The sequence below is a fragment of the Halobellus salinus genome (assembly GCF_014646875.1).
Taxonomy (GTDB): Archaea; Halobacteriota; Halobacteria; order Halobacteriales; family Haloferacaceae; genus Haloquadratum; species Haloquadratum salinum.
The window spans coordinates 1-54,504 of sequence record NZ_BMOC01000008.1 but is presented as its reverse complement, the minus strand read 5'-3'; the positions used below and the strand labels follow the sequence as shown (position 1 = coordinate 54,504).

The 54,504-nt window shown below is 67.0% G+C and carries 61 protein-coding genes, 1 tRNA gene and 2 pseudogenes (1 of these 64 only partly in view); 30 read left to right on the top strand and 34 right to left on the bottom strand.

Going from position 1 to position 54,504, the window contains the following annotated elements; all coding sequences use genetic code 11:
* Positions 1–666, bottom strand: the start of a protein-coding gene (locus IEX72_RS07885) for a PrkA family serine protein kinase (RefSeq protein ID WP_188786835.1). 1,404 nt of this gene lie to the left of the window's left edge; 666 of the gene's 2,070 nt are visible here — the first part of the coding sequence; the start codon lies at positions 664–666; its stop codon lies beyond the left edge, outside the window.
* Between the two features lie 332 nt (positions 667–998).
* On the opposite strand from IEX72_RS07885, the gene IEX72_RS07880 reads away from it, so the two are divergent.
* Complete coding sequence (locus tag IEX72_RS07880) at positions 999–1,193, top strand: DUF7333 family protein (RefSeq protein WP_188786834.1); 195 nt, start codon at positions 999–1,001, stop codon at positions 1,191–1,193.
* Between the two features lie 59 nt (positions 1,194–1,252).
* Here IEX72_RS07880 and IEX72_RS07875 read toward each other — a convergent pair whose 3' ends face one another.
* The 3 genes from IEX72_RS07875 to IEX72_RS07865 all read right to left on the bottom strand — a co-directional run bounded on the left by IEX72_RS07875 (position 1,253) and on the right by IEX72_RS07865 (position 3,910).
* Positions 1,253–1,687, bottom strand: coding sequence for a DUF1810 domain-containing protein (locus IEX72_RS07875; protein ID WP_188786833.1), 435 nt, complete (start codon positions 1,685–1,687; stop codon positions 1,253–1,255).
* A gap of 86 nt (positions 1,688–1,773) precedes the next feature.
* Positions 1,774–2,886 carry a DUF373 family protein gene (locus tag IEX72_RS07870; RefSeq protein WP_188786832.1) on the bottom strand — a complete coding sequence of 371 codons (1,113 nt, stop codon included), beginning with the start codon at positions 2,884–2,886 and terminating at the stop codon, positions 1,774–1,776.
* Between the two features lie 100 nt (positions 2,887–2,986).
* The gene (locus IEX72_RS07865) at positions 2,987–3,910 is read right to left on the bottom strand and encodes a coiled-coil protein (RefSeq protein WP_188786831.1); all 924 of its coding nucleotides are present in this window, start codon (positions 3,908–3,910) and stop codon (positions 2,987–2,989) included.
* Positions 3,911–4,534: 624 nt separating this feature from the next.
* Here IEX72_RS07865 and IEX72_RS15210 point away from each other — a divergent pair.
* Complete coding sequence (locus tag IEX72_RS15210; protein ID WP_229663784.1) at positions 4,535–4,984, top strand: DUF371 domain-containing protein; 450 nt, start codon at positions 4,535–4,537, stop codon at positions 4,982–4,984.
* Between the two features lie 37 nt (positions 4,985–5,021).
* On the opposite strand, the gene IEX72_RS07855 is transcribed toward IEX72_RS15210, so the two are convergent.
* Entirely contained in the window at positions 5,022–5,363 is a 342-nt protein-coding gene (locus tag IEX72_RS07855; RefSeq protein WP_188786890.1) for a winged helix-turn-helix transcriptional regulator, read from the bottom strand.
* 187 nt (positions 5,364–5,550) lie between these two features.
* Between IEX72_RS07855 and IEX72_RS07850 the strand changes: the two genes are divergently transcribed.
* From IEX72_RS07850 to IEX72_RS07840, 3 genes are all read left to right on the top strand, one after another.
* Positions 5,551–6,117: a sugar O-acetyltransferase gene (locus IEX72_RS07850; RefSeq protein ID WP_188786829.1), complete on the top strand. Its 567-nt coding sequence runs from the start codon at positions 5,551–5,553 to the stop codon at positions 6,115–6,117.
* A 72-nt stretch (positions 6,118–6,189) separates the two neighbouring features.
* The gene (gene bcp, locus IEX72_RS07845; protein WP_188786828.1) at positions 6,190–6,666 is read left to right on the top strand and encodes a thioredoxin-dependent thiol peroxidase; all 477 of its coding nucleotides are present in this window, start codon (positions 6,190–6,192) and stop codon (positions 6,664–6,666) included.
* Positions 6,667–6,820: 154 nt separating this feature from the next.
* A complete protein-coding gene (locus IEX72_RS07840) occupies positions 6,821–7,888 on the top strand; it encodes a PAS domain-containing sensor histidine kinase (protein ID WP_188786827.1) in 1,068 nt (355 codons plus the stop codon).
* A 54-nt stretch (positions 7,889–7,942) separates the two neighbouring features.
* Here IEX72_RS07840 and IEX72_RS07835 read toward each other — a convergent pair whose 3' ends face one another.
* A complete protein-coding gene (locus IEX72_RS07835; RefSeq protein WP_188786826.1) occupies positions 7,943–10,204 on the bottom strand; it encodes a CDC48 family AAA ATPase in 2,262 nt (753 codons plus the stop codon).
* Positions 10,201–10,455 carry a DUF7127 family protein gene (locus IEX72_RS07830; RefSeq protein ID WP_188786825.1) on the bottom strand — a complete coding sequence of 85 codons (255 nt, stop codon included), beginning with the start codon at positions 10,453–10,455 and terminating at the stop codon, positions 10,201–10,203. The genes IEX72_RS07835 and IEX72_RS07830 overlap by 4 nt, the downstream gene beginning before the upstream one ends.
* A 677-nt stretch (positions 10,456–11,132) precedes the next feature.
* On the opposite strand from IEX72_RS07830, the gene IEX72_RS07825 reads away from it, so the two are divergent.
* The 3 genes from IEX72_RS07825 to IEX72_RS07815 all read left to right on the top strand — a co-directional run bounded on the left by IEX72_RS07825 (position 11,133) and on the right by IEX72_RS07815 (position 13,277).
* Positions 11,133–11,903, top strand: coding sequence for an alpha/beta fold hydrolase (locus tag IEX72_RS07825; protein WP_188786824.1), 771 nt, complete (start codon positions 11,133–11,135; stop codon positions 11,901–11,903).
* Positions 11,904–11,950: 47 nt separating this feature from the next.
* Positions 11,951–12,253, top strand: coding sequence for a DUF5822 domain-containing protein (locus IEX72_RS07820; protein WP_188786823.1), 303 nt, complete (start codon positions 11,951–11,953; stop codon positions 12,251–12,253).
* A 175-nt stretch (positions 12,254–12,428) separates the two neighbouring features.
* Positions 12,429–13,277: a translation initiation factor eIF-2B gene (locus tag IEX72_RS07815; RefSeq protein ID WP_188786822.1), complete on the top strand. Its 849-nt coding sequence runs from the start codon at positions 12,429–12,431 to the stop codon at positions 13,275–13,277.
* A 103-nt stretch (positions 13,278–13,380) separates the two neighbouring features.
* Here the strand turns inward: IEX72_RS07815 and IEX72_RS07810 are convergent, their stop codons facing one another.
* Positions 13,381–13,872 carry a GNAT family N-acetyltransferase gene (locus IEX72_RS07810; protein WP_188786821.1) on the bottom strand — a complete coding sequence of 164 codons (492 nt, stop codon included), beginning with the start codon at positions 13,870–13,872 and terminating at the stop codon, positions 13,381–13,383.
* 138 nt (positions 13,873–14,010) lie between these two features.
* On the opposite strand from IEX72_RS07810, the gene IEX72_RS07805 reads away from it, so the two are divergent.
* Both IEX72_RS07805 and IEX72_RS07800 read left to right on the top strand, forming a co-directional pair.
* Positions 14,011–14,469 carry a universal stress protein gene (locus IEX72_RS07805; RefSeq protein WP_188786820.1) on the top strand — a complete coding sequence of 153 codons (459 nt, stop codon included), beginning with the start codon at positions 14,011–14,013 and terminating at the stop codon, positions 14,467–14,469.
* A 282-nt stretch (positions 14,470–14,751) separates the two neighbouring features.
* Entirely contained in the window at positions 14,752–16,449 is a 1,698-nt protein-coding gene (locus tag IEX72_RS07800) for a glycoside hydrolase family 13 protein (RefSeq protein ID WP_188786819.1), read from the top strand.
* A 35-nt stretch (positions 16,450–16,484) separates the two neighbouring features.
* On the opposite strand, the gene IEX72_RS07795 is transcribed toward IEX72_RS07800, so the two are convergent.
* The gene (locus IEX72_RS07795; RefSeq protein ID WP_188786818.1) at positions 16,485–16,964 is read right to left on the bottom strand and encodes a DUF456 domain-containing protein; all 480 of its coding nucleotides are present in this window, start codon (positions 16,962–16,964) and stop codon (positions 16,485–16,487) included.
* A 207-nt stretch (positions 16,965–17,171) separates the two neighbouring features.
* Positions 17,172–19,472, bottom strand: a complete 2,301-nt coding sequence (gene tmcA, locus IEX72_RS07790) for a tRNA(Met) cytidine acetyltransferase TmcA (protein ID WP_188786817.1) — start codon at positions 19,470–19,472, stop codon at positions 17,172–17,174.
* A gap of 285 nt (positions 19,473–19,757) precedes the next feature.
* Here tmcA and rpl7ae point away from each other — a divergent pair, with 285 nt between their 5' ends.
* From rpl7ae to ndk, 4 genes and pseudogenes are all read left to right on the top strand, one after another.
* A complete protein-coding gene (rpl7ae, locus tag IEX72_RS07785) occupies positions 19,758–20,120 on the top strand; it encodes a 50S ribosomal protein L7Ae (protein WP_188786816.1) in 363 nt (120 codons plus the stop codon).
* Between the two features lie 6 nt (positions 20,121–20,126).
* Complete coding sequence (locus tag IEX72_RS07780) at positions 20,127–20,351, top strand: 30S ribosomal protein S28e (protein ID WP_188786815.1); 225 nt, start codon at positions 20,127–20,129, stop codon at positions 20,349–20,351.
* A gap of 1 nt (position 20,352) precedes the next feature.
* A pseudogene (locus tag IEX72_RS07775) lies at positions 20,353–20,526 on the top strand (50S ribosomal protein L24e); the annotation flags it as partial.
* 14 nt (positions 20,527–20,540) lie between these two features.
* A complete protein-coding gene (gene ndk, locus IEX72_RS07770) occupies positions 20,541–21,014 on the top strand; it encodes a nucleoside-diphosphate kinase (RefSeq protein ID WP_188786813.1) in 474 nt (157 codons plus the stop codon).
* A gap of 50 nt (positions 21,015–21,064) precedes the next feature.
* Here ndk and IEX72_RS07765 read toward each other — a convergent pair whose 3' ends face one another.
* The 9 genes from IEX72_RS07765 to IEX72_RS07725 form a co-directional block, all read right to left on the bottom strand.
* On the bottom strand, positions 21,065–22,255 hold the full coding sequence (locus IEX72_RS07765; RefSeq protein ID WP_188786812.1) for a hypothetical protein: 1,191 nt from the start codon (positions 22,253–22,255) through the stop codon (positions 21,065–21,067).
* Positions 22,256–22,264: 9 nt separating this feature from the next.
* Entirely contained in the window at positions 22,265–23,332 is a 1,068-nt protein-coding gene (locus tag IEX72_RS07760) for a methionine synthase (protein WP_188786811.1), read from the bottom strand.
* Positions 23,332–24,345, bottom strand: coding sequence for a 5-methyltetrahydropteroyltriglutamate--homocysteine methyltransferase (locus IEX72_RS07755; protein ID WP_188786810.1), 1,014 nt, complete (start codon positions 24,343–24,345; stop codon positions 23,332–23,334). The genes IEX72_RS07760 and IEX72_RS07755 overlap by 1 nt, the downstream gene beginning before the upstream one ends.
* 55 nt (positions 24,346–24,400) lie before the next feature.
* The gene (locus IEX72_RS07750) at positions 24,401–25,048 is read right to left on the bottom strand and encodes a HemK2/MTQ2 family protein methyltransferase (protein WP_188786809.1); all 648 of its coding nucleotides are present in this window, start codon (positions 25,046–25,048) and stop codon (positions 24,401–24,403) included.
* Positions 25,045–26,193: a mechanosensitive ion channel family protein gene (locus IEX72_RS07745; protein WP_229663783.1), complete on the bottom strand. Its 1,149-nt coding sequence runs from the start codon at positions 26,191–26,193 to the stop codon at positions 25,045–25,047. The genes IEX72_RS07750 and IEX72_RS07745 overlap by 4 nt, the downstream gene beginning before the upstream one ends.
* 10 nt (positions 26,194–26,203) lie before the next feature.
* Complete coding sequence (locus IEX72_RS07740; protein WP_188786808.1) at positions 26,204–27,067, bottom strand: 16S ribosomal RNA methyltransferase A; 864 nt, start codon at positions 27,065–27,067, stop codon at positions 26,204–26,206.
* Between the two features lie 64 nt (positions 27,068–27,131).
* Positions 27,132–27,743, bottom strand: a complete 612-nt coding sequence (locus IEX72_RS07735) for a DUF655 domain-containing protein (protein WP_188786807.1) — start codon at positions 27,741–27,743, stop codon at positions 27,132–27,134.
* A 333-nt stretch (positions 27,744–28,076) separates the two neighbouring features.
* Complete coding sequence (locus tag IEX72_RS07730; RefSeq protein ID WP_188786806.1) at positions 28,077–28,433, bottom strand: RNA polymerase Rpb4 family protein; 357 nt, start codon at positions 28,431–28,433, stop codon at positions 28,077–28,079.
* Between the two features lie 12 nt (positions 28,434–28,445).
* Positions 28,446–28,736: a 50S ribosomal protein L21e gene (locus IEX72_RS07725; protein WP_188786805.1), complete on the bottom strand. Its 291-nt coding sequence runs from the start codon at positions 28,734–28,736 to the stop codon at positions 28,446–28,448.
* Positions 28,737–28,850: 114 nt separating this feature from the next.
* On the opposite strand from IEX72_RS07725, the gene IEX72_RS07720 reads away from it, so the two are divergent.
* Positions 28,851–29,117, top strand: coding sequence for a hypothetical protein (locus tag IEX72_RS07720; protein ID WP_188786804.1), 267 nt, complete (start codon positions 28,851–28,853; stop codon positions 29,115–29,117).
* 126 nt (positions 29,118–29,243) lie between these two features.
* Here IEX72_RS07720 and IEX72_RS07715 read toward each other — a convergent pair whose 3' ends face one another.
* From IEX72_RS07715 to IEX72_RS07685, 7 genes are all read right to left on the bottom strand, one after another.
* Positions 29,244–29,510, bottom strand: a complete 267-nt coding sequence (locus IEX72_RS07715; protein WP_188786803.1) for an elongation factor 1-beta — start codon at positions 29,508–29,510, stop codon at positions 29,244–29,246.
* A gap of 2 nt (positions 29,511–29,512) precedes the next feature.
* Positions 29,513–29,692 (bottom strand): HVO_2753 family zinc finger protein, encoded by a 180-nt coding sequence (locus IEX72_RS07710; RefSeq protein ID WP_188786802.1) that lies wholly within the window; start codon positions 29,690–29,692, stop codon positions 29,513–29,515.
* 58 nt (positions 29,693–29,750) lie between these two features.
* A complete protein-coding gene (locus IEX72_RS07705; RefSeq protein WP_188786801.1) occupies positions 29,751–31,001 on the bottom strand; it encodes a tripartite tricarboxylate transporter permease in 1,251 nt (416 codons plus the stop codon).
* A 159-nt stretch (positions 31,002–31,160) separates the two neighbouring features.
* Positions 31,161–31,505, bottom strand: a complete 345-nt coding sequence (gene rpl12p / locus IEX72_RS07700; RefSeq protein ID WP_188786800.1) for a 50S ribosomal protein P1 — start codon at positions 31,503–31,505, stop codon at positions 31,161–31,163.
* Positions 31,506–31,522: 17 nt separating this feature from the next.
* Positions 31,523–32,575, bottom strand: a complete 1,053-nt coding sequence (locus IEX72_RS07695) for a 50S ribosomal protein L10 (protein WP_188786799.1) — start codon at positions 32,573–32,575, stop codon at positions 31,523–31,525.
* On the bottom strand, positions 32,572–33,210 hold the full coding sequence (locus tag IEX72_RS07690) for a 50S ribosomal protein L1 (RefSeq protein ID WP_188786798.1): 639 nt from the start codon (positions 33,208–33,210) through the stop codon (positions 32,572–32,574). The genes IEX72_RS07695 and IEX72_RS07690 overlap by 4 nt, the downstream gene beginning before the upstream one ends.
* Before the next feature lie 450 nt (positions 33,211–33,660).
* The gene (locus tag IEX72_RS07685; protein ID WP_188786797.1) at positions 33,661–34,140 is read right to left on the bottom strand and encodes a 50S ribosomal protein L11; all 480 of its coding nucleotides are present in this window, start codon (positions 34,138–34,140) and stop codon (positions 33,661–33,663) included.
* Positions 34,141–34,303: 163 nt separating this feature from the next.
* Here IEX72_RS07685 and IEX72_RS07680 point away from each other — a divergent pair, with 163 nt between their 5' ends.
* On the top strand, positions 34,304–34,777 hold the full coding sequence (locus IEX72_RS07680) for a ribbon-helix-helix domain-containing protein (RefSeq protein ID WP_229663782.1): 474 nt from the start codon (positions 34,304–34,306) through the stop codon (positions 34,775–34,777).
* A 262-nt stretch (positions 34,778–35,039) separates the two neighbouring features.
* On the opposite strand, the gene IEX72_RS07675 is transcribed toward IEX72_RS07680, so the two are convergent.
* Positions 35,040–36,098, bottom strand: a complete 1,059-nt coding sequence (locus IEX72_RS07675) for a M20/M25/M40 family metallo-hydrolase (RefSeq protein ID WP_188786796.1) — start codon at positions 36,096–36,098, stop codon at positions 35,040–35,042.
* A gap of 113 nt (positions 36,099–36,211) precedes the next feature.
* Here IEX72_RS07675 and mvk point away from each other — a divergent pair, with 113 nt between their 5' ends.
* Both mvk and IEX72_RS07665 read left to right on the top strand, forming a co-directional pair.
* Positions 36,212–37,231 (top strand): mevalonate kinase, encoded by a 1,020-nt coding sequence (gene mvk, locus IEX72_RS07670; RefSeq protein ID WP_188786795.1) that lies wholly within the window; start codon positions 36,212–36,214, stop codon positions 37,229–37,231.
* Positions 37,228–37,965, top strand: coding sequence for an isopentenyl phosphate kinase (locus IEX72_RS07665; RefSeq protein WP_188786794.1), 738 nt, complete (start codon positions 37,228–37,230; stop codon positions 37,963–37,965). Before mvk ends, IEX72_RS07665 begins: the two co-directional genes overlap by 4 nt.
* Positions 37,966–37,983: 18 nt before the next feature.
* On the opposite strand, the gene IEX72_RS07660 is transcribed toward IEX72_RS07665, so the two are convergent.
* Positions 37,984–39,531 carry a hypothetical protein gene (locus IEX72_RS07660; RefSeq protein ID WP_188786793.1) on the bottom strand — a complete coding sequence of 516 codons (1,548 nt, stop codon included), beginning with the start codon at positions 39,529–39,531 and terminating at the stop codon, positions 37,984–37,986.
* 84 nt (positions 39,532–39,615) lie between these two features.
* Positions 39,616–40,458, bottom strand: a complete 843-nt coding sequence (locus tag IEX72_RS07655) for a PspA/IM30 family protein (protein ID WP_188786792.1) — start codon at positions 40,456–40,458, stop codon at positions 39,616–39,618.
* 55 nt (positions 40,459–40,513) lie between these two features.
* On the opposite strand from IEX72_RS07655, the gene IEX72_RS07650 reads away from it, so the two are divergent.
* Positions 40,514–41,200, top strand: coding sequence for an alpha/beta hydrolase (locus tag IEX72_RS07650; RefSeq protein ID WP_188786791.1), 687 nt, complete (start codon positions 40,514–40,516; stop codon positions 41,198–41,200).
* Between the two features lie 58 nt (positions 41,201–41,258).
* Here the strand turns inward: IEX72_RS07650 and IEX72_RS07645 are convergent, their stop codons facing one another.
* The 4 genes from IEX72_RS07645 to IEX72_RS07630 all read right to left on the bottom strand — a co-directional run bounded on the left by IEX72_RS07645 (position 41,259) and on the right by IEX72_RS07630 (position 44,812).
* The gene (locus IEX72_RS07645; RefSeq protein ID WP_188786790.1) at positions 41,259–41,588 is read right to left on the bottom strand and encodes a transcription factor S; all 330 of its coding nucleotides are present in this window, start codon (positions 41,586–41,588) and stop codon (positions 41,259–41,261) included.
* 78 nt (positions 41,589–41,666) lie between these two features.
* Positions 41,667–42,290: a hypothetical protein gene (locus tag IEX72_RS07640; protein ID WP_188786789.1), complete on the bottom strand. Its 624-nt coding sequence runs from the start codon at positions 42,288–42,290 to the stop codon at positions 41,667–41,669.
* Positions 42,287–43,399 carry a hypothetical protein gene (locus tag IEX72_RS07635; protein WP_188786788.1) on the bottom strand — a complete coding sequence of 371 codons (1,113 nt, stop codon included), beginning with the start codon at positions 43,397–43,399 and terminating at the stop codon, positions 42,287–42,289. The genes IEX72_RS07640 and IEX72_RS07635 overlap by 4 nt, the downstream gene beginning before the upstream one ends.
* Before the next feature lie 60 nt (positions 43,400–43,459).
* The gene (locus tag IEX72_RS07630; RefSeq protein ID WP_188786787.1) at positions 43,460–44,812 is read right to left on the bottom strand and encodes a putative ATP-dependent zinc protease; all 1,353 of its coding nucleotides are present in this window, start codon (positions 44,810–44,812) and stop codon (positions 43,460–43,462) included.
* Between the two features lie 231 nt (positions 44,813–45,043).
* On the opposite strand from IEX72_RS07630, the gene IEX72_RS07625 reads away from it, so the two are divergent.
* The 4 genes from IEX72_RS07625 (at position 45,044) to IEX72_RS07610 (ending at position 47,829) form a co-directional block, all read left to right on the top strand.
* Positions 45,044–46,063 carry a succinylglutamate desuccinylase/aspartoacylase family protein gene (locus IEX72_RS07625; protein WP_188786786.1) on the top strand — a complete coding sequence of 340 codons (1,020 nt, stop codon included), beginning with the start codon at positions 45,044–45,046 and terminating at the stop codon, positions 46,061–46,063.
* Positions 46,064–46,158: 95 nt separating this feature from the next.
* A complete protein-coding gene (gene sdhC / locus IEX72_RS07620) occupies positions 46,159–46,554 on the top strand; it encodes a succinate dehydrogenase, cytochrome b556 subunit (protein WP_188786785.1) in 396 nt (131 codons plus the stop codon).
* Positions 46,555–46,926 carry a succinate dehydrogenase hydrophobic membrane anchor subunit gene (locus IEX72_RS07615; protein WP_188786784.1) on the top strand — a complete coding sequence of 124 codons (372 nt, stop codon included), beginning with the start codon at positions 46,555–46,557 and terminating at the stop codon, positions 46,924–46,926.
* Positions 46,927–46,941: 15 nt separating this feature from the next.
* The gene (locus IEX72_RS07610) at positions 46,942–47,829 is read left to right on the top strand and encodes a succinate dehydrogenase/fumarate reductase iron-sulfur subunit (protein WP_188786783.1); all 888 of its coding nucleotides are present in this window, start codon (positions 46,942–46,944) and stop codon (positions 47,827–47,829) included.
* A gap of 252 nt (positions 47,830–48,081) precedes the next feature.
* On the opposite strand, the gene IEX72_RS07605 is transcribed toward IEX72_RS07610, so the two are convergent.
* Positions 48,082–48,456 carry a hypothetical protein gene (locus tag IEX72_RS07605; RefSeq protein WP_188786782.1) on the bottom strand — a complete coding sequence of 125 codons (375 nt, stop codon included), beginning with the start codon at positions 48,454–48,456 and terminating at the stop codon, positions 48,082–48,084.
* 184 nt (positions 48,457–48,640) lie between these two features.
* Between IEX72_RS07605 and IEX72_RS15550 the strand changes: the two are divergent.
* The 7 genes and pseudogenes from IEX72_RS15550 to IEX72_RS07570 form a co-directional block, all read left to right on the top strand.
* A pseudogene (locus tag IEX72_RS15550) lies at positions 48,641–48,814 on the top strand (HNH endonuclease); the annotation flags it as partial.
* Between the two features lie 51 nt (positions 48,815–48,865).
* The gene (locus IEX72_RS15205; protein ID WP_229663781.1) at positions 48,866–49,042 is read left to right on the top strand and encodes a hypothetical protein; all 177 of its coding nucleotides are present in this window, start codon (positions 48,866–48,868) and stop codon (positions 49,040–49,042) included.
* 530 nt (positions 49,043–49,572) lie between these two features.
* A complete protein-coding gene (locus tag IEX72_RS07590; protein WP_188786779.1) occupies positions 49,573–51,408 on the top strand; it encodes an FAD-binding protein in 1,836 nt (611 codons plus the stop codon).
* 47 nt (positions 51,409–51,455) lie between these two features.
* Positions 51,456–51,549: transfer RNA gene (locus IEX72_RS07585), tRNA-Thr, on the top strand.
* A gap of 230 nt (positions 51,550–51,779) precedes the next feature.
* Entirely contained in the window at positions 51,780–52,019 is a 240-nt protein-coding gene (locus tag IEX72_RS07580; RefSeq protein ID WP_188786778.1) for a TrmB family transcriptional regulator, read from the top strand.
* Between the two features lie 538 nt (positions 52,020–52,557).
* Complete coding sequence (locus IEX72_RS07575) at positions 52,558–53,859, top strand: L-lactate MFS transporter (protein ID WP_188786777.1); 1,302 nt, start codon at positions 52,558–52,560, stop codon at positions 53,857–53,859.
* Positions 53,860–54,036: 177 nt separating this feature from the next.
* Positions 54,037–54,321: a DUF7545 family protein gene (locus tag IEX72_RS07570; protein WP_188786776.1), complete on the top strand. Its 285-nt coding sequence runs from the start codon at positions 54,037–54,039 to the stop codon at positions 54,319–54,321.
* The last annotated feature ends 183 nt before the right edge of the window (positions 54,322–54,504 follow it).

The window sequence follows — 54,504 nt, the reverse complement described above, 5'->3', positions numbered from 1 at the left end:
CGCCAGAAGCGAATCGAGGTAGAACTCCGAGGCGGGGTCGAGCGTCTGGTCGTTCCGGATCGTGTAGGGGGCGTCCAAATCCTCGTTGAGCCGCTCGAGCACGCCGTCGCGTTGCTCTTGCGGCAGGAGTACCAACGGATCCTGGTTCATCGGGGAGACCACGGTGTCGTCCTCGGGGTCTTGGTCCCGGATGACGTCTCCGAGGTCGGTCCACCGGAACGTGTACATCCGCCCGGCGTCGGTCGCGGTGTAGTCCTCGAAGTACCGCCGCACCATCCAATCGAAATGCGACTTCCCCGACCCGACCGGACCCAAGAGGAGTTTGATCCGCTTTTGCGGGCCCAATCCCCGGGCGCCGGATTTCACCTTGTTGACGAACTCGTGGATCGACTCGTGGATCTCCCGTCCGTAGAAGGTGTTTTCGCCGTCGTGGAGCGGGTCCTCCGAGGCCATTCGGTACTCCACCACGCCGGCGTCCTCGTCGTAGTCGGTCCCGTAGTGGTCGAACATATCCGCGACGCGCTGGTGTGCGTTCCGGGTGGTCCGAGGGTCCTCGTAGACTGCGTCGAGATACCACTCGAAGGACTTCGCCTCCCGGAGGTCTTCGGGCACCGACTCCTTGTACTGCCGACTGAGTGATTCGAGGGTTGCTCTGTCACCGTTCATTGTTGTGGGTCTCGGGGAGCGACTCCCACTCCGTGGTGCGGTTTCCGCCTTGCCCCCACGCGAGTGGAGACCGAACGGGTCGACCGCGGCGCACAGTGCGACGGCGACGTGACGGCGTGGACCAACAGAACATCGAACCCCGGCGGACAGTGCGCGCGGACAGTCGCTCGATCCGATTGACCGAGACTGAAAGTGTGTGAGGGACACGCACACATAAGCCTTCTTGCGGTGACCGGCAACGCCCACCTCCGGACAGGTCGGGTCTGCCGGACCAGCGTCCCCCGCCCCGCGGCAACAACAGATTTGACACCTGGGCCCCAAAATGGACCCGTATGGCGTTCAGCCTTCCCACGACTGCCGGCGCCCTGATCGCGTTGGTTGCCGCCGGGACCGCCGCTCTGGTCGCATTGCGTGTGATGCCCGTGAACATCGTGCTCACAATGGTGGCCCCGTCGATGCTCGTCTTCGGCGCGGTCTGTGCCGCCATCGGGGTCAAACACGGCGAGTACCGCGCGGGGGTGTCGTAGCCCACGCTGCCGCCGGCGTAGCTATCCAGGTCTCGCTGCTCACGCTATTCGCCGTCCCGTTACTCCCCGAGGAACTGGAGCGTCTTCTCGTCGCGGTCGCCGCCGTAGTACCGCTCCAGCGCCGTCTCGAACGGGGCCGGGTCGTCTGCGACCGCCTCGAACAGCGTCATCGACGACCGGAACTTCCTGTCGTCGGGCGACCCGAACACCTCGGTCGCAGAGCGCGCGTCGATCCCGTTCGCCAGCTCCGTGCACTCCCGGAGCCGGGGGCCCAACACCGGGTGTCTCAGGTACGCGTCGGCCTCGCCGCGCGAGGCGACCGCGTACCGCCGGGCCATCCGGCTGCTGCCGAGTCCCTCGACCTGCGGGAAAATGAACCACATCCAGTGGCTGCGCTTCCGTTCCGCTCGCAGTTCGTCTTTCACTTGCGACATGACCGGCTCTTGGGCGTCGACAAACCGCCTGAGGTCGTACGGGTCGGTCGGATCATCCATCGCTCGCGTGTACTCCGACGCACCAGACGCTTCAGTGGTGCGATCCGCGGGACCACAGCGCGCCGGGTCCCACCCCGGATCCGGCGTCACTGCTTCTGTACCGCGTCCTCTAAGGTTTCGCTGCTCACGCTCGCGGCAACCTTCACGCCGATGAGGCTGACAACGATCCCCGCAACGATGAACGCCGCGAGCCGCTGTTGGGGCGTCACGGCGTAGCCGGCGATCTGTGGGTCGGCGAGCAGCGACTCCCGTTGGAGGAACCACCCGGTGAAGCCGCGGCCCACGAGTCCGAGCGCGATCACGCCGAACGGGAGGTTCAGATATGGGGTGCTCACGCCGTCGCTCCCGATGAGTTCGTCGAGCAGCCGGCCGGTGCTCGCGGTCAGCGCCGCCAACGCCAGCCACGGCACCGCGCTGTAAGCGAACTGCATCACGCTCACGATCGCCGACTCCGGCCCGACTTGTGGCGTGACTGCGAGCGCGCCCAAGAACGCGCCGACCAGCGCCAGCCCGAAGCTGACGGCGTAGGTCACTACCGACACCCGTCCGGAGTACAGCGCCGACCGCACGCGTTCGGGGACCTCGGAGAGAAGGTCGTCGACCGCCAGTCCCTTGTACAACAGCGCGGCACCCAAGAGCCCGGCGAGCCCGGCGAGTGCGACCGCGGTCGAAAACTGTGTCAGGAGCACGGGGAGCAAAAGCAGCGTCGCGCCGAGCGGCACCAATACCGTGCTCCGCAGCTCTTCGTCCGCGAGGAACTGCTTCAGGAGGTAGTAGGTCGACTCGATGTCGTGGGCCTGGCGCACGACCACCCGGTCGACGGAGTCGACGCGGACCCGGCTTTCGATCACCGGGATCACCCGCTCGTCGTTTGCGGAGTCGATAACGACAATCGCGGACTCGGGGTCGTGCTCCGCAACGAGGTCGTCAACCTGCGTCGACAGCGACCGGTCGGCGCCAACGAGGGAGTCGCCGCCGCCGGAGACCACCGCGAGCACCGGCTCCTCGCGGTCGTCCCGGAGGTCGCGGGCCACCCGGAGCGTCTCCAGCAGGCAGTTGACACGTGAGTCCTCGGGGTCGTCGAGGCCGACGTCCGTGACCAGCGACTGGACGGCCTCCCATCCCACGATGGGGCTCTTGAGCCCCGTGGTCCGGCCGATGTCGTCGGACCGGTCGACACAGAGGACCAGCGTCGTCACAGTCGACGTCACGGGACACGTCACTAAAGAATTCCCGGTCAACGGGATGTCACAACACGATCACAAAAAACCGACTCGTCTCGGTGTCGCTCAGTTCGAACTACAGAAGCCCCGTTTTCTGGAGCTTCATGAGATCCTCGGTGTCGAGGGTCTCGCCTTCCTTGAACTTCTGGTAGATCTCTTCGGCCTCTTCTTTTGCGGCCTCGCGCTCCTCCTCGCGCTCGTCCTTCCGTTCTTCCTCTTCCTGCTTGTCGAGTTCGCGGAGCCGCTTTTGGACGCGGACGAAGTCTTCGTGGTGGCGGTCGGCGGCCTCCTGGGCTTCCACGAACAGTTCGTGCATCTCGTCGGCCTCGTCGCGGATGTCGTCGGCCTCGCGGTAGGCCTCGATCATCTGGTTGTGGTGCTCCTGAGCCTCGTCGGCGAGCTCGGTGACCTTCTGGTGGTGTTTCGAGGCCTCCGAACGGACCTCCTCGGCCTCCTCGATGAGCGCTTCGAGTTCGCCGCTATCTTCGACTTTCTCCTTCTTTTCGCGGAGCTCGTCGCGTTTATCCTCGATCTTCTCGATGAGTTCGCGCTCGTCCTCGGTGGAGAGGACCTCGGTCTGTTGGCGGAACTCGAGCTGCTCGATCTCGTCTTCGAGCTCCTCGATGTTCTTGCCGTCGTCGAGCTCTAGGTCCTCTTTCATCTGCTCGACCTCGTCGAAGAGCTCGTTGGCCTCCGCGTTGAGCTCGTTTCGACTCTCCTTGTGTTCTTGGACCTGCTCGTTGAGCTCGTCGCGGTTCTCGCGGTGGTCTTGGGCCTCGTCGACCTTCTCGCGCGTCTTGGCGTTGAGGTCGTCTCGGGCCGACGCCCGCTCGGAGGCCATCTGGTTCAGGTCGTTTCGTCGATCTCGGAGCTGACCGGCGACCTTGATGAGCTGACCCTTAGAGCCGTTTTCGAGCTTGTCGTCGGTGAGATCGATGTTGTTCGATTCGCTTAATGCTTCTACGTCGTGGTTCTGAAGAACGTCCTGTTGCGTTACCATGCGTGATCAATCCTCGATACCATCACCGCTCCGGACCGTGGCGGCCGCTTGCCCAGTACTACCAACCGTGGATAAGAGTTCCCGATCATTCTGCGTGCTGTGCCGCCGGAACGCCGGAGGCGTTCTGGTACTCGTATTTTCGCGGCTACAGTATATAAATTTTCCGGATACCAGATCGGGTGGAAACGCCTCACACACCCTGAACGAGGGCGTGTGAGTGGCTGTCAGGGGATGCCGTACCCGCATATAAACCACCGGCGAGGCTGCGCGGTCGCGTGCAGTTACGCGACGACCGACCGGAGACTCGCCGGTGGGCGGCAGTCTTGCGGGGCGGGTGGGACCGGAGGTTCCGCCGGAAGCCGGCGCGGAGCGCCGGCGATGGAACGAGCGGGACATGGATGGACGCTTCGCCCTCTCGTGGTCACGAACGACGCGCGCGTCGTTCGCACGACACCGAGCGCATCGAGTCGAGACCGCGGGGGCTTCAGAAGTCCTCACCGTCGCGTTCACACCGACCTCGTACCCGAGCAAACAGTACCGACCGCGCCGCGCACACTCGGCGCCGGACCCCGACCGGCGGACGGAACCGTGTCGGATTTATGCGGGTGGCATCCACGGTCGTGTGTGCACGAAGTCGTCCACGCACGCGGCCACGAGCACGTTTCTGCCGCACACACGAGTACGTTCGAGGTGACGAGCGACGACTGGCTCACCCCCGCGGGCGACTGTATCCTCGCCGTCGACGCCGATCGGGTGCCCGCAGACTTCGACGACGCGTTCGTCGACGCGTGTCAGGATCCGGCGGCGACGGTCACCGCGACGCTCACCGCGACCACCGACGACGGGACCACCGTCACCGACACGATCACGGGGCGCGGCCACCCGGAACTCTCCTTCGAGAACGAGCGGAGCCACGTCGGGCGAACCAGCGAGTACGTGGACAACCGGACGGTGTGTGTCGGCGCTGACGCGGCGGCGGCAGACATAGACCGGGCGCTGGTTGACGCCTTGGCGGGCGGTGCCGACCTCCGGCTCGAGTTGACTGTCGGTTCCGAGGGCAAACACACCACATAGTTGACCGCATCCGGTTCCGACGCCCGGTGGTGCCGGCCTACGGCTCGGACGCGCGTGTGTCGGCGGTCGCCGCGTTGTCGCGGTCGCCCGACCCTCCCCCGATCGCCAACGCACCGACCCGCTCTCGGAGGCCATCGATCCGATCGTTCGCCCCGTTGAGGTACGTTCGGAGGTCATCGGTCGTCGTCGCACCCCGGTCGGTCGGCTCGATCAGTCCCTCCTCTTCCAGGACCCGCAGCGAGTACCGGACCTTGTGATCCGGGATCGAGAGCTCGTCGGCGAGCTGGACGATCCCGATCGGCTCGTTCCGGATCACCAGCCGAAGCACCCGCAGGTGTCGCTCCAGCATCTCGACCTCGTTTTCGATTCGTTCGATCACGTGTGTCCGGTTTCCGAGGAGGATATTCATACTGTCGGCTATAGTCGCGTGACGTATTTCGACACCCCGGGGTGTCGAAAATCTTCACGTAGTTATAGCCGACAGTATCAGGCTGTCGAACGGGCGGCGGACACGCCTCCGGGCGGTGTTCCGGAAGGGTGTTGGGCGTGGCCGGCCTCCCGACGGTATGGACGGAGCCAAAGAACGGATGCTGAACGGGGCGGTGTACGACCCCGACGACCCCGAACTCGTGGCCGACCGGGAGCGTGCGCGCGAACTCACCGACCAGTACACCCGGACGACGCCCGACGACTCCGACCGGCGACACCGCCTCCTGGAGGCTCTCCTCGGCGGTCTCGGCGACGGGTGTCACGTTGAGCCGCCGTTCCGGTGTGACTACGGGTACAACATCCACATCGGTGAGAACGCCTACATCAACTTCGACTGCGTCGTGTTGGACGCCTGCCGGGTGGAGATCGGCCGGGACTGCGACGTCGGACCGGGGGTCCACGTCTACACCGCTACCCACCCGCTCGACCCGGATGACCGGGCCGCGGGCGTGGAGTCCGGCGCCCCCGTCACCGTCGGCGACAACGTCTGGCTCGGCGGGCGGTCGGTGCTCAACCCCGGCGTGACGGTCGGCGACAACGCGGTCGTCGCGTCCGGGGCGGTCGTCACGTCGGACGTCCCCGACGACGTCGTCGTTGGCGGGACCCCCGCGACCGTGATCAAGGAACTCGATTCGGCCGAGTGACACCGGACCGGGGGTTTCTCCACGTCTTCTCCCTCCGACAGTCTCAAACCGCCGCCCTCGAAAAGGAAAGCGATGCTCGCTCCCGGCGATACCGCGCCAGAATTCGAGCTGTCCGACCACCGCGGCGACCCCGTGTCGCTGTCGTCGCACCGCGGCGACCACGTTGTCGTCTACTTCTACCCGCGGGCGGACACGCCCGGGTGCACAACCGAGGCGTGCGGCTTCCGCGACAGGTACGCAGCGTTCGAGGAGCACGACGTCGCGGTGCTCGGAATCAGCGACGACCCGGTCGACGACATCGCGTCGTTCGCGGCGGAGTACGACCTCCCGTTCCGGCTGCTGTCCGACGAGGACGGCACGGTTGCGGCGGCGTACGACTCCTACGGCGAAAAGAACATGTTCGGCAACACGTTCGACGGCGTGTTCCGTAACACCTACGTGATCGATCCGGACGGCGAGGTCGCGCTCGCCTACGAGGGCGTCTCGCCCGAGGGCCACGCCGAAACAATTCTCGAGGACCTCGACGGTCTCGGAGCCGACCCGGCGTAGGTGATCGGCCAGAGAGTCGCCGCGGCCAGTCCGCCCGTAGCAACTGTCGCGTCCCGTCACGGTCCGGCGGCTGTCGACTGGACTCCCCCGGTCGGGAGCGGTATATACCCTTCATAGCGAGTACTAACTCACGCCGGTGGAGACAGCTACGCGTATGGATTCGCGATGCAGCCCCGAACTGTCCCCGGCGTACGACACGCTGTGTGTCGGAATCGCGCTGTACGATCCGACGGACGGCTCGATCGTGGATACCAACGACCGCGCGGCGTCGATACTCGGCTACGACCACCCGACGCTCCGGTCGCTCGACGTCGACCGCTACACCGCCAACACCTACTCGTTCTCGGCGTCGGACTTCCGCGAACGGCTCCACGCGGCGTGGGAGGGTGACCCCCGAGAGTTCACCTGGCGGGTGAAACGCGGCGACGGGGAACTGGTGTGGGTCCGGATCCGGGTGTCGCCCCGGGCCGACGACACCCGGTGGGTCCGCGCGGAGATCCGGGACGTGACTGACCACCACGACGCGAAGCATCGTGCGGAGCTGTTCTGGCGTATCCTTCGGCACGACATCAGGAACAAGTCCGCGATACTCTCGGGGTACGCCGAGGAGATCGTGGGCGGCGACGATCCCGGGGAGATGCGTGCCGCCGCCGCCACCATCGCCGACGCCGCGACGGAACTCGGCAACGCCGCCGCCTCGGTCAGGCAGATCCAACAGGCAGTCACCGCCGACCCGGCCAACCGCAGGGTTCGTGACGCCGCGACGGCGGTCTCGGAGATCGCCGCCGACTGTCGGGGTGACTACCCGGACGCGGTGATCACGGTCACCGAACGCGACACCGTCGGGATCGCCGTCGACCGTGCGTTCCCGTACGCGCTACGGCACGCGATCGAGAACGCGATCGTCCACAACGACGCGTCGGTGCCGGCGGTCGAGGTCCGGATCGGTCGGTCGCCCAACACCGGGCGCGTGGAGATCAGTGTGCTCGACCGGAACCCGCCGATCGACGACGCCGAACTCGACGTGCTGTTCCGGCCGGAAGCCCGCACCAGCACCCTCCACGGGTCCGGCGTCGGCCTGTTCGTGATGCGGTGGTGCACCGAATCCCTGGGCGGGGAGATCGGGGTCGACCGCCGGACACCGCGGGGCAACGCGGTTCGGTTCTACCTTCCGCCGAAGCCGGCCCCAGACGACGGTGTTGATCCGGCGACCGAATCCTGACGGCGCAGAACAGCTCCCTAAAACAGGTCGGAAACGAGTGACGGCGGGTCGGACTTATTGGAACGTCCGGCCCATACCGGCCTCGGGCCCGCGGTCGGGTTCGCTGGCGTCGAACCGTTCTTCGATCCGCTCGTACTGGTCTCTGGTTTCGTCGGTCACGCTGGGGTTGACCTCCTCGAGCGCCTGCTCGAAGTGGTCCATCGTCACGCGGACGTTACCGACCGATTCGGCGACTTCTTCCTTCTGGACGCTGTCGATGAACTCCCGGCTGGCCGCCATCGACGCCTCGCGGCAGACCGCCTCGATGTCGGCGCCGACGTACCCCTCGGCTCTCGCTGCGAGGTCGTCGAGGTCGACGCCGTCTGCCAGCGGCTTGAACTCGGTGTGGACCCCGAAGATCGCCCGGCGGCTCTCTTCGTCGGGGACCGGGACGTGGACGTGGCGGTCCAGCCGCCCCGGCCGAAGCAGTGCGGAGTCGATCAGGTCCGGGCGGTTGGTGGTCGCGATCACGACCACGTCCTCTAACGTTTCGAGCCCGTCAAGTTCGGTCAGGAGCTGGGACACCACGCGCTCGGAGACGCCTGAGTCACCCGTGTTGCTCCCGCGCTCGGTGGCGATGGAGTCGATCTCGTCGAAGAACACCACCGTCGGGGCGTTCTCGCGGGCCTTCTTGAAGATCTCGCGGACCCCCTTCTCGGACTCCCCGACGTACTTATCGAGGAGTTCCGGCCCCTTCACCGAGATGAAGTTGGACTCGGCCTCGTTGGCGACGGCCTTCGCGAGCAGCGTCTTGCCGGTCCCCGGTGGACCGTACATGAGGACGCCCTTCGCGGACTGCATGTCCAGGGTCTCGAAGACCTCCGGATACTCCAACGGCCACTGGATGGTCTCCCGGAGCCGCTCTTTGGTGCCTTCGAGCCCGCCGACGTTCTCCCAGGTCACGTCGGGGACTTCCACGAAGACCTCACGCAGCGCCGAAGGCTCGATCCCCTTGATGGCCCCTTTGAAGTCCGGCTCGTTGACCGACAGCGACTCCAAGACCTCGGCGTCGATCTCGTCGGCCTCGAGGTCGAGTTCCGGGCGGATGCGCCGGAGCGCGTTCATAGCGGCCTCCTTTGCGAGGCTCGCGATGTCGGCGCCCACGAACCCGTGGGTGTTGTCGGCGTAGGCGTCGAGGTCGACGTCGTCGGTCAGCGGCATATTCCGCGTGTGGACCTGGAGGATCTCCTTGCGGCCTTCTCTATCCGGGACGCCGATTTCGATCTCGCGGTCGAACCGGCCGCCGCGGCGGAGCGCGGGGTCGATGGCGTCAACGCGGTTGGTTGCGCCGATCACGACCACCTCACCGCGCTCGTCGAGCCCGTCCATGAGCGAGAGGAGTTGGGCGACCACGCGGCGTTCGACGTCGCCGCCGGCTTCGCCGCGCTTGGGCGCGATAGAGTCGAGCTCGTCGACAAACACGATCGCCGGGGCGGCGTCCTCGGCCTCCTCGAAGATCTCACGGAGCTGCTCCTCCGATTCGCCGTAATACTTCGACATGATCTCCGGGCCGGAGATGGTGTGGAAGGAGGCGTCGATCTCGTTTGCGACCGCCTTCGCGATCAGCGTCTTGCCGGTCCCCGGCGGGCCGTGAAGCAGCACGCCTTTCGGCGGCTCGATACCGAGCCGCTGGAACAGCTCGGGGTGGCGCATAGGCAGCTCGATCATCTCCCGAACCTGTTCGAGTTCCCGATCCAGGCCGCCGATGTCCTCGTAGGTGACAGAGGGGGTGCCGTCGTCGGCGTCGCTGCCCGACTGGATCTCCTCGGCGGGCGTCTGGCTGATCGACACCTCGGTGGAGTCGGTGACGACAACGGTGCCGTCGGGGTCCGTCGAGGCGATCTTCAGCGGGATCGGCTGGTTCGACGAGCTCATGAACCCGAACCCGAAGGGAACCCGGACGTTCTGGCCCGCGGTCACGGGCTGGCCGGCGAGCTTGTCGCGGAGGTGGCCGCCGATGTTCCCGCTGATCCGGAGGTTCTGCGGGAGCGCGACCGACACCGACTTCGCGGGTTTGATATCTGCGGCCTCAACGTCGACCGTGTCGTCGATCCCGGCGTTGGCCTGTTGCCGAAGCCGGCCGTCGATCCGGACGACCCCGGTGCCGGTGTCCTCGGGGTAGCCGGGCCACACCCGCGCGATGGCGGTGCCGTTGCTGCCGTCGATCCGGATGTAGTCGCCGCCTTCCAGATCGAGTCCCTCGATCGCCTCGCGGTCGAGCGCGGCGAGCCCGCGGCCGGCGTCCTTCTGCTTGAGCGGCTTGACGGTGAGTCTCATCGGTCCACCTCGATCGTCACCACGCCGTTTCTGACCTCGGCGGTCGCGTCGCCGTCCGGGAGCTCGAACTCCGCCTCGGTGACCCCGCTGCCGGTGTCGGCCACGACGATTGCGGTCGTCCCGACGATGTCGATGTCGACGTCGACGTCGTTGGCCGACGCTCCGATGTCCGCTGCGAGAACCCAGCTGTCGTCGTAGTCGTACCGGCGGAGCATCCGCCCGTCGCTGCCGGCTTCTTGTCCAGTGTTCATTGGCATTCCTAACTCCACGTTAGTTCTATTACTATATAAACCCATCGCAAGCTAATCGCAAGACGGCGTCCGGTACCACCTTCGAGCGGTCGAATTGCGATTCGGTCGCCACCTCACTGGCTGCGAACACGCCCTGGGGAGCAGTGTCTAACGAGAGGAGAGTTCGGTGAGAACCGGAGGGAGACGGGCGTGGAAGCCCCCGCGGTCTCGATTCGGTGGGTTCGCTGTCGTTCGAACGACGCGCCTCGTCGCTCACAGGGTCGCTCCCGCGGTCGCTGCTCACGGGCGCTTCGCGCCCGTTTGCACGGCTTCGGCGGCGAAGCCACCGGGAGCGCGGAGCACTCCCGCGTCCACGGCGGCGCACCGCCGTGAACGCCTCACTGCTTGCGTCGCGCGTCTGCACCCGAACGCGTCGCGTTCCGGGTGGCTGACGAGAACTCTCCCGTCACCGTCGTCGAGAGCGCGGCCCCGTCCGGCCCCGACGGACGCTCGCGTCCATCGATGTCCCGCTCGTTCCATCGCCGACGCTCCGCGCCGGCTTCCAGCGGGACCTCGGGTCCCGCCCGACTCGCGGGACTCCCGCCCGAGGGCGGGTTTCCGGCCGGCAATCGCGTACCGACACACGACCTCCCGGGGAGGGTATCGGGGTTTATGCGGCCACTCCCCGAAGAACCGGTATGCAAACTGTCACACACCACGGCCGGACCACGGCCTACCGGACGTTCGACCGCGGGGGCGACGGACACAGGTTGCTTGCGGTCCACGGCAGCGGCGGCTCCCACCGCATCTGGACCGCCCAGTCGGCGGTGGCGACCGACCACCCGGTCGTTGCGCTCGATCTGAGCGGGCACGGCGAGAGCGATGACGTCTCGGCCGAGCCGGGGTACGAGACGCTGTCGGCGTACGTTGACGACGTCGTGGCGGTCGCTGAGGCCGCCGGCGGGGACGTCCTGCTCGGGAACTCCCTGGGCGGTGCGGTCGCCCTCACGGCGCTTGTTGAGCGCGACCTCGACGTCTCGGGCGCGGTGTTGGCCGGCGTGGGTCCCCGACTCCCCGTCCCGGAAGACCTCCTGGAGTGGGTCTCTGCGGACTTCCCGCGGGCCGTTGAGTTCCTCCACAGACCCGACCACCTCTTCCACGACGCCGACAAGGAGACCCTCAACGTTTCGCGCGCGGCGCTCCGGCAGACGGGGTCAGCCGTCCTCGATCGCGACCTCCAGACCGCCCACGGGGTCGACCTCAGGGGGCAACTCTCCGGTGTTGACGTCCCGGTGCTTGCGCTTGTCGGCGCATACGACCGGCTCACGCCGCCATACTACCACGAGGAGTTATGTGAAGAGCTCTCCGAGTGCGAGGTGACCGCGGTCGACGGCGCCGCCCACCTCGCGATGCTGGAGGTGCCCGCGGCGTTCAACCGCGAACTCTCCGGGTTTCTCTCGCGCGCCTGACGCACGCCGACCGGCACCGATTTGTGCTGTCCGACGAAGGCCGAGGCGTGCAACCGGTCGAGACGTCTGACCCCGATGGGGTCGACTACGGGTGGGTGATGCAGACCACGTTCGTGCTCACGATCGTCGTGGGCGCACCGATTGTCGCCCTGCTTTCGGTCCCGCGGACCCTCCCGACCTGGGGCGCTCGCGTGGAGTTCGCGATTCGGGTGGGCGCCGTGGTCTGGTTCCTGGTCGCGATCGGGGTGTTCGTCTACGCCCGATGGATCGACGCCGGCGATGGCGGCGAGGACCCCGACGCGGTCTCAAAAGAAGCCGACGGTGGATCCGACGCGTCCGCGGAGGAGTGAATCGGCGGCGACCGAGGACGGCTGGCGACCGTTGCGTGCGCGATTGCCGATCTGACATCCGCAGTCGGACGGGACTTCCGGAGTCAGCACTCCGATGGGTTCGGGAGCACCCGCGATAACCGGGCCGTACCCGTATTGCCGGAAGGACTTTGCCCCGAGTCGCCGACTCTCCGGTATGATCGACGAGACGATCGCGGAGATCCAGGAGATGCAGACACACAGTTCCTCGGTCGTCGCGGTCAAGGCGACGCGGGCGCTCTCGGAACTGCTCGACCGCGATCACGCCACCGTCGAGGAGTTCGAGCGCGACCTCGAGCGCAACGCCAGCGCGTTGAAGCGGGCGAACCCCTCCCACGCGTCGCTGTTCAACGCCATGCAGACCGTTCTTGTCAACGTCATCGACCGGAAAGACACCGCCGAGGAATCGAAGGCGCTGCTCGAGGAGGTCACAGATCGTGTCGTCGAGGACGTCCGCCAGGGCAAATCTCGCGCGGCCAGACGCGCCGCCCCGACGTTCGAGGACGGCGACGCCTTCCTCACGCACGACTTCTCCTCGACAGTGTTGGAGGCGGTTGAGGGGGCGGTCGACGACGGCGCCGACCTCACGGCGTACGTGACCGAAGCCCGGCCGCGGTACCTCGGTCGGAAGTGTGCGCGCCAACTCGCCGGGATCGATGGCGTCGAACCGCACCTGCTGGTTGACGGTGCGGCCGGATCGTTCCTCGCCGAGTGCGACCGGGTCGTGATCGGGATGGACTGCATCGTCGACGATACCCTCTACAACCGCGTGGGGACGTACCCGATTGTCGCTACCGCGGCCCACCTCGACGTCCCGGTGACGGTGGTGGGGTCAGCGGCGAAGATCGTCGACAGCGGGTTCGTCTTCGAAAACGAGATCCGGCCGCCGGGGGAGATCTCGCTGGAGCCGATTGAGGATGTCGTCATCGAGAACCCCGCCTACGACGCGACCCCTGTGGAACTAGCGGACGAGGTGATCACCGACAACGGCGTCCAGAGCGTCTGAGCGATCGGTTAGTCCGCCGGCGTGCCGGACCGCGGAGGCGAACCGGTAGTTGAATCCGCCAGCGCGTCCGTCGCCGGGTCGTCAGCGTCCGACACGCGAGGCGTCACTCGCCGACCACCGATCGGCGGAAAAAGTCGGCGAACCGTCCGCGGAGCGACGACCCATCGCCCAAGCGGAGGTAGTAGGCGTCCCCACCGTCCTCGTAGTAGCCGGTGATCCGCCGCTCGACGTCGAACCCGAGGTGTTCGTAGAACGACAGCGCCGACTCGTTGGTCGCGCGGGCGTGACACGAGACCGAGTCGTGATCCTGAAGCGCGGCGGCGACGAGGCGCTTGCCGTGGCCCTCGCTGCGGTGTTCGGGCGCAACGCCGAGAAAGAGGATGTAGCCGTCGCGGCGGACCGACGCGAACCCCACGAGGTCATCCTCCACGAAGAGGAGGTGGTCCCGTGCCCGGCGGTAGGCGTCGATAAAAAACGACCGGCGCTGCTTGAGTACCTCCTCTCTCTCCCGGATCCGTTCTTTCAGGTCCCACGCGTCCGACGCGTGCTCCGTGGATCCGAGATCATCCACCCGTGTCTCAACGTTGACGCTCACGCGGCGGTGTATGATCAGGATAGATATAATTCCACCGTCGTCACAACCCGGTGTGTTGCTTCCCCGTCCGATAAATAATTACTACAGATAGAGTAAATTTACGGAAGAGTTAAGCCTGATCGGCTCTTCCGTTCGTGTATGAGCTTAGAAACGATCGTTCTCGCCGCCGAAAGCGGGGACGAAGACGTAGCGGATCGACTCGCAGCCACGGCCGCGGACATCGCCGACCCATCGAACGCGAAAATCGTCCTGGCGCACGTGTTCGACGACGAGGAGTACGAGAACGCACGCAATCGGCTGAACTTCACCGACGACAGCGAGGTGACCCCGAGTGTCATCGCCGAGCGGAAGGCCGCCGTCCGTGACCTCGGTGAGACGCTCGCCACCTCCGACGTTGAGGTCACAACCTCCGGCCGGCTCAGCAACGGCGCGTCCCAGGGCCGGCGACTGGCCGAACTCGCCGACGAGGTTGACGCGGATATGGTCGTCCTCGGCGGCCGTGGCCGGTCGCCCGCCGGCAAGGCGCTTTTCGGGTCGACCGCCCAGGAAGTTATGCTCGAATCCTCCTGCCCGGTGACGTTCGTCCGCGCCGCGTAGAGCGGGGTTCGACCGACGCCCCCGTTTTTTGACAGCTGCTGGCGTGACTGCCACACTCTCTCCCCGAAGAGAGTGTACTCTCCCTGGAGTGCTTCTCACAACAATTAATACGAGATGGCTGGTACGCTCGGAGTAACGAACCGGGCTCGGTGTCGAACTTCTCCGGTCGCAGCCGGCGTTTCGTCGCCGCGACCGACTGTGGTTCGAACCACGCTTCACTCCTGGCCGTCAGCGGTCGACCCCCGGCGGCGCCGCCTCACACTCCCGGTTCAGGACACAACCATGAGCGAACTCCCCTGGTGGAAGAACGCGGTCGTGTATCAGATCTACCCGCGGAGCTTCAACGACTCCGACGGCGACGGAGTCGGCGATATTCCCGGGATCATCGAGCGACTGGACCACCTCGACGATCTCGGGATCGACGCTGTCTGGCTCAGTCCGGTCTACGAGTCGCCGCAGCACGACAACGGGTACGACGTCAGCGACTACCGGGCGATCCACTCGGGGTTCGGGACGACGGCCGACTGGGAGCGCCTGCTGGAGGGGCTCCACGACCGCGACATCCGGCTGGTGATGGATATGGTGGCGAACCACACCTCCTCGGAACACGAGTGGTTCCGGCAGTCCCGTTCGACCCCCGAGGGGGAGCACGGCGACTACTACGTCTGGCGCGAGGGCGATCCCGAGGCCCCCCCGAACAACTGGGAGTCGGCATTCGGCGGCTCCGCGTGGGAGTACGACGACGAGCGGGGGGCGTGGTACCTCCACCTCTTCGATACGAACCAGCCGGACCTCAACTGGCGGAACCCCCGGGTCCGAGAAGAGATCTACGACGTGATGAACTGGTGGCTGGAGAAGGGTGTCGACGGCTACCGGCTCGACGTCGTCAACCTCCTCTCGAAGGCCGAGGGGCTCCCGGACGGCGATCCGAGTGGGGAGTGGGTCGGGAGCGAGCATTTCGTTGACGGCCCCCGGATCTTCGAGTACCTCGGGGAGATGCACGACGAGGTGTTCGCGGGCACCGACACCGTCTCGGTCGGAGAGATGCCCCAGCTCGACCTCGAAACCGCGAGCGAGTACACCGGCGACGGCCCGCTCGACCTGGTGTTTCCCTTCGAGCATGTGGAACTCGACTTCGGCGACCGGGGACGGTGGGATATCGGCGAGTGGCGCCTCCCGGAGCTGAAGTCCATCCTCGACCGGTGGCAACGGGGCCTCGACGAGGAGTGGTGGACCACACTCTTCTTCGAGAACCACGACCAGCCCCGGAGCGTCTCCCGGTTCGGCGACGACGAGCGGTATCGGTACGAGTCCGCCACCGCGCTTGCGACGATCATCCTGACCCTCCGGGGGACGCCGTTCGTCTACCAGGGCCAGGAGATCGGGATGACAAACAGCACCTTCGCGTCCCTCGACGATGTCGCGGACGTCGACTCGGTCCGGAACGTGCGGGAACTCATCGACGGTGGCGTGGTCAAGGACTACGACGCCATCCGCCACGTCGTGGAGTACCGCTCCCGCGACAACGCCCGGACGCCCGTCCAGTGGGACGACTCGCCCAACGCCGGGTTCACTGACGGCGACCCGTGGCTCCCGGTCAACGACGACTACCCCGAGGTCAACGTCGCCCGCGAGCGGTCGGAGTCGCCGTCGGTACTCGCCTACTATCGCCGGCTGATCGAACTCCGCGCGTCGACGCCGCCGCTGGTCTCGGGGCGCTACAACCTCCACTACCCCGACGACGAGCAGCTGTTCGTCTACACCCGGACCGGCGATAACCGGCGGGTCGTCGTCGTGATCAACTTCTCGGCCGACGACCGGGCCATCGACCTCGGCCCCCTCGACGGGTCGGCGTCGCTGCTCTTAGGAAACCACGAGGACGTGCCGGAGTCGCCCGACGGGGCGGTCGACCTCCGGCCTTACGAGGCGCGGTTGTACGAGACCGAGCCCCGGGGATCGGGTCCGTCGGAGTCGCCGTAGCCGAAGACGACCGAGAACTCGTTACGGAGCTCGGTTCACACAACCGCGACGATGACGACCACGACCAGGATCGACCCGGTCATGAGCACCTGGACGACGGTCGACGCCAACACCCCGACCGTGGCGTACAGCGCGACCCGAAGCCCTGCCTCGGCGTCGGCGTGCTGGGCGAACTCGACAACGAACACGGTCGCGGCGAGTCCGACCAGGAAGCCGACCGGGCCGGCGACCAGTAGCAGAACGAGCCCCACGAGGACCGCCACGGCGGTCGTCAGAAGCGAGGCACCCCCGGCCCGGGCGGCGATCGCGCCGCCAGCGTAGTCGACGAGCGTCGCCACCAATCCCACAGCCACGAGCGTCGCGACGAGGAGTACCGACGGCTCGGCGTACCCCATCGACCACCAGTAGATGAGGACGCCGGCCACGGAGAGCAGCCCGCCGGGCACCAGCGGCAGGACCGACCCGACGACCCCCGCGGCGACCAGCGCGAGTCCGACCCAGACGAGGGGTTCCATACCGGACCGTGGGCCCCGACCCCGAAGAACCCGCCGGGATCGTGGGACGACATAGCGAACAGCCGGCACTTCGACCCCCGCACCGGCGTGCCGGACACCCGCGAGACGATGCGGGACGGGAGCTACGTCACAGGGGCAGTGGTCGCGGATTCGCGTATAAACCTCCGTGTGGCCGCCGACAGCGCCTCGGTCGCCGGGCACCAGGCGTTACTCACCCTCGAACCGGTCGCGCTCCCGCGTCACCACGCCGAGGTCACCGCCGTAGCGGTCGACGAGCGCGTCGTACGCCGACCCCAACGCCCGGAGGCAGGTGCGCTCGGAGGCGTAGTCGAGTTCCGCGGCCACCTCGTCGGCGGGGTGGCCCTGGAGCACCTTCCGCACCAGCAGCCGCTCCGCACGCGGCGTCAGCACGTCCTCGGGCGGCCCGGCGCTACTACTGTCGTTGCCCCCGTCACCGGCGGGCGTCCGTGTCAATGCCGCGACCGCGAGCCGACGGAACGGTGCCGGCGCGGTGGCGTACTGCCCGGGACCGGCGGCGACACCCACGACGACCCGCCACTCCCGGTCGGTGAGGTTGGGGGGATCACCCGCGTCGCACGCCGACAGCACCCCACGGACCACGTCGGGGTCGGCGTCGCGGAGCTGATCCGGGAGCTGGCCGGGGAGTCGGCGCCGGACCCACCGGGCGTGGCGCCGCGCGAGACACTCGCCCGCCTCGGAGAGCGGGTCGATCATCAGCGCTGAGTACTCCCCGCTCGCGTCGTTTCTGGTGGTCGAGAGGTGGACCGTCCGGTAGCCGTTCGCCGCCCAGAAGTCCACGAGCTCCGGGGTCGCGCCGTACCCGACCCCGAGGTAGTCGGTGTCACCGTCGAACTCTCCGCGAATCCGGGCGAGCAGCTCCGACCCCAGCCCCCGCGACCGTGCGGCGTGGTGGGTGGCGATCCGGACGACTCGACACCCAACCGGCGCACCCGCGGCCTCGTCGCGGAGTTGGCTCGTGAGCACGTCGGGGAGCATGTTCCCGCGGACCCGATCGCCCTCGTACATCGACTCTCTGGTGTCGCTATCGAGCCCACCCTCGCGGGCGAGCAGCGCGACGCTCACGGCGTGACCGCCGTGCTCCAGCGTCCGGACCCGGAGGTTCGGCGCGTCGAGCACCCGCGCTAGGTCGTCCGGCTCGGTTCGGTAGTGAGCCATCACCAAGAGCCCGAACACCTCCCGGAGGCGATGCTCGTCGGCCGCGAGGTCGGCTGCCGACGGCGCCTCGTAGGTGACCGACGACGGCGACGGGTCGGCGACAAGCGGGGTGACCGGGGGCCGTGCGTCCAGAAGCAGCGCGCGGAACGCCCACGATTCCACCGGGTCTCCCGGCGCGTACCTGACCGGCTCCGACAGCGATATGCCCGTCAGGTCGTGGTCGGCGTCGGCCAATTGATCCCTGAACCGGACCGAAAACCCCCGCCCCGAACCCTCGTAGCCGCGGACTGTGGTGAAGAACCCGACCGCGTCGGCGGCCAGAAACGACGAGAGCCGGCGGACCGAGAGCGCCGCGGCCTCGTCGACCAGTACGACGTCCGGGCCTCCGGGCAGCCTCGTGGCCGCTCCCGGCTCCCGGAACCGAATCCGGCCGCCGGCGTCGGTCGCGATCGCCCCCTCGCTCCGGTGGTCGAGCTGGCACAGTTCCGACAGCACCGCCGCTGCCCGGTCGAAGACCTCCGCCGCGCTCCGGCGCGCCGGCGCGGTGACCAGGACATCGCGACCCGCAGCCGCGAGCGATCCCGCGGCCAACCCCGCAGCGCTCGATTTCCCCCGTCCGCGGTCCGCCTCAACGACGACTGCGGCCGGAGCGGTCCCGTCCGCGGCGTCCAGCGACTCCAGTGCGTGGAGCGCCCGCGACTGATCTGCGGTCACGCACGCCTCGTACGCCGCGGTCGGGAACCGCCGCACCGCTGCTTTGGGCGTCGTCGTCGACGCCCGGACCGGCGGCGACCTCTCGACCTCGCCCCGGCGTTCGATCTCTCCGGCGTCGACATCGACGACAGCGACACCAGGATGCGTCCGGAGGGTGTCCACCAGCCGTTCCCGGAACCGGCCACCGACGTCGCCGACGCCGAACGGCGGGACAGCCAGCGAGTCGTCGAACGATCCCACACGGTCGGGCCACGCCTCGAGCGGGGGCGTCAGCAGCACGAACAGCCCCCCGCCGTCGACGACGCCCACCAACTGACCGACCACGTTCGGCGAAAAGCCCTCGTGGGCGTCGCAGACGACGACCTCCCGGGTCGTCCCGAGCAGCCGGTCGGCACGCTGCGGCGGGACCCGCTCGAACCGGAACCCCTCGCGGGTCGTGACGACCGTGACGTCATCGCCGGACACGCCCGCGCCCTCGACGGCGTCGAACGCGGCGTCGATGCCGGCGTCCCGATCCCCAGCGAGCACGAGCACCCGCCGATGGTCGGCCCGTTCGGCCGCCGTCCGAAGGGCTCCGGCCAGCCCGGCGACGTTCATACCACTCCCGTCGACCGCACGGGGTAAGGGGGTTGCGCTCGGGCCTCGCGACGCCGGGAACGTGGCCGTTGCTGCCTCTCTCGCGACGCCGGGAACGTGGCCGTTGCTGCCTGGTGCTCCCGTGTGTCGGCGTCCCACGCCAGACCGCCATTGAAAGCGCTTTTATGCCGTCCCGAGCAAATCCTGTCTACAGCCTGCCCGGGGTTGATGATGCTCCTCGCCGATAGGGACGCGCCGCGGTTCCGGCGGGGCAGTCGAGCCCGCGAGCAGGAGAGGTGAACACCAATGTCAGTCTACGTAGAATTCGACGTTCCGGCCGACCTCGCAGAGGACGCCCTCGAGGCGCTTGAGGTCGCCCGAGACACGGGTACAGTAAAGAAAGGAACCAACGAGACAACCAAAGCCGTCGAGCGCGGCACCGCCGAACTCGTCTTGATCGCGGAAGATGTCTCCCCCGAAGAGATCGTGATGCATCTCCCCGAACTCGCAGACGAGAAGGGCATCGCGTACGTCTTCATCGAGACCCAAGACGAGGTCGGCCGCGCCGCGGGCCTCGAAGTCGGCTCGGCCGCCGCTGCCATCGTTGACGCCGGCGACGCCGAAGGGGACGTCGAGGACATCGCCGGCAAGGTTGAGGAACTCCGGTAAGCCACGATGAGCGCAGAAGAGACCGCCAGCGACTCCACGTCCGCCGAGGTCATCGAGGTCGTTGGCAAGACGGGGATGCACGGCGAAGCGATGCAGGTCAAGTGTCGCATCCGCGAGGGCTCGGACCAGGGCCGGATCATCACACGGAACGTCCTGGGACCGGTCCGGCAGGGCGACATCCTCCAGCTCCGGGAGACCCAGCGCGACGCCGACTCCATCGGAGGCCGATAGCATGGTCGAAACACGAACCTGCGATTTCACCGGCGAGGAGATCGAGCCCGGCACGGGGACGATGCTCGTGAAAAACGACGGAACGGTTCTCCACTTCAAAGACTCGAAAGCCGAGAAAAACTACCAGCTGGGGCGTGAGCCCCGAGATCTGGAGTGGACGCAGTCCGGCGGCGCCGACGGGGACTCGGAATGAGTCATCACGACGAACGCACCTTCGTGATGGTCAAGCCCGACGGCGTCCAGCGCGGCCTCGTCGGCGACATCGTCTCCCGGTTCGAGGAGCGCGGGCTGAAGCTCGTCGGCGGGAAGTTTATGCAGATCGACGACAACCTCGCCCACGACCACTACGGCGAACACGAGGACAAACCGTTCTTCGACGACCTCGTCGAGTTCATTAGTTCGGGCCCGGTCTTCGCGATGGTTTGGGCGGGCGCGGACGCAACCCGCCAGGTCCGCTCGATGGTCGGCGAGACCGACCCCGCGGAGTCGGCCCCCGGCACGATCCGCGGCGATTTCGGGCTGGATCTCGGCCGCAACGTCATCCACGCCTCCGACCACGAGGACGAGGGCGCCAACGAGCGCGAGATCGACCTCTTCTTCGACGATGAGGAGTTGCTCGACTACGAGCGGATCGACGCGGCCTGGCTCTACGAAGACCACTGACCGTCGCTCCGCTTCGATTCTGTCGTTGACGACGCTCACACCGAGAGCGATCAGTCGTTGGTGTCGTCGCCCCGTACTCGCCGTTCCAGCCGCTCCGCGCGGGCGAGGTCACGGGAGGATTCGGCTCGTTCGAGCACCGCTTTGCCCTGTTCGTATGCGTCCTCGAGCGGATCGAGCACCGGTCCGAGGTCGAATCCCGTCGGGACGAAGAGGACGTCGAACGTCTGGCCGTCCCCCGGCCGCGAGACGAGCGTTGAGCCGCGCGTTCGGTCCGAGATCCCCCGCTCCGTGGCCCACGACCCGAACGCGTCCGCGACGCCGACGGCGGTGATCGCGTCCGACCGGATCCGCTCTTCGGGAGCGCCGACGATCAGCGAAACCGACTCGACCGTCGACACATCCACCGGGACGAACGTCGCGTCGGCCGCCGCCTCGATTGCGACGGTCAGATCGAGACCGAGTGGGCGGTCGCGGGCAATGCCGAACGTCCCGTGCGGGCTGCGATCGGACCGACGGCCCGCAGCGATGAACTGATTCACCGCGGTAGCGATGGGACCGTGGGGCAGTCCCGTCGACCCGGCGCCCGGGGTACTGTCCACCGGCTCCAATAGGAATTGCTCCTGTAGGGTCGGCTTCGACACGAGAAACGTCGTTGCCGCGGACCGTCGCTCATCGGGCCCCAACAGCCCGAAGAGCGTGTAGCACGCGTCGAAACGGGTCTGTATCGGGTCAGTCTCGGACGGCAGCGTCGCGACGACGAACTGTTGCGGCCGACCCCCTCTGGCGGGGGCGTCCGGGGGGTGTCCGTTCGCAGTAGCGCCGATCCGCTCCACGAGCGCCGGCACGACCCAACTCGCCTTGCCGCCGGGTACGGTGAGGTAGGCGATCGCGTCGGCACCGTCGAGTACGCTCCGCAGCGATTCGACGACCCGTTCGGTGTTCGCACAGAACTGTCGCTCTTCCGGGACGACGCCGGAGAGATCGAACTGCATGCCGAACGGGAGGTCGAACGTCACGATGCGGTCGGTGTCGGCGGCTGCTTCCCCGAGGCTTGCCGTCCCGATCACTCCGATCTGCTCCGCGTACGCCCGGACGTCGGCGACGGCCCTCCCGAGCAACGCGATGCGGTCGTCGAACACGTCGTGGGTCGCGTCGGTCACGACCTGAGAGGCCATCTCCGCGCCGTCAGCTCCGACGCCGACGAGCCCCCAGTTCGGGGCACCGTTGCGGTTGTCGGCCATCGGACCGGACTACGGTCGGGTCGCGGCGGCGACGTCGAGTTCGCCCGCGTCGAGTTCCGCCTCGACCTCGCGGGCCGCCTGGACCATGTTTTCGGTCTTCTGGTAGGCCACCTCCCGTGGCAGGAGTTTCACGCCGCAGTCCGGCGAGACGGTGAGTTTCTCCGGCGGGACGACCTTCAGCCCCTGGCGGATGTTGCGCTTGATCTCCTCGACGGTCTCGACCGCTGCGTCGTGGACGTCGACGACGCCGAGCCCGAGGTCCGGTTCGAAATCGGGATCCTGGAAGACCTCGATCTGCTCGTAGCCGTCGTTGCACAGTTCCACGTCGAACTCGTCGATCGGGAAGTCGTTGATCTCGGGGTAGATCCTGGAGTAGTCGCCGTAACAGACGTGGAGCCCGATCCGGACGTCGTCGTCGACCCCGTCGACGATCCGTTCGAGGGATTCGCCGACGATGGCGTGGTCGTCGGGCGTGGTCGCCAGCGCGGGCTCGTCGATCTGGATGTACCGCGCGCCCGCGTCGACGAGTTTCCCGATCTCTTGGTTCACCAGGTCCGCGAGGTCGTACGCAAGCGTCTCCTCGTCGTCGTACGCCTCGTTGAACGACCACCGTGCCAAGGTGTACGGTCCCGTGATCGGCACCTTCACCGGTTTGGTGGCAACGTTCGCGGTGAACTCGAACTCGTCGACCAGCCACGGCTCGTCGTAGGAGACCTCAGAAACCACGGAGGGCTTGTCGAAGTAGTTGTGGCCCCACACCTTCACGGGGCCGTTGAACTCGTAACCCGGGATGCGGTGGGCGAAATACTCCACCATCTCCTCGCGGCGCATCTCGCCGTCGACGACGGTGTCCAGCCCGGCCCGTTCGTGTTCCTCCGTGATCAGCTGTGCGGCGTCGTTGTGGGCCTCCTTGAGGTCGCCGTTATCGAACTTCGAGTCGGGGTCCTCGGCGAGATCCGTGGCGCGGTTGAGCCACTTGGGCTTGGGGTAGCTCCCCACGACGGTCGTCAGCAGGAAATGGTCGGCGTCGTGACCGTCGGGCCGGAACTGCGCGCGGTTGTCGGCGTTCCGGGCCATCAGGCGTGCACCTCCCGCTCGAGGTCGGCCGCGGCTCCCACGGCGTCGAGTTTCGCCCGGTGTTTGTTCACAGGCAGGTAGAACGGCTCGGTGTTCGTACTCAGATACACCCGCTCGAAGTCGGTTGCGGGGACCTGGTCCGTGAACCACGCCGCGCGCTCCCGGAGGGTCTCCGGGGACTCGACCAGCGTGTTCTGGCCGTCGGCGACGCCGAGCGCGACGTCGTCAGTGATCCCGTACTCGACGGCGTTGTAGACCGTCGTCTCCCTGTCCGCATCCACGAGGTCGAGCCCCACGGCGTCGATGTCGGCGTCCAGCAGGTGGGCGTAGGTCTTCTCGTCGAGCGCGCCGAAGTAGGTGTAGACGACCACGTCGGCGTCGGTCGCGCCCGCGACGGTGTCGATCGCCTCGGGAACGGCCGCCGCGAGGTCGTCGTCGGGCGGGGTCGCAACGAGCGACGGATCGAGCAGGAACAGCGTCCCGTGGGCGGGGAACGCCTCGACCTCGGCGGCGAGAAACGACGCGACCGCAGCGAGGAACTCCCGGTCGTCGCCGTAGAACTCGTCGGTCGCGAGATCCGCAAGCGAGTACGGCCCCGGAAGGGTCGCCTGCAGCGGCGGGTCGGTGTCGTCCAGCAGGTCGGCGGCGGCCGCCACCTCCGACGGCACGTCACCGGACGGCGTCAGTTCGCCGGTGACACAGGGGTCGCGGTAGAAGTTGTTGTTGTCGTAGTATCGAACGATCCCACCGGTCCCGACGTTGTCGTGAACCGCGAGCGGGTGAGCGAGCATGTCGTCCCACCGCAGGCACCCCTCAACGACGCGGTCGAGGCCGGCGTCGCGTTGTTCGGCGACGACTGTCGACCGCGCGTCGTCGTACACATCCGTTATCGACTCGGGTTCGTCCCCGGAGATGAGGTCGCCCTTCTGGTGGCCCTTCAGGTCCGCTAGCTCGGACTTTGCGTGGTCCGGCAGTGGGAACAGACCGGGCGTCGTTCCAACGAATTCAGTCATCGTCGAACCGTAAGAAATGCCGTTGCTTAATATTTACTAAACCAAAATATACCCCTTAGTTATCAGATTTTCCCGACAACGGCGTCAGCGCTACCACCGAGAGCGTCTCGAAGGGGTACGACTCTTCGACTACCACCGGGTCGTCGGTGTCGAACCCACACCCGGCCGCGTACTCGAGCACCGCGTCGTACCCCGCGAGCGAACTCACGAGCAGCAGCACAACGCCATCGGGCGCGAGGATGCGCCCAACTGACTCCACGAACGGTTCGATCAACTCGCGACCCGACTCCCCGCCCGACAGCGCCCGTTCCATCCAGTCGTCCCACTCGTTTTCGGGATCAGTGGGGAGGTATGGCGGGTTGAACGCCACGGTGTCGAACACGCTGTCGGCGAAGGGCGCAACCATATCCGCCCGGACCACCCCGAAAGACGGACCGGAGCCGGCCCCACCGCCCGTCGTCACCCGCTCCCGCGCCGCCCGGCAGGCGTGTGGGCTCCGGTCGCTCGCGACGACCTCGGTCACGGCATCGGCCGCGGTGGCCCGCTCCGCCACCCACCCCGACCCGGTCCCAACCTCCAACAGCCGGCCCCGCCCGCGTTCCGCGATGGCGTCGGCGAGTAACCCCGAATCCTCCGCGGGGCTGTACACCTTCCGCTCGACTCCCCGGCGGGCGGCAAGGTCGTCCCGCGATCCGTCGGTCACTGTTCTCTGCCCTCGGTGCCGTCTCCGTCCCCGCCCGCGAGCACGACGCCTTCGGCCTCCTCGCGGCCCATCAGTTCGCGCTGCGGGAACGGGATCTTGATACCCTCGGCCTCGAAGGCGCGCTTGACCGCGCCCATCACCGCGGTTCTCGACCGCCACCGTCGGCGCGCGCTAGGGTTGTCAATCCAATACCGAACCCCAAGGACCACCGCGGAGTCACCGAAGCGCTTGAGGACCACCTGCGGTGTCGGAACCGTCATGGGGTCGTCCAGGTCCTTCACCGCGCTCTGTGCGACCTCGGCCGCCCGCTCGGCGTCGGCGTCGTAGTCGACGCCGACCTCGACCTCGATCCGGAGCCGACCCTTCCGGCTGCGGTTGATCAGGCTCTGAGCGGAGACCACGTCGTTGGGGATCATCACGTACTCGCCGTCGAAGGTCTGGATCCGTGTGTTGACGATGGTGATGTCTGTCACGATCCCCTCGTTGTCCCCGACCTCGATCCAGTCGCCGATCTCGAACGGCCGGGAGAACATCAGTACGAACCCTGCGAGCAGGGCGCCGAGGGTCTGTCTGGCCGCCATACCGACTACAATGCCCAGAAACCCCGCCCCGACCAGGATCCCGCCGATGTTCACCTGCCACAGCGTGAGGATTAAGAGCACGGAGACGATGTAGAGCGTGACCTGCCCCACCCGGAATGCGATCTCGCGTTCGTGTTCCCCGAGCGAGCCCCGCGCCTGGGCGATCTCCTCGACCAACTGCCTGATCAGCCCGGTCATAGTGTACGCCCCGATCAGGAACAGAACCGAGATCCCGACCCGAACCAGCGCCTCCGGCCCGAGGTTGGTGGTGAACACGCCCAGCAGCTGGTCGGAGAGCCCCCACACCGCCACGATCACCAGCCCACCGGTCGCGGCGACCACCATCGTTCCGAGCGTCACGACGAGATGCCACCCGGTTTTCGGGAGTCGCTCGGGTTCGAGCGCGTGCAACCGATCGGTCCGGCTCAGGATCGCCGTCACCGCGACCGCGATCCCGAACGTCGCGACCGTCCGACCGGCCGTCGACGGGATCAGTTCCGACAGCGACGCCAACGCGGTGCCGACCCGGGCGAGCACGCTCTGGAGTGCGATCGGGGGGAACACCTGCGTCACCTCACCGGCCGTGTTCGGCCGCGATACCGGTCAACGCGGCGAACTCCGACGGCGCCAGCGATCCCGGCCGGGCCCGCAGTAGGCCCTCATCCTCGGCAGCGACCGCGTCGACGACAGCGTCGGGATCGGAGAGCCCCGAGATGTGGGCCGTGTTCCGGATGCCGTTTCTGACGGTCTTCCGGCGCTGTGTGAACAGTGCCTTCACGAAGTCGAAGAAGAACGCCTCGTCGTCGACCTCGTAGTCGGGATCGCGGGGGGTGACGCGGACGACCGCGCTCTCGACCTCGGGTTGTGGGTCGAACGCCGACGGCGGGATCACTTCCACGACTTCGACGTCGGCGTAGTGGCCCGCAGTCACCGACAGCCGACCGTAGTCGCCGCTGCCGGGGTCGGCCGCCATCCGCTCGGCGAACTCCCGCTGGAAGGTCAGTACTAGGGGGCGCGACCGGGGCAACAGCCGGAACGTGATGGGCGAGGAGATTCCATAGGGAAGATTCGAGACGCACGCCGAAAACTCGGGGAGATCGACCTCCACCGCGTCGCCGTCGACGACGTCAAGCCGGCCTGCCTCGACCGCCCCGCTGAACTCCTCGCCGAGGAACCCCGCCAGCGCCGGGTCCCGTTCGATCACGGTCACCCGATCGCCGGTCCGGAGGAGCCGGTCGGTGAGTCCGCCGGTCCCGCCGCCGACCTCCAGCAGGTGGGCGGTGTCGGCCTCGGGTGGGAGGTAGCCCGGAAGCCGATCGAGGATCCGGTTGTCGACCAGGAAATGCTGGTCGCGGCCGGGGTCCCCCCGCACGCCCGCCCGCCGACGGAGGGCGTCGGGATCGCGAGTCTCGACCCCATCGGGCGTCGTGTCCGTCATTGCGACCGATTGTGGCCGAGCGCGTGTAAATATCTCGACTTGTCGTCACCGGGGTGTTTCGGTGTCACCCGTTCCGGCCCACGAAGGTCTTGTATTTCAGGTCGTCGTCCTGGAGTTCCTCCAGGATCCGCTCGATGAGCACTTCTTTCGGCCGGTGGAGTCCCGAAACGCGGTCTTCGACCTCCGCGAAACTCTCGAAGGGGCCGCGCTTTCGCTGGTCTAAGACGTTGTTACGGAGTTTCTTCCCGATTCCGGGCAGCAGGTTCAGTTGGTGGAGCCGGAGCGTGATCGGCTGGGCGTCGTTGTAGAACGCCACGAACCGCTGCTCGTCGGCCTCCACGATCGCCTCAACCGCGTACTCCAACTCCCCGACCGCGGTGTTCGAGAGGTCCTCGTGCGTGACCTGTTTGAACCCGTCAACGGCCTCCCGCTCTCCGGTCGGACCGATCACCACGCGGTCGCCGATCGAGATGCCTGCGTCGTCAACGAGCGTGAGCTCAAAGAGCCGGAAATCCCGCTCGCCCAGCGCGTACGCCAGCGGCGACTTCCGGTGTCGGGGGCGGTCGTCGTCGGCGCGACCGTGCGGGAGGTGGTCTAACACAACCGCCTGACGCACGTCTCCGGGGTCGGCGCCGGAGGTGTCGGCGTCGGTGTCTCCGCTCTCGGTGGTAGTCATACCACGACGTACGACCAGGCTCTATTTAAATAGTTGGCCGCTGGCCGCGGTACTGGTTGGTTCGGACCCAACTCGAGGGGAACAGGAGAGTGAGCGCCTCGGAAGCCCCCGCGGTCTCAACTCCCCGGAATCGTTGTCGTTCGAGAGCCGCGCAGCGTCGTTCGTGATCACAGGAAGGCTTCGCCCTCTCTGACGACGCTCTTCGCCGCTCACTCCGTCACCGGCGGCGAGCCGCCGTGAACGTCCGGGTTCGCCGAGAGCGCGGCCCCTTCCAGTCCCGGCGGAGGCCCCTTTCGGGACTGAAACCCGCCTAACGAAACACGACTCCGGCCGTCACACGTACTTCGCGACGACGTTCAGAACCTCGTCAAGTTCGTCGCCGTCAAGCGCGTACCGTTCTTGGGCGTAGACCGCGCGGAGTTCGTCCCGGCTCTGCGGGAGGAGGTCGGCGATCTTGATCGCGGTTGGCCCATCGACCTTCTCCAGTTCGAGCAGGTGTTCGACCAACTCCCGGGACTCCTCGGGGTCGAGGTGGGCAAAGCGGTTGACGTGTTCGATTGCGCGGGCCAGTTCGTACCGGAGTTCGCGGTCCTCGTCGGCGGCGCGTTCGGCCTCGACGTCCTCCAGGAACGCTTTGACTTCTGCGACGGTCAAATACTCCTCGCTTTCCTTCCGCTTGAAAATGGTCATCGGGGGCGGGAGTTACTCCTGGGCGCGCAGGTGAGCCGGATTCGCGATGATCGTCTTCTCCTTGCCGCCGTCGACGATCCGGACGGTGAACGCTCGGCCCTGCTTGCCGGTGACCTCGCCGGTCCGGCCGCTGAACCGGGGGTGGAATCGGCCCTCACGAACGCTGGGGTCGATCGTCAGGTGCACCTTCTGCCCCTCGTCGAACTCCTGGATCGCACGCTGCGGCGGCGAGGTGCCCCGGTCACGCGGATCGTTCGAGAGTTTGTGTCGTGTTCCGTTGAGTGGACCGTTGGAGCTAGGCATAGTCGTTACCCGGCTTACACCTGACGCGGTTATAAAACGCACGCTCCAGGCTCGCGATTCCGATCGCGGCCGAACTCGACAAAGTTGAAACCCCGGGGTCGTGTACTGGTCTATATGACAGGCACACACGCTTCCAGTGGGCAGGTCCACGACGAGGCCGAGGTCGCGATCGGCGACGGCGGCTCCCCGCACGACAACTCCAGTTCGCAGCTTGAGACGTTCGGGATCGGCGTCTCGGCCAGCATCCTCCTCGGCGCTGTTGTCGGCGTCGCGGCGACTTGGTCACTCGGGGCGGGCAGCACACCGCTCCTCGTCGCGCTCGGGCTCGGATTCCTGTTCTCACCGGTCGTTGGGCTCGCCGTGCTCTGGCGGGCGGAGTAAGGCGGGTGACCGCCCGCGTTCACGGCCAGCGCTGTTGCTCTCCGGAACGGTAGCGTGCTCCGAAAACGGCCCGCACGGTGGTCACCCGCCGGGAAGACGTAGGCTCGTTGAGCGCGCTGTTCGGGCTCAGATCCGACCGACGTTCTCGACCGCGACACTCTCAACGCCGTCGACCTCGGTGAACGACCCTTCGACCGCTTCGGTCCCGCCGGCGTCGTCGGGGACGATCACTGTCGGTAGGAGCGCCACCAGCCCGAACGCGACGTCATCGCGCTCGAAACCGTTGATTTTCGCGCCCTCGGGCAGCGACTGTTCAAGCCGCTCTTGGAGTTCGTCGAGGTCGATTTCGGTCCCGCTCGGCATCACCTTGATCTTGGCTGCTACTTTTCCCATCGTTACGGTCCCGTGAACCCGCAGTCGGGGCACTCATAGAGGTTACTCTGCTTCCGGCAGTTTGCACAGCGGGAGATCTCGTGACCGCAGTCCGGGCAGTCGAACGTCGCTGCGCTGATCCCGGAGATATTGATGCCACAGGACACACACTGTTTGGTGCGTCGCTGTTCGGACTGACTCATACCCTACCCGATCCGGGCGCGAGGTTTAACGGTTGTCTTTCCGGGCTCCCCTCGCGGCTCACCCGAGCGCGACCGGCCCGAGCAGCACCCCCATCAGGTGGACCCGGCGGGCGCCGACCCGCGGCGGCAGCAGCCCCACGACCGCGGCCAGACAGAACACCGCTCCGCCCACGACGCCGGCGAATCCGACCGACAACGCGAGCAGGAGGCCGAGCACCCCGGCCACCAACGGTCGCCGCGGGAGCCGACGGACCACGGACAGATACCTGTCGCCCAGGACGACCAGGAGTATGACGCCCAGTCCGGCGGCGAACACGATCACGAGGAGCATCCCCGCGAGCCCGATTCCAGGGGCCGACCCGCCCCCGCTGCCGAGCTCGGCCACCGCGACCGTCACGCCGCTCCGGGGCGCGCCGAGCACCGCGAGCGACGCGACCGCGAACACCGCGGTTGCGGTGTCAGCACCGCTGGTCGCCACGATGTACGCGCGGTCCGACCCCCGCCCGGCGGGCCCGCTCCCGCCCGCACCGCCGAGTGCGAGCACCGCGGCGACGCCCGCGGACACCCCGGGGAGATACCCCACGAGCGTCCCGCCACCCACGCCGGAGAGCGCGGCTCGCGCCACCCCACGGGGCGCCAACCCGAGGTCGGCCCCGTCCTGCGGCGGGATGGCCCCGCGGGCGTCGAGCGCGTCAAGCAGGATCGGCGCCCCGAACAACCCGCCGAAGATCGGGGCGAGCATCGACGCCGCGCCGTCTGGACTCAACGGTCCCGACGCGGGGAGATCGAGGGTCAGAAGCCCCAGCGCGGTCGCGACCGCCAGACAGATCGCACCGCCGATTTTCCCCCGACGAGTCGGTTCCGCGAGAATCAGCAACCCGGCGATCACGGCCAGGAGGAACGGCAGCGCAGCCAACAACCACTCCCGGCCCGCGGCGACCACCCGTGACAGCGGGAGCGCGACCGCGACCGACGCCACAAGTGCCACCCCGCTTCCGAGCGCCGACAGCCGGATCGCCTCTCGACCCCGCCCGGCGAGAACCAGACGGTGCCCGGGGAGTGCGCCGGGCGCGGTCGCGGCGTCCGGGACGCCGAGGACTAGTCCGGGGACGATCGAGAGGAACGTGTGCACGACGCCCGCGGCCAGGACCGCGCTGGCGACGGCCGCCGCCGGCCCGTCTACCCTCGGCGCGACGCCGACCAGAACGAACGCGACGCTGTTGACGTGGAGCCCCGGCACCAGCCCCGTGACGGTCCCGAGGCCGACACCGACACACGCGTATCCCACGACCGCTACGGGCGACGCCATCGCGACGGAGTGGTCCCGGTCCGGTATTTGAAGATTCGCGTGTGGGACTGCCGACACAAGCACGCTGGCCGGCTCTCGACGGCGTTACCGCTCGCCGGCGTCGGTGGGTCGCAAAAATATCGGATCGATCCGCGGACCGGCGCGAGTTCGGACGCCGAACTACCCGAAGAGGTTGCCGAGCCCCTCGCCGGAGGCTTCCTCGTCGTCGTCGCCGTCGTCGGCAGCATCTTCCTCGTCGTCGCCGTCGTCGTCGGCTTCCTCCTCGTCGGCCTCCTCGCTCTCGTCGGCGGTCTCGGCGGCGCCACCGCCCGCGGCGGGCGCGGGTGCGGCGGCGGCCGTGTCGACGGCCTCCTCGATGTCGACGTCCTCGAGCGCGGCGACGAGCGCCTTCACGCGGGACTCCTCAACATCGACACCGGCGGCGTCGAGCACCGCGGTGACGTTGTCCTCGTTGATCTCTTCGCCCGATTCGTTCAGGATGAGCGCAGCGTAAACGTATTCCATTGTCGTGTACCTCTAAGTTATCCGAACATCGCGCCGAGTCCCTCCGCACCGTCGTCGTCGTCGTCGTCGTCGGTGTCGGCCTCGGCCTCAGCCGTGTCGTCTTCGTCCGTCTGTTCCTCGTCGGCGTCGGCCTCGTCATCGTCCGCTTCGACAGCGGACGCAGCCGGCGCCTCGACGCCCCGAAGCTCCTCGGGGAGCGCCTCGTCGTCGTCGATCTCCGCGGCGATCGAACGGACCTGCGCGTCCGCCTTCCCGATCAGGTCGGGGAGCACGTCCGGATCCTCGATCGCGGCGAAGACGCCGAGCGCCGTCGCGTCGCCCGCGGCGTTCGCGAGCAGCGTCGGCGTGGTCTCGGCCGTCGGGAAGACCGCGTTGACCGAGAGATTCCGCGCGGCCGCCGCCGCCGAGGCGACGTCCGAGCGGTACTCCTCGACGTCGATCGCGAGTTCGTCGGGCTCGAACCGCACGCCTTCGGAGAAGACCCCGCGGAGGTCGAGTCCGACCTCTTTGGGTTCGATCCCGAGCTCCGAGAGCACGCCCTCGAGCTCCTCGGAGACGGGTTCGCCCGCCTCGAGTACGCTCGAGTCCTCGGTGACGTGGATCGACCCGTCCATAATCCGGGCGGCCGCGCCGACCTGCTGGAGTTCGCCCACGAACGGACCGGGGTCGACCCCGGTGTCACCCTCGGGAATGACGACGTCGTCAGGCGCGACCTCCCCCGCGCTGATCGGCGCGGGCGTCTTCGAGGCTTCGAGCTGTTTGTACAGCCCGAACGGGTTGTCGTTGGTGCCGACAAAGGCCACTTGTCCCGACACGTAGTCGGTGAGCTCCTCGAAGCCTTCGCCGATCTCCTCGAGTGCGCGGACGGTGAGTGTGTTGCGGCTCATCCGGATCTCCGCACTGCCGTGGAGGTCCCGACGCATGCTCTGGAGCTGGCGGCTCGGGATGCCGGCCACGTCGACGATGCCGACCGACTGGTAGCGCTCGAGGAACTCGACCAGTTCGGCCACCTCCTCGCGCTTCCACTCGGGGATGGTGTCCGTGCGACGCGCGGTCGCGCTGTCGCTCATGCGGGCACCTCCACGGCTGGTCCCATCGTGGTCTTGACGTACATCGAGTCGATGTTGAGGGGGCCCTTTTCCAGGTTCGCCTCGAGTCGACGGATGATGACGTCGATGTTGTCCGCGATCTCGTCGGAGTCCATATCTTGGGCGCCCACGCGGGTGTGGAACGTCCGGCGATCGCGGGAGCGGAGTTGCACCGTGTTCTTCATTCTGTCCACCGTCTCGACCACGTCGTCGTCGGGTTGCAGCGGGGTCGGCATCTTCCCGCGCGGACCGAGCACCGTTCCCAGGTAGCGGCCGATGTCCTGCATCAGACCGGCGTCGGCCACGAAGAAGTCGGTCTCGTCCGCGAGGTCCTTTGCCGCGTCAGTGTCGTCCCCGAGCTCTTCGAGGTCGTCGCCGTCGAGAACTTCGTCGGCGACATCCTCTGCTCGGAGCGCGGTCTCACCGCTGGCGAAGACGACGATCTGTGTCTCCTGGCCCGTACCGCCGGGCAGAACCACAGACTCGTCGACGCGCTGCGACGGGTCGTTCAGATCGAGATCGCGCAGATTCACGGCGAGATCGACCGTCTCGCGGAAGTTCCGCGGCGGCGCCTCGTCGAGTGCGCGAGTGACTGCGTCAACTATCGTATCTGCCATTATTCACCTCCGTAGTACGCAGGATTGCTCCTACGGGTCAGTGAAACAGGCGTCTGCCTGTCTCGTCGTAGGGGAGGTGGATCCCGGCCTTAAGTCCGTCGAAGCGGATCCGAACATCGGCGGTCTACGCCCCCGAGACGCCGAATTGTGGGAGTCGTGGGCACGGTCCCGGCGCGGGTCCGGTGGGGGGATCGGCGGGCACCGCGGCCGCGGAGCTGTTCGATCGTGACGAACGGCGGCGCCGGGAGCCGTACTGGGTCGGCTCCGAACCGACCCGCCACGAGTTCGGCACTCTCGAGACGTCGCGGTAACACGCGGTCTGTGACCGTGTGAACCCCACGACTGAAGTCGTGAACTCAAGTCGTGAACTCATACTGTCGGCTATAGTCGCGTGACGTATTTTGACACCCCGGGGTGTCGAAAATCTTCACGTAGTTATAGCCGACAGTATCAGGACTCGTCGAAGATGTCGTCGTACTCGCCGTCGTCCATCCGCTGTTTGAACTCCCGCGGGTTGTTGCCCTCGATGGTGACGCCGAGGGAGGTGCACGTGCCCACGACCTCCTTTGCGGCGTTGAACGGGTCGTAGGAGAGAAGATCCGAGGACTTCTGTTCGGCGATTTTCTTGACCTGCTCGGCGGTGAGGTTCGCGACGAAATCCTTCTGCGGTTCGCCCGACCCGGTCTCAAACCCGGCCTCGTCCTTGACGAGTTCCGCGGTCGGTGGCACGCCGACCGAGATGGTAAAGGCGCCGTCGTCGTCGTATTCGACGGTCACGGGCACTTCCATACCGTCGAACGCGGCGGTCTCGTCGTTGATCTCTTGGACGACGTCCTGGACGTTTACCGGGGTCGGTCCGAGCTCCGGACCGAGCGGCGGGCCGGGGCTTGCCTCCCCGCCGGGAACGAGCGCTTCGATGGTTCCAGCCATACGTCATACCACCCTGCCGTGGCTTTTAACGGTTTTCTTTCCCCGACCCGGCGTGTTGCGGTCTGACACGCCGGAACCGATGGTCGGCGTCGGAGCCGCGACGCCCCGTCCCGGTCGGATGTCTGACGAAGTTATAATACCCCGTGGCCGAACGCATCGGCGTATGGTGAAAAGCACGGTCCGATTTCCCGAGTCGGTGGTCGACGAGATCGAATCGCTCGTTGAGGCCGAGCAGTTCGAGAGCAAATCAGAGTTCTACCGCTTCTCCTCGGACTACGCCCTCAACCAGATGGTGGCGGATTACGACCCCACGACCATCGACTACGAGGCGATCCGTTCCGAGGTGATGCCGGAACCGGAGCGGGAGATCGGGGCCGATGCCGACGCCGACCACCCGCCCTTTCTCGAGTCGGTGTCGTTCGTGCGGAAACTCGCCCTGCGGGGCAACTTCAGCGACGCCGAGGACTTCATCGACCACCAGTACACCCCGAGCGACCGCCACGCGATCCTGCTGGAGGAGATCCTCCGGCTGTATCGGGCAGACACGTCCCCACCCGGCCGCCGATCGCCCCCCGAAGGAGAGCGCGCCTCGCAGCCGTCCGCTGCGGATCCGCCAGCGCCCGACAGCGAGACCTGAGTTCTTTCAGACGTCCAACCAGAACGGCGCGGCGTCGGCGGCTCCGGGCGGACCCACGACGCCGCCTCCATCAGATATCAACACTGAACGGCGCGGCGTCGGCGGCTCCGGGCGGACCCACGACGCCGCCTCCATCAGATATCAACACTGAATGGCGCGGCGTCGGCGGCTCCGGGCGGACCCACGACGCCGCCTCCATCAGATATCAACACTGAACGGCGCGGCGTCGGCGGCTCCGGGCGGACCCACGACGCCGCCTCCATCAGATATCAACACTGAATGGCGCGGCGTCGGCGGCTCCGACCGCCATCGCCCCTAGCAACTCGGCGACTGCGTCGAGGTCCGCGGTGTCGATCACCTCGACGGGGGTGTGCATGTACCGGTTCGGGATCCCGAGGTTCAACGAGGGGATGCCCCCCCGGGAGGTGTAGAACGCGTCGGCGTCGGTGCCCGTGCGGCTCCCAGTCGCCTGCAGTTGGACGTCGACCTCGGCGTCCCGCCCGGCGTCGCGGGCGAGTTTGACGAGTGTAGGGTGGTTAGCGCTCCCGCGGGAGACCACGGGCCCGCCGCTGAGTTCGACGGGGCCGACCCGCTTGCCCGGGATGCCGGGGTTGTCGGTGGCGTGTGTCACGTCGACGGCGACCGCCGCGTCGGGGTCGAGTTCGAACCCGACCATCTTCGCGCCCTGGACCCCCACCTCCTCCTGGACGGTACTGACGGCGTACACCGTGGCGTCGACGTCGGCGTCGACCGCGGCGCGGAGCCCTTCGGCCGCGGACCAGATCCCGACGCGGTTGTCCATGCCTCTCGCTGCGATCCGGTCGCCCTGGAGGGGTCGAACCCGTGTCTCCACCGTGACCGGGTCGCCCACCTCCACCAGCGCGTGGGCCTCGTCGCCGTCCTCGGCACCAACGTCAACGAACTGCTCGGCGATGTCGTCGTGGCCCTCCTCGTCACCCTCCCGGAGGTGAATCGCGGTCTGGCCGATCACGCCCGCGACGGGCGTCTCGGCGTGGACCGTGACGTGTTGGCCTTTCGAGACGGTGCGGTCAGCGCCGCCGATCCGACTGATTCGGAGGAACCCGTCGTCGGTGATGTCACGCACAATATACCCGATCTCGTCGGCGTGGCCGCCGAACGCGATCGACGCGTCGGCGTCGCCCTCGTGGACTGCGACCGCGTTTCCGTAGTCGTCGGTCCACACGTCGTCGGCGAACTCCCGGACGTAGTCGGTCCACACTCGTTGGCCGACTACCTCGTACCCCGAGGGGCTCGGCGTCGTCAACAGGTCCGTGAGGAACGCGCGTCTGTCGTCGTCCATACCCACATTTCATCCGCGCCACACCTGAATCCACCGACGTCGACGCGGTGGCGACCGTCGGCTGGGCGGTTCGGGTCGGGTAACTTAAGCGGCGGCCCCCATACCCGTTCGGTATGACCGTCTCGACCGCCCCCGGGAAGGTGTACCTCTTCGGGGAACACGCGGTGGTCTACGGCGAACCCGCGGTCCCGTGTGCGATCGAACGCCGAGCCAGGGTCGCCGTCGACGAGCGCGACGACGACCACATCCGGGTCGAAGCCAGGGATCTGAGCCTCGACGGGTTTACTGTCGAGTACGCCGGCGACACCGACGGCCGTCCCGACGTCGACGCGCCCACCGACCTCGTCGACGCCGCGATGGGGTACATCGACGCCGCGGTCGAACAGGCCCGCGACGCGGCCGACGCACCCGACGCCGGCTTCGACATCAGGGTGGAAAGCGAGATCCCGCTCGGCGCGGGGCTGGGCTCCTCCGCGGCGGTGGCCGTCGCCGGGATCGACGCCGCGACCCGCGAACTCGGCGCGCCACTGGGTCCGAAGGAGGTAGCGGACCGCGCCTACCGCGCGGAGTACGACGTCCAAGACGGCCAGGCCTCTCGCGCGGACACCTTCTGCTCGGCGATGGGCGGCGCCGTGAGAGTCGAGGGCGACGACTGCCGCCGGATCGATACTCCCAATTTGCCGTTCGTGGTGGGGTTCGACGGCGGCGCCGGCGACACGGGTGAACTGGTCGCGGGTGTCCGCCGCCTCAAGCGGGAGTACGGCTTCGCCGCCGACACCGTCGGGAACATCGGCGACATCGTCCGGCGTGGGGAGTCGCTCCTAGCCGGCGCCGACCCCGCTGCCGATCCAGACCCCGATCTCCTCGCCGAACTCGGCCGGCTTATGGACTTCGACCACGGGTTACTGGAGGCGCTCGGCGTCTCCTCGCGCACGCTCGATAGTATGGTGTGGGCCGCCCGCGAGGCCGGCGCTCACGGCGCGAAACTCACCGGCGCCGGCGGCGGCGGCTGCATCGTCGCCTTGGACGAAACGCCCGAGACACGGACCGCGCTCAGCTACACCGCCGAGTGCCGCGACGCGTTCCGGGCCGAACTCGACCGCGAGGGCGTCAGGGAGGCCGGCCGACGGTGACGGTCGTGCTCAAACTCGGCGGCAGCGTGATCACCGACAAGGACGCGCCCGAGACCGTCGACGACGCTGCTCTCGAGGCCGCTGCCGACGCCATCGCCGCCGCTGACCCCGACCGGCTAGTGCTCGTCCACGGCGGCGGAAGCTTCGGTCACGTCGCCGCCGCCGACCGCGGGATCAGCCGCGAGGCGGGGAGCCACGACGCCGCGGACGTGTGGGCGGTCCACGACGCGATGCGACGGCTGAACGACGCGGTGCTCCGCCGGCTCCACGACGCCGGCGTGGCGGCCGTCCCGGTCCACCCCCTGTCGGTTGCCGCCCGCGACGGGGGCGACGCACTCGCGCTCCCGCTCGATTCGACCGCGACGCTTCTCGGCGAGGGGTTCGTCCCCGTCCTCCACGGCGACGTCGTCGGCCACGCCGGCGCGGGGGCGACGGTCGTCAGCGGCGACGAGTTGATCACCCGGCTCGCGGCCGGGCTCGACGCCGACCGCGTCGGGCTCTGTTCGACCGTCACCGGCGTGTACGACGACGACGGCGAGGTGCTCCCCCGGATTACGGAGTTCGACTCGGTCGCCGACGCCGTCGGCGGGTCGGACGCGACCGACGTCACCGGCGGGATGGCGGCGAAGGTCCGCGCGCTGCTCGACCTCGACGCCCCCGCACACGTCTTCGGGCCCGAGTCGCTGTCGGCGTTCTTGGCGGGCGACCCCGCGGGAACCGTGATCGAGGGGTAGCCGCCGTTCGATCCCCAGTCACCACTCAGCGAAGGGTGTTCCGCGTCGGGCGCGCTCGACGTAGTCGGCCTGCATCCCCTCGATGGCCGTCCGGAGCGACGCCCCCGCGTCGACCGCCTCTCGAACCTGGGCCCGTTTCCACGCGCTCGGCGCGGTGTGGTCGGCCTCCCGCCGGGCTTCGACCGGCGCGAGCGCCCACTCGATCGTCTCGGCGCCGACCCCGAGTTCGTCGAGCCCCCGACGCGCAAGCGCGAACAGTTCGTCGTAGATCCGGGGTGTCGCCGTCGTCCGGTCGCCCGCCCGCGTCACCCAGTGGAGGTCGGCGTCCGGCCCGTCGTCGACCGCGGCGTAGAATGACTCCTCTGCGGCGTCCCACGGGAGCGTCGCGAGCGGGTGGTCGGCCGCGACGACGCCGCGCAACACCCCGGTGACCAGCGCCTGGACGCCGACAGTGTCCCTGATCGTCGGCTGGGTCGGCAGCGGTCGGTATTCGATCCGCACCGACCCCCCGTCGCCGCCATCGACCCGGTCGCCGTCGGCCGCTCTGGGCACGTCGCCGCCGAACACCGGCCGGACCCACCGCCAGTAGGTGCCGCGCTTCGCCCCGATCGCGGGGTACCGGTCGCCCGGATCCCCGCTCCGATGACCGTCGCCGGCGTCCCCGTCGAGGTCCGGCGGGGCGACGAGGGTCGGGTCCGTCACGATCCGGTCGATCAGGGTGTCGAGGTCAGGCACGTCCTCGGGCACACGACACTTGTGCGACCCCTCGTCGACCGACCGCTCGAACAACGGGATCCGGAGTTCGTGGGGTGTCCGGTCGAACACCGTCTCCGCCGTATGGCCGTCGGAGAGGTCCGTGGGCAGGAACGGCGAGTTCGACGTCAACGAGAGGATGGGTCCCATCGTCCGCGTGGCGACGTTCAGGTAGGTCGGGACCGCCGTCGGATCGGGCACCTGGAAGTGTGGCTGCATCGACGTCGCGAGCGACTCCGCGAGCATCGACGCAGCCGAGGTGAAACCGTGGATGTCGAGGTTGAGCGTCCCGTCGCTTCGCGCCCTGATTTCGGCGTCCAGCGCGACGTACCGCGGGACCGGGCGCATATTTGTCGGGAGTCCGAACCCGTCGGTTTCGGTTGTCGCCCCGATGTACGTCCGAGTCCCCTCCGCGGGCGGGACCGTCCACAGCGCGTCGAGGACGAACCGTCGGTTGACCTCGTCGAGGTGGGCCTGGACCGCCCGGTACGTCGACCCGAGCCCGTCGAACTGTCGCCGCAGTCCGACGTCGGAGACCACGTCCGGGTCGGTGTGGAGCTCCGCGTTGTGGACGCCGAGCTCCTGGCTACACCCGTCAATCCCGAAGAGGTCCTCTGGGGCGGGCGCGAGCAGACCCTCGCTATCGACGACGTAGCCTTCGAGTTCCATCCCGACCGCGAACCCGTCGGCGTCGAAGACGCCGGCGTGGATGTCGTCACGCAGCGACTCGGCCTCGCTCTCGACGCGTCGCTGGAAGGCCGCGCGCCGATCGGGGTCGAGCGCCGCACGGACGGCGTCGGTCGTGTCGGTCATTGCCCACACATGACAGCCGACGGGTACTGATACTATCGACTCGGGTGTCGACGGACCGGGCGGTTGTTCCCGCTGCGTCGGCGGTCACTCCTCGTCGTCTTTCAGTTCCTCCAGTTCGGCCTCGACTTCCGTGTCGGAGACGTCGACGTCGGCCGTTCCGGCGTTCGCGTCCGACACGTCGGCGTCGGCGTCGGCGTCGGCGTCTTCGGACCCCGATCCGTCGCCGCCGGAGCCGCCCACCTCGGATTTCAGGGTTTCGAGCTCGGTGTCGATTTCCCGGTTGGATCGCCCGGTCTCGAGTTCGCGGTCGATGTTGTCTTTGTCCGACACCGCGTCGTCGAACGCGCCAGTGTCGGCGAGTTCGTCCATGGCCTCCGAGCGCGCCTCCATCTCGTCGGTCTGCTCCTCCGCGCGCTCGATCGACCGGGTCACATCCCCCATCTCGTCGCCGACACCGCTCATCGCCTCCGAGACGCGAGTCGACGCCTCCGCGGCCTCGTACCTGGCTTTCATAGTCTCCTTTTTCGTCCGGAACTCCTCGATCCGACCCTGGAGCTCGTTTTTCTTGTCCACGAGGTCGTCCTGCGTCGCCTGGAGGTCCGCGATCTGGCCCTCCAGCTCCTCGATCTGACCCATCTTCGCCTGCTTCTTTTCGAGGGCCTGGCGGGCGAGGTCGTCGCGGTCCTGCCGCACCGCCTCCCGGGCCTGATCGTTGTGATTTTCGACGTTATCCTCCAGCCGGCGCTTCTGGATCTCCAGGCGTTTCTTCTGCGTTGTAAGGTCCGCGATCCCCTGTTTGACATCCTGAAGCTCGTCGCGCATCTGCTCGTAGGAGTAGTCGAGCGACTCCGTCGGGTCCTCCGCCCGGTTGAGAAGCGAGTTAACCTTCGACCGAACGACGTAGGAGGCGCGTGAGAGGATTCCCATACGCCTGGTTGGGGCGCGCCGGAATTAAAACCTCACGTGCCGAACCCCGGTTCGGATGTCGGACCCAATTTTCCTCCCCGGCGGTCGCGGCGCTCGGGGCACGCTGGATACCGCCGCGGAGGGCGCTGGGAGCCGGTCTGCCGGTGCCGACGGTTCGACGGCTGACGCCTGCGTCGTCGCGTGCCCGCCACACCCCGACCACGGCGGCCACCGCGGTGACCGGCTGCTCCGCGCCGTTGCGGCCGAACTGAACGCCACCGACACAGACTGCCTCCGGTTCGACTACGGCCCCTGGGACGGCGGCCGCGGCGAGCGGGCGGACGCGTCGGCCGCTGTTGAGTGGGCGGACCGGCGGTACGAACGGGTGGCGGTGTTCGGCTACAGTTTCGGTGGGGCGGTCGCGATCGCGGCGGCGGCCCACGGCGCCGACGTGGTCGCGGTCGCCGCGCTCGCACCGCCCGCACGCGCCGGCGCCGCGGGAGAAACGGCAGCCGGCGACGTCCGCGGTATCGACACGGTCGCCGCCCTCGTCGCGATTCCGACATCCCTGTGTGTCGGCATCCTTTACGGCTCTCGCGACGACACCGCGGACGTGGGTCCGGTTGTCGACTGCGCCCACGAGCGGGGTGCTGTGGTGCGGGCGTTCGACGCGGACCACTTCTTCGTCGGGCACGACGCAGAGGTCGCGGCCGCGACCGTTGATTTCCTCGGACCGTCGCTTCACCCCGACTCCCGGCGGTAGCCCGCCGCGAACGAGGCCGCAACGGCGGCGGGACACACCGTCTGTTCGGCCGACAGCATCAGTTGTACCCGCGCCACCGGTGACCGCACTCGGTGCATTTGAAAAACCGCGTCGGCGGTTCGTCGGCGGAGCCGGTCTGTTTGATCGTGTACCACGCCTCGCGGTTGTCACACTCCGCACAGACCACGTCGGTCGCGGTGGGTTTCCCCTCGAAGTTCGCGCCCTCCTCGGTCTCGATCACGTCGTCGTCGGTCTGGGACTCCGTGGAGACGAACTCCGCAGCCAACGCCGCGTCCTGTTCGGCCTCGGCGCCGCAGTCGTCGTTCGTACACACCATCGTCCCGTCCCGGGAGACCATCATCGTCCCGCAGTCGTCGCAGAACTGCATACACCGAACTCCGCCTCGGAGACACAAGTGCTCCCCGGACCCGTCGGAGCGGCCTGCTGGAACCGCGCGGCCGACCCGCTACTCCGTCGGTTCGACGCCGTCTTCGACCATCGGGCAGTTCCGCACCCGGAACCGCTCGTTGTCGACGACCTCCACGATCTCGGTGCCCTCGTGGGTGCACGCCAGCGCGGGCGGCCCATCCAGGTACGGACACGACTGGCAGTACGTGTCCTTCGGGACGACGTGTTCCGGTAGTTTCGACCCGGCGTCCCCGGCGTCCCCGACGGATCCGACCCCGGACGCGGGGCCGACATCGCCCGGGGACCCGGGTTCGGCGTCCGAAGCCGTGTCGGCACCGACACCCGCGGTGTCGTCGGAGCCGAGCGATGACCACAGCGTCTCCTCATCGATCTCCCCGACCGACATCTGCTCGAACGGATCCTCGTCGGGGTCCGGCGGCGAGCCGGTCGATAACTCCGGGTCGATATCGGCCCCGGGGCTCGAGTCGGCCGAGTCGTCGGCGTCCCCGTCATCCCGGTCGCGGCGCTTCCGACCCACCCGGCGGGCGAGGTCCGACAACGGGGCGTTGTCGCCCGACGCCTCGTCGGACGCCTCGGCGCGGGCTCGTTCCGCGTCCGACCCACCGTCCTGACCGTCGAAGGGTGAGTGTTCCCCGGACTCCGTCGGGTTGTCGTCGCTCATCGATCATCCGCCTCCTCGTCACGGTCGATCTCTGTCCGCTCGTCGCTCAGCCCCCCCGGCGCCAACGGGTCGTCGGACACGGTGTCGTCGCTGCCCTCAGCGGGGTCACCCGCGAACCCGCGGCTGCCGGAGGCGGGTTCAGCGTCGCCGTTGGGCCCGCTTGACTCGTCGTTGACGATGTCGCCGAAGCCGGAACCGGCCCCCTGGTGGGTTCTGTCTTCGGCTCTCTCGCCCGCGACCGCGGCGGACGGATCGGAACCGGACGGCTCGGCCCCTCCCGCGTCCGAGGGTGACGATGACGTAGCCCCCGACGACCCGGTTGTCTCCGGCGAGCCGGTTGCGTTGGGTCCTGATGCCGCGGGCCCCGGCTCCAGGGCGGGGCGGTCGCCGACAGTCAACGTGTCGGGTCTGAACCACCCGCCGGACTCCACGCCGTCGAACGACGACTCACAGTGCGGGCACGCCGGTTCATCGAGCAGGCCGACGTGGACCGACTCCCCGCAGGAGCCGCACGCCGCCTCCGGGACGCCGCGCCGGTTCGCCGCCTCGCGCAGGCTCGCGACGGCATCGCGCTTCTCGCGTTCGCGTTCGAGTGCCGCCACCCGGCGTCTGAGATCGACAACCGCGTTCGCAACGGTACGGAGCCTCGCGCTCCGGTCGTCGGCCTCGTCTTCCAGCGTCTCGGCCCGCTCGGTGAGATACTCCAACACCTCCTCGTAGTTCTCGAACCCCTCGTCGACCCGGCGCTCGAGCGACGGGTGGTCGTGGTCGGCCGGCGCCTTCGCGTCGGCCTCCCGTTTGACCTGGATGACCCGCTGTCGCACGTCGGCGATCTGCTCGTCGAGATCACCCTCCAACACCTCGACCCGTTCTGCGAGACCGCTCGCGCGGGCGTCGAACTCATCAACCCCGCTTGGCGGGCCGACCGTCACGTCCGTGCGGCCGGGAACAGCGGCGTCAGCCAGCCAGCCGGGGTGGTCGTCGAGCAGTTTGTGGGCCGCAAGCAGCCGGCGGACGACGTCCACCCGTGAGGCGTCGCTGTCGGCCGCTCGCTCGGCTACCCACGCCTCCAGATCCTCGGGCAGTTCTTCAACCGGTTCCGACCCCATCGGTGGTATATAGACCGGTGTGAACGTAAAGTACTGCCGGCGACCCGACCGCGCCCATCGCTACTCGAGAAACTCCGGCTCGCCGTCCGCGTCGCTTCCGTCGTCTGCTCGCCGGTTCACGTCCACCTGGTAATGTTTGAGAATGTCGCGACCGAGCAACAGCGGGTAGTCCATGTGCGAGCGGTCGCCGACGCTCGCGGTGACGGTGTGTTGGGTGCCGCCGATCCCGATGACGAGATCCACAACCGGCCGGGCGGTGCCGGAACTCGACGACCCCGAGCGCACGCGCGTCATGCTTTTTATTGGCCCGGCCCCGACCTCGGCCGCAAGCGACGTATCAATGCTCGTCCGCGTCGCGCCGGTGTCGGACTTGGCCGCGGCCTGCGTCGACCCGCTGGTGCCCGAGACGACAACCTCCTCGATGTAGCCGATGGTCGGCCGCTCGCCGGTCGGCCCCGTCTCGATCCGCGGCATCCCCGCCGGCCGCGAGTCGTCGAGCGTCGCCGAGAGTTCCGCGACGCGGTCGTCGTCGACCTCGCCGCCGGCGCGTTCGATCGCGAGTTTCGCGATGTGGGGCGCGGGGCTCCGGCCGGTCGCGCGGTGGAGCCCGCGGAACCCCGCCGTCGGGTTCGTCTCCAGCACGAACCATCCGTCGTCACCCTCGATCAGGTCGACGCCGACGTAGTCGAGCCCCATCACGTCGGCGGCGTAGAGCGCAGTCTCCCTCGCAGCCTCCGGCATGTCGTCGGTGGCGTCGGCGACCTCCCCGCCGAAGGAGACGTTGGTCCGCCACTCCCCCTCGGGGGCGTACCGGTACATCGCGCCGATCACCTCGCCGCCGACGACGTACACGCGGAGGTCCCGGTGCGTGTCGTCGTCGCGCTCGATAAGCGACTGGAGGAAGGCCTGTCTGTTGCCGACCTGCGGGTTGACCGGCTCGGTGAGGTCGACTTTCCACGTTCCGCCCCCGTGGGTCCCGATCGCGGACTTGTAGACCCCGACGTCACCGAACCCGCCCCGGCCCTTGTTCAAGCGGTCGTTCGACAGCGCCAACAGCGCGTCCGGGACCGCGATGTTCCAGTTCGCGAGTGTCGCCGCCGTCGCGAACTTGTGAATCGCGGTCAGCACCGCAGCGGGTTCGTTCAGCATCGGCCGGATCCGCTCGAACGTCGTCGCCAGCCCCAGCAGCTCCACGGGCGCCTCCGAGTTCGAGAGCAGGAGCCGGTTCGCCACGATATCGACCTCCGGTTCGATGGTGACGTCGCCGTCTCTCACCGACACGGCGGTGTTCTCGCGGCGCAGCCAGACGCCCTCGTGGCCGAGGTCGTCGACCGCGTTGAGGATCGCTTTGGTCTCCTTGCTGTTGTGTAGTGAGAGCACGCCGACTCGGACCGAACCTCCGTCGTCAGTCATACCCGTTGTCTTCTCGTGGCCGTCTAAAGAGGTGCCGACCGCCCGGAACTGTCTGCACGACCTGTCGCCCCCTCCGCTCGCTCGACTCCACGCCGTTGTGTCACCGGATGTAATCGCTGCTATCGGTTCGTGTCGGAGCGCCCCGGCGGACACCCTATGCCGATGGTTGACGGGCGGGACTCCCAGACACGAATTGCGACCGTTTATGTCTCCAGGGTGGCGAGCGCGGGTATGGGTAGCGACGCGGCGTTCGAGTACGACGGCGGCCGGGTTGCCCCCGGCACCCGCCGGAACCTCCGCTATGCGATCAGCGAGACCTACCTCGGCGACCCGATCCGGATCCCGGTCACAGTCGTCAACAGCGAGCGCGAGGGCCCTACGGTCTTTCTCTCGGCAGCCTCCCACGGCGACGAACTCAACGGCATCGAGGTGGTCCGTGAAGTGGCCTACGAGTGGGACCTCTCGGACCTGGTGGGCACGCTCGTGTGTCTCCCGGTTCTGAACGTCCCCGGCTTCTTAGCCCAGCAACGCTACCTTCCGATCTACGACCGCGACCTCAACCGATCGTTCCCGGGGCGGGAGGATTCGACGAGCGCGAAGCGGATGGCCGCCCGGATCTTCGACAACTTCATCGCGCCGTGCGATTTCGGGATCGACTTCCACACCTCAACCCGCGGGCGGACGAATATGCTCCACGTCCGTGCTGACATGTCCGACGACGCGGTCGCGCGGTTGGCGCAGGCGTTCGGCTCAAACGTCATCATCGACAGCCAAGGCGGCGACGGCCTCCTGCGGTCCGAGGCGACCCGTTCGGGGATTCCGACCGTGACCGTCGAGATGGGGGAGGCCCACCGGTTCCAGCGGGACCTCATCGACGACGCCTTGGCCGGGGTCGAGAGCGTCTTCGCCGAGTACGAACTCCGCGAACCGTCCGTTGTCCGGTGGCCCGGGTGGCGGACGGTCATCCACGACACCAACGAGCGGACCTGGATCCGCGCCGACGTCGGCGGGATCGTCGACATGCACCACGAGTCGGGGTCACTCGTGCGGGAAGGCGACCGGATCTGTACGTTGACAGACCCGTTCAAGAGCGACACCGTCGCGGTCGAGGCGCCGTTCACCGGGCTGTTGGTGGGTGTCCTCGAGAACCCCGTGGTCTACCCTGGCAACCCGCTGTGTCACCTGATCGAACTCGACGACGACGTGCGGCGGGTTGTCGAGCGCGAGCAGACGAGGGACGCGACATCGTGAGGGTAAGAGCGGCGGAGACGCGGAACGCGGCCATAACCGACCGCGGCCAACACACGTAAGGTCTATACTGGTTGCGGCCCGACCTTCAGCGGAGTATGAGTCAGTCTTACGATCGGGGCCTCGTCGAGGACTTCGGCCGGTGGCGGGAGTTCACAGCCGGTATGTGGGCCTGGATCTTCCACAAGTTCACCGGGTGGGTGCTGGTGGGGTATCTGTTCACCCACATCGCCGTCCTCTCGACCGCGCTGCAGAGCCCCGACGCCTACACGACGACGATCCAGTCGCTCGAAAGCCTGCTCGTCGTCCGCATCCTTGAGGTCGGGCTGTTGGCCGTGGCGGTGTTCCACATCCTCAACGGCCTTCGACTGCTGTTCGTCGACCTCGGGGTCGGGCTGGAATCGCAGGACAAGAGCTTCTACGCGTCGCTCGTTCTCACCGGCGCCATTGTGGTCGCGAGCGTGCCGACGTTTCTCGCCGGGGTGTTCGGCTGAATGGCCGAACGCTACTCCTCGTTCAAGGTCGGCGGCCGCCGGTGGCTGTGGCAGCGCATCACCGCGGCGTTCCTCGTGGCCGTGTTGGCCTTTCACTTCTTTCTCCTGCACTTCGTCAACCACGCCGACGAGGTCACGTTCGGAATGTCCCAAGGCCGGATGCAGGAGCTCACCTACTTCTCGCTCATGATCCTGTTTCTGCTGACCGCGACGTTCCACGGCGTCAACGGCGTCTACAACGCCCTCGTCAACCAGGGGCTCTCCGGCACCCAGGAAACGGCCGTGAAAGCGGTCCTCGGGGTCGCAAGCATCGTTCTGATCGTCCAGGGCGTCCGAACCGCACTCGCGTGGGCCGGCGGCGTCCCGATCTAACCCGAACCACAACCGATGAGCACACAACTCCCAGACCAAGTCGAAGAAGAATCGACCGAAACCGACGCGGAGCCGACGGCCGCGCCCCAGGAGCGCCGGCTGGCGAGCAAGCGTGACCGCGCCGGCGAGGCCGACCGACGGCGTCAGGCCGAGGAGGCCGACAAGGCGCTTGATGACGACACCTACCACCTGAAGGTGTTCCGGTACGACCCCGAGATCGCGGGTAAAAAAGAACCCCGGTTCGACGATTTCCACGTTCCCTTCGAGAAGGGGATGACCGTACTTGACGCCCTGATGTACGCTCGGGACACCTACGACTCCAGTCTCACCTTCCGGCACTCCTGCCGGCAGGCGGTCTGTGGGTCGGACGCCATGTTCGTCAACGGCCAACAGCGGCTGTGCTGTAAGACCCAGCTCTCGGATCTGGAGGCGCCGGTCCGGATCGAACCCCTCCCCCACGCCGAGGTTGTCAAGGATCTCGTGGTGGACATGCAACACTTCTACGACCAAATGGAGGCGGTCGAGCCGTACTTCCAGACGAACGACTACCCCGACGGCGAACTCGAAGAGCAGCGTCAGACCCCCGAGAACCGCGAGAAGGTGAAGATGTCGACGCGGTGTATCTGGTGCGGTGCGTGTATGTCGTCGTGCAACGTCGCCGCCGGCGACAACGAGTACCTCGGCCCCGCCGCCATCAACAAGGCGTACCGCTTCACGATGGACGAACGCGAGGGCGAGGAGATGAAACAGCAGCGGCTGAAGATCCTTGAACAGGAACACGGCGTTTGGCGGTGTCAGACCCAGTTCTCGTGTACGGAAGTCTGCCCGAAGGACATTCCCCTCACGGAGCACATCCAGGAGATCAAACGCGAAGCCGTGAAGAACAACCTGAAGTTCTGGTAGTTTCAGCTTAATATAAATTCACGTTTTTATATAGAAATCACGTTAGTCAGGATCTACTCGGTGCCGACGGCACACAAGAGACGCGACTGACGGTAACGAGTAAAAAGAGGTTTCGGGACGCAGTCGTCGCTATCGGAAGCGAACGCCCGTTCTTTGTCTCGGGGGTATGATCGTACCGTCACCGTAGGTAGAACTGAAACTACGAGCGGTGTAGTTTCACTACACAGCAGGAAGATTAGTCTCTCAGTTGCACTACCGTCTCATTCTGGCGATATACTTGGCTACCGTTTGGTTAGAGATATCAAGAATTTGACATACGTCCCTTCGGCTGTAACCCAGTGCTCCAAGCAGATATGCAACAATAGCAGGGTTACTGTCTGTAACAATCTCAATCGGGATACAATCGCTATTGTGTTCCTCTGGGTCTATACCGTAATTTTCGATCAGTATCCCGACCGCGAGGGCTTGGACCCTTGATTCACTGATATACTCCTTACCCGTGTCTCTGTCAATTGTTCTGTATCTTATTTTTTCGGTGAGGACACCATCAGGTTTCTTTCCTTCAAGTACGGTCCTAATTTTCGCTGTCGAAATAAGTTCATAACCTTCCCTCCACTCGTTACTCATTACTTTGCCAACTGTTGAGGGTATATAAAAAATCACAGAATATGCCCTTCAGAACGCTTTTGCAGATACCACAATACAGGTGGAGGTAGGTCGAAGCGCGAGAGAGGGTTTTTGGCCCGCTGAAGGGGCCAAAGCTAACGATACCGGTAGCTACGGCTCTCGCCTTCGGCCAGAGGTGATCGAGATGGATAAAGAAACCAGGGAAGCCGTCCACGTTCGGGACCGAGGGCAGTGTGCCAACTGTCGGGCCTCGGGTCCCGACGTGACGCTCGACGTCCACCACATCGTGCCGCGAGGCCGAGGAGGATCCGATAGGATGTCCAATCTTGTCCTCCTGTGCCGCCAATGTCACGATGCGTCACACGAGCAGGCGACGGCTCCCACAGTCGATTTCAGGAGCACAGGTAAAATGAATACCGACTCTTTCGGTACGTTCCTCCAGTTCTTTCGGGAGCTCCCGACGGCCCGATTCGACAGTGACGAGGAGGTCTGGCGGATCCCGAAGGCCGATTTCGAGGAGGAAGTCGTCCGAGAAGTAAGTGAGTCTCAAGAGTCAGTAGCCGTGGCTGACGGAGGTGAACGATGACCCAACAGACCCTCGACGAGTTCGAAAAGACTGTCCGCTGCCCGAGTTGTGATCGGGACGACTTCGGGAGTGAACGGGCGATGCGAATCCATCATAAGCAGATTCACGGCGAATCGCTGGCTCAGCGTGGCGATCGATACCGCTGCTCCGTGTGTGGCCGCGAACTGCGCACCGAGCGTGGACTCACAAACCATCTCTCAAAAGTTCACCCCGATACCTGGGATGACCTGCAAGAAGACGGCGTTGTGCTGGAGTTAGCGAACCGAGGATAATGATAGATCTGTACGCACTCGGGTCCATCGCGGTTTCGAGATCAAAAGGGTAGATCGACCGGACGAGTCCGCTCGTTTATGTCCCTTCTATCTGCAGCAGTACTTTTGAGGGAACGGGCTCTGTCCAAAGGGTAACCAGCCGATGGCTTCACCGATGGAATGACCGGAACACACATTTGGGTACGGTCGTAACTCACTCGTAGGCAGACTGCACCACGCGAGAACCGCACAGCACACACCGAACCACACACCAACACAATGCACGAACACGACGTCATCGTGGTGGGCGCCGGAGGCGCGGGCCTCAGGGCGGCCATCGCAGCACAACAAGAGGGGGCCGACGTGGCCATTGTCTCGAAACTCCACCCGGTCCGGAGCCACACCGGGGCCGCCGAGGGCGGCATCAACGCCGCACTCAGAGAGGGCGACTCTTGGGAGGATCACGCCTACGACACCATGAAAGGGTCGGACTACCTCGGCGACGCCCCCGCGATCGAGACGCTCGCGCAGGACAGCCCCGAAGAGGTCATCCAACTGGAACACTGGGGGATGGCCTTCTCGCGCGACGACGACGGGCGGGTCAGCCAGCGGCCGTTCGGGGGGCTATCGTTCCCGCGGACCACCTACGCCGGCGCGGAGACCGGCCACCAGCTCCTGCATACGATGTACGAACAGCTGGTCAAACGCGGCATCGAGGTCTACGACGAGTGGTACGTCCTCAATCTGGCGGTGAGCGACGAACCCGCTCCCGAGGATCGGAGCTGTCACGGTGTCGTCGGCTACGACATCAAATCGGGCACCATTGAGGGGTTCCGCGCCCGCGACGGGGTCGTCCTCGCGACTGGTGGCCCCGGCCAGGTGTTCGACCACACCACCAACGCGGTTGCCAACACCGGTGACGGCGTCGCGATGGCGTACCGCGCCGGCGCCCCGGTCGAAGACATGGAGTTCATCCAGTTCCACCCCACCACGCTCCCCTCGACCGGCGTCCTGATCACCGAGGGTGTCCGCGGGGAGGGCGGCATCCTCTACAACTCCGAGGGCGAGCGGTTCATGTTCGAGCACGGGTACGCCAACAACGACGGCGAACTCGCCTCCCGCGACGTGGTTTCCCGGGCAGAACTCACCGAGATCAACGAGGGCCGCGGCATTGAGGACGAGTACGTTCACTTGGACATGCGCCACCTCGGCGAGGAGCGGATCACCGACCGGCTGGAGAACATCATCCACCTCTCGGAGGACTTCGAGGGCGTCAATCCGCTGGAGGAGCCGATGCCGGTCAAGCCCGGCCAACACTACGCCATGGGCGGGGTCGAGACCAACGAGAACGGCGAGACCGCGATCAGCGGGCTCTACGCCGCCGGCGAGTGTGCGTGTGCGTCGGTCCACGGCTCGAACCGGCTCGGCGGCAACGCCCTCCCGGAGCTCATCGTGTTCGGCGCCCGCGCCGGGTCCCACGCTGCGGGTGGCGACCTCGCGGAGGCGGAGATCCCCACTGGCCAGACCGGCGAGTGGGAGCCCGGAGACGTCGACACCCCGGTAGAGCCGGGCGAACCCGGCGTGAGTTCCGGCGAGGCGGTCGCCGACGGCGGGGCCACGAACCTCGAGCCGGGGGCGGTCGTCAAGCGGACCACGGAGCGGGCCAGAGCCCGCGTGGAAGCGCTGCTGGACAACGACGACGGTCGGAACCACTCCGAAATCCGAGCATCGATTCAACAGTCGATGACGGACAACGTCAACGTGTTCCGGGAGGGCGGACGGCTCAAAGAGGCGCTGGCGGACATCCGCGAGGCGCGCGAGGCCTACGAGGACGTCGGCGTCGCCGACCAGTCGCGGACGTTCAATACGGATCTGATCCACACCATCGAAACCCGGAACGTGATCGACCTCGCGGAGGCGATCACGCTCGGCGCCCTGGCCCGCGAGGAGTTCCGCGGCGCCCACTGGCGACAGGGCCACCAGAAGCGCGACGACGAGAACTGGCTGAAACACACGCTGCTGTCGTGGAACAGCGGCCAGCCCGAGCTCTGGTACCGGCCGGTGCTGCTCGAAGGCGAGACCAAGCGGTACGAGCCGAAGATCCGGAGCTACTGACACCCCCCGCCGTCATTCATATATCCCCGCGCTGTCTACCGTCGCTCGGAAGGGTGGCTCAGTGGTAGAGCAGTTCGGCAGCAGCCGTCGTACGGTTGTGCCGACCTACGGCTTCGCGTGGTTCGATTCCCGCCCCTTCCACTCTCCAACGGCCCCACCGCCGCTTGATTATGTCCGGTGACTCCGGGATCGATTACGTCACAAGTCGAAACCACCGTTCGGTTCTCGGCCGAAACCTCGATACACAATGACGCACACCCAAAAATACGGGAGTTAGCGGGCACGTGAACCGGATTCGGTGATTAGGTCTTTTTCGACGATCGTCGTGCGAGACTTTTATTATTGTCGAACACAACCGGTAGGTAACCACAATGCAGAGTACGACGCACTCCCGAACAACACCCACACTCGATGCGCCGTCAATCCCGTCGGAGCTCGAATCCCCGCGAGCCAAGTTGGTCTATCTGTTCCTCTCGACACACGGGGAGGCAACCGTCTCCGAACTCCAATCCGGCCTCAGTATGAAGAAGATCTCGCTGTACAGTATTCTCTCGACGCTGTGTGAACGCGGCCTGATCGATCAGGACGCCGAAGCCTACGCCCTCTGCTGAGGCCGGCCGACCGCCCCGACAGGAGTGCTGGGTGACCGATACGACCCGACCACCGCGCTCTCGCCCACACCCGACCGCCGCGCTCTCGCCCACACCCGACCGCCGCTCCGGAACGGCGCCAGCCCCCCGGCCCCGCAGACAGTGAGCAGTTCGGTCACGGCCTCGTCGCCCTCCTCGTCACCGTTTCGGAGCGTGTCGGACTGTCCGACCGGATCCGAGCGAGTGGACGCAGTGCGGTACCCAACGCGCCCCCGGCGAGGGACCGCTAGTGAGCCCCACCGGGACCGGACCCGGGGTAGCGGCCGGTGACTGTCCCTCCTGGACGGCGGTGTCGGCGCCGACCGCGTCCCATCGGGCTACGCGTCGACGGTGGGAGCGCCCGGACACGCCGGGACACATACGGGTTTTGTGACGGTTACACGGCGTCCACCCGGATACAAATATAAATACCTGAATAATAACGGGTAACAATTCATATTCCCGGTCTCTCTGTCCCCCCGGAGACACTATTAATTACACACACTCGTACAATATAATGATGTCTGACACGGAGGCAGGCAACGTCGAAGCGAACAGGGATCGCCGGCTGATCGCCCTCGCGGCGGTGGCGATCCACCTGTCAATCGGATCGATCTACGCGTACAGCATCTACCAACTCCCACTCGAGGAGGCACAGGGCTGGGCGACGTCTCAGGTCACACTCGCGTTCTCCATTGCGGTGTTCGTTCTCGGGTTCACCGCCGCGTTCCTCGGCACGTACGTCGAGGAGTACGGCCCGCGGCTGGCCGGATTGGCTGCGGCCGTCCTCTACGGAGCCGGGATGATCGGGGCGGGCCTGAGCGTCCAACTCGGGAGCCTCCCGCTGTTCCTCGCGACGTTCGGGGTCGTCGGTGGGATGGGGATCGGGCTGGGATACATCTCGCCGATCGGAACGCTGCTCGAGTGGTTCCCGGACCGACGGGGGATGGCGACCGGTCTGGCGGTGATGGGGTTCGGCGCCGGAGCGCTGCTGACCGGTCCGGTGGGGAGTTACCTCATCCAGGAGTTCAGCGTCGCGACCGCGTTCTACGCGCTCGGCGCGCTCTACTTCGTCCTGATGACGCTGGGTGCGAGCTACCTCGCAAAGCCCGCCGACGGGTGGCTCCCCGAGGGGATGCAAGACGAAGAGGACGCCCACGAGAAAGCGACCAGCGCGCTCTCGGGGATCGAGACGCTCAGCGCCGCCGAGGCACGAACCTCCGTCCGGTTCTGGATGGTGTGGCTCGTCATCTTCATCAACGTCTCCGCGGGAATTATGCTGTTGGCGTTCGCGTCGCCGATGCTCCAGCAGATCGGCGGTGCGACCGCCACCACGGCAGCGTTCATCACCGGCTACATCGGCATCTTCAACGGCGGCGGCCGCATCTTCTGGTCGTCGCTGTCGGACTACGTCGGCCGGACGACAACCTACGGCGCGTTCATGATCATTCAGATCGGCGCCTTCCTGGTGATGCCACAGCTCGTCGGGGTGTGGGTCCTCGCGGGGACGATGTTCCTCGTGATCACGTGCTACGGCGGCGGGTTCGCGTGCCTGCCGGCGTATCTCAGTGACCTCTTCGGTACGAAGGAGGTCAGCGCGATCCACGGCTACGCGCTCACCGCCTGGGGCGTCGCCGGCGTGGCGGGCCCGCAGCTGGCCTCGTTCATCCTTGAGACCACGGGCGGGTATACGAACGCCCTATACGTGATGAACGCGGTGCTCGTCGTTGGGCTCGTGACGGTCGTGGCGCTCCGGTGGCAGCTGGGGCGGCTCCGGGAGGACGATACCGCCGGTCGGGCCGGCGCCGCGACGGTCGACTGAGCGTCCGCTCCGACGGCGCCCCGTTCGCCTGGGACGGGCACTCCTTCGGGCCGGTGTATGACTACAGGACCGAGCACGGCCCCGTTGACTCCGGCCCGACACGGAGGAGCACCGATCCCGTTCGTCCCCGGCGCCCGATTCCCACAGACCCTTAAGTTGAGCCGCCGGAGTCGTTGTATGGTTGCGACTGAAACCTACACCGTCGAAGCGCCGAACGGCGACGCCGAGGAGATCGAACTTCCCGAGGGGCTCGCGGACGTGTTCACCGAGGAGGGCGAGTCCACGACCGCGGTCGTCGGAGACCTCCTGGTCCAGTCGTTCGCACAGCAGGCTCACGCGGTCGTCCACCACAGCCAGGGGGACACGCCCGCGGACCTGGAGTCGATCAACGAGAAGATGGAAGCCCTCTTCGAGGAGCGGTTCGGGGTCCCGCTCGACGACGCCATGGACCACAGCCACTGAGAGACACCGTCGGGGCTCCCGGCACACGGGTCGTTGTCGCCGTGACCAGTCGGAACCCGAACCGGGTTGTTCGGTCGGGTGATTGGGTCCAGCGAGGCGCGGCACACAACAGCAGATGACATCCTCCCCAGCGTGAACGCCGGGGTTTCCTCACGCTGGGGGTATCGCTTACCCGCCCACGGA

Coding starts and splice junctions, on each gene's coding strand:
- IEX72_RS07680 (WP_229663782.1), top strand. CDS start 34,304: ATGGTGAAAAGCACGGTCCGATTTCCCGAGTCGGTGGTCGACGAGATC.
- IEX72_RS07675 (WP_188786796.1), bottom strand. CDS start 36,098: ATGGACGACGACAGACGCGCGTTCCTCACGGACCTGTTGACGACGCCG.
- IEX72_RS07730 (WP_188786806.1), bottom strand. CDS start 28,433: ATGACCATTTTCAAGCGGAAGGAAAGCGAGGAGTATTTGACCGTCGCA.
- IEX72_RS07650 (WP_188786791.1), top strand. CDS start 40,514: ATGTCGGACCCAATTTTCCTCCCCGGCGGTCGCGGCGCTCGGGGCACG.
- IEX72_RS07575 (WP_188786777.1), top strand. CDS start 52,558: ATGTCTGACACGGAGGCAGGCAACGTCGAAGCGAACAGGGATCGCCGG.
- IEX72_RS07835 (WP_188786826.1), bottom strand. CDS start 10,204: ATGAGACTCACCGTCAAGCCGCTCAAGCAGAAGGACGCCGGCCGCGGG.
- IEX72_RS07715 (WP_188786803.1), bottom strand. CDS start 29,510: ATGGGAAAAGTAGCAGCCAAGATCAAGGTGATGCCGAGCGGGACCGAA.
- IEX72_RS07660 (WP_188786793.1), bottom strand. CDS start 39,531: ATGACCGACACGACCGACGCCGTCCGTGCGGCGCTCGACCCCGATCGG.
- rpl7ae (WP_188786816.1), top strand. CDS start 19,758: ATGTCAGTCTACGTAGAATTCGACGTTCCGGCCGACCTCGCAGAGGAC.
- IEX72_RS07610 (WP_188786783.1), top strand. CDS start 46,942: ATGAGCACACAACTCCCAGACCAAGTCGAAGAAGAATCGACCGAAACC.
- IEX72_RS07705 (WP_188786801.1), bottom strand. CDS start 31,001: ATGGCGTCGCCCGTAGCGGTCGTGGGATACGCGTGTGTCGGTGTCGGC.
- IEX72_RS07615 (WP_188786784.1), top strand. CDS start 46,555: ATGGCCGAACGCTACTCCTCGTTCAAGGTCGGCGGCCGCCGGTGGCTG.
- IEX72_RS07765 (WP_188786812.1), bottom strand. CDS start 22,255: ATGGCCGACAACCGCAACGGTGCCCCGAACTGGGGGCTCGTCGGCGTC.
- IEX72_RS07815 (WP_188786822.1), top strand. CDS start 12,429: ATGATCGACGAGACGATCGCGGAGATCCAGGAGATGCAGACACACAGT.
- IEX72_RS07570 (WP_188786776.1), top strand. CDS start 54,037: ATGGTTGCGACTGAAACCTACACCGTCGAAGCGCCGAACGGCGACGCC.
- IEX72_RS15205 (WP_229663781.1), top strand. CDS start 48,866: ATGAATACCGACTCTTTCGGTACGTTCCTCCAGTTCTTTCGGGAGCTC.
- IEX72_RS07720 (WP_188786804.1), top strand. CDS start 28,851: ATGACAGGCACACACGCTTCCAGTGGGCAGGTCCACGACGAGGCCGAG.
- IEX72_RS07725 (WP_188786805.1), bottom strand. CDS start 28,736: ATGCCTAGCTCCAACGGTCCACTCAACGGAACACGACACAAACTCTCG.
- IEX72_RS07580 (WP_188786778.1), top strand. CDS start 51,780: ATGCAGAGTACGACGCACTCCCGAACAACACCCACACTCGATGCGCCG.
- sdhC (WP_188786785.1), top strand. CDS start 46,159: ATGAGTCAGTCTTACGATCGGGGCCTCGTCGAGGACTTCGGCCGGTGG.
- rpl12p (WP_188786800.1), bottom strand. CDS start 31,505: ATGGAATACGTTTACGCTGCGCTCATCCTGAACGAATCGGGCGAAGAG.
- IEX72_RS07805 (WP_188786820.1), top strand. CDS start 14,011: ATGAGCTTAGAAACGATCGTTCTCGCCGCCGAAAGCGGGGACGAAGAC.
- IEX72_RS07760 (WP_188786811.1), bottom strand. CDS start 23,332: ATGGCCCGGAACGCCGACAACCGCGCGCAGTTCCGGCCCGACGGTCAC.
- IEX72_RS07655 (WP_188786792.1), bottom strand. CDS start 40,458: ATGGGAATCCTCTCACGCGCCTCCTACGTCGTTCGGTCGAAGGTTAAC.
- IEX72_RS07795 (WP_188786818.1), bottom strand. CDS start 16,964: ATGGAACCCCTCGTCTGGGTCGGACTCGCGCTGGTCGCCGCGGGGGTC.
- bcp (WP_188786828.1), top strand. CDS start 6,190: ATGCTCGCTCCCGGCGATACCGCGCCAGAATTCGAGCTGTCCGACCAC.
- IEX72_RS07710 (WP_188786802.1), bottom strand. CDS start 29,692: ATGAGTCAGTCCGAACAGCGACGCACCAAACAGTGTGTGTCCTGTGGC.
- IEX72_RS07735 (WP_188786807.1), bottom strand. CDS start 27,743: ATGACTACCACCGAGAGCGGAGACACCGACGCCGACACCTCCGGCGCC.
- IEX72_RS07630 (WP_188786787.1), bottom strand. CDS start 44,812: ATGACTGACGACGGAGGTTCGGTCCGAGTCGGCGTGCTCTCACTACAC.
- IEX72_RS07875 (WP_188786833.1), bottom strand. CDS start 1,687: ATGGATGATCCGACCGACCCGTACGACCTCAGGCGGTTTGTCGACGCC.
- IEX72_RS07780 (WP_188786815.1), top strand. CDS start 20,127: ATGAGCGCAGAAGAGACCGCCAGCGACTCCACGTCCGCCGAGGTCATC.
- IEX72_RS07850 (WP_188786829.1), top strand. CDS start 5,551: ATGGACGGAGCCAAAGAACGGATGCTGAACGGGGCGGTGTACGACCCC.
- IEX72_RS07740 (WP_188786808.1), bottom strand. CDS start 27,067: ATGACGGACACGACGCCCGATGGGGTCGAGACTCGCGATCCCGACGCC.
- IEX72_RS07635 (WP_188786788.1), bottom strand. CDS start 43,399: ATGGGGTCGGAACCGGTTGAAGAACTGCCCGAGGATCTGGAGGCGTGG.
- IEX72_RS07695 (WP_188786799.1), bottom strand. CDS start 32,575: ATGAGCGACAGCGCGACCGCGCGTCGCACGGACACCATCCCCGAGTGG.
- IEX72_RS07840 (WP_188786827.1), top strand. CDS start 6,821: ATGGATTCGCGATGCAGCCCCGAACTGTCCCCGGCGTACGACACGCTG.
- IEX72_RS07865 (WP_188786831.1), bottom strand. CDS start 3,910: ATGGTAACGCAACAGGACGTTCTTCAGAACCACGACGTAGAAGCATTA.
- IEX72_RS07640 (WP_188786789.1), bottom strand. CDS start 42,290: ATGAGCGACGACAACCCGACGGAGTCCGGGGAACACTCACCCTTCGAC.
- IEX72_RS07755 (WP_188786810.1), bottom strand. CDS start 24,345: ATGACTGAATTCGTTGGAACGACGCCCGGTCTGTTCCCACTGCCGGAC.
- IEX72_RS07605 (WP_188786782.1), bottom strand. CDS start 48,456: ATGAGTAACGAGTGGAGGGAAGGTTATGAACTTATTTCGACAGCGAAA.
- IEX72_RS07625 (WP_188786786.1), top strand. CDS start 45,044: ATGGGTAGCGACGCGGCGTTCGAGTACGACGGCGGCCGGGTTGCCCCC.
- tmcA (WP_188786817.1), bottom strand. CDS start 19,472: ATGAACGTCGCCGGGCTGGCCGGAGCCCTTCGGACGGCGGCCGAACGG.
- IEX72_RS07880 (WP_188786834.1), top strand. CDS start 999: ATGGCGTTCAGCCTTCCCACGACTGCCGGCGCCCTGATCGCGTTGGTT.
- mvk (WP_188786795.1), top strand. CDS start 36,212: ATGACCGTCTCGACCGCCCCCGGGAAGGTGTACCTCTTCGGGGAACAC.
- IEX72_RS07590 (WP_188786779.1), top strand. CDS start 49,573: ATGCACGAACACGACGTCATCGTGGTGGGCGCCGGAGGCGCGGGCCTC.
- IEX72_RS07830 (WP_188786825.1), bottom strand. CDS start 10,455: ATGAACACTGGACAAGAAGCCGGCAGCGACGGGCGGATGCTCCGCCGG.
- IEX72_RS07645 (WP_188786790.1), bottom strand. CDS start 41,588: ATGCAGTTCTGCGACGACTGCGGGACGATGATGGTCTCCCGGGACGGG.
- ndk (WP_188786813.1), top strand. CDS start 20,541: ATGAGTCATCACGACGAACGCACCTTCGTGATGGTCAAGCCCGACGGC.
- IEX72_RS07690 (WP_188786798.1), bottom strand. CDS start 33,210: ATGGCAGATACGATAGTTGACGCAGTCACTCGCGCACTCGACGAGGCG.
- IEX72_RS07800 (WP_188786819.1), top strand. CDS start 14,752: ATGAGCGAACTCCCCTGGTGGAAGAACGCGGTCGTGTATCAGATCTAC.
- IEX72_RS07825 (WP_188786824.1), top strand. CDS start 11,133: ATGCAAACTGTCACACACCACGGCCGGACCACGGCCTACCGGACGTTC.
- IEX72_RS07685 (WP_188786797.1), bottom strand. CDS start 34,140: ATGGCTGGAACCATCGAAGCGCTCGTTCCCGGCGGGGAGGCAAGCCCC.